This is a genomic window from Actinomadura sp. NPDC048394 (genome assembly GCF_040651755.1).
Lineage (GTDB): Bacteria > Actinomycetota > Actinomycetes > Streptosporangiales > Streptosporangiaceae > Spirillospora > Spirillospora montaniterrae.
The window spans coordinates 1-55,930 of record NZ_JBEZJL010000015.1 but is presented as its reverse complement, the minus strand read 5'-3'; the positions used below and the strand labels follow the sequence as shown (position 1 = coordinate 55,930).

The window sequence follows — 55,930 nt, the reverse complement described above, 5'->3', positions numbered from 1 at the left end:
GGGTGGCCGATCGCGATCGCGCCGCCCTTGGTGTTGACGATCTCCGGGTCGACGCCCCAGGCGTCGACGCAGACGAGCGACTGCACGGCGAACGCCTCGTTCAGCTCGACGGCGCCCACCTGGTCCCAGCCGATCCCGGCCCGCGCGAGGGCGCGGTTCGCCGCCTCGACGGGCGCGTAGCCGAAGTCCTGGGGGTCGAGGGCGAACGCGCCGCGTCCGGCGATGCGCGCGACGGGCTCCAGGCCGATCCGGTCGGCGGCCTCGGCGGAGCCGAGCAGCAGCGCGGACGCGCCGTCGCTCAGCGGCGACGCGTTCCCGGCGGTGATGGTGCCGTCCGGCCGGAAGCTCGGCTTGAGGCCGGCCAGCTTCTCCAGCGAGGTGTCGGCGCGGATGCCCTCGTCGCGCTTCAGCCCCTCGACGGGGACGACCAGGTCGTCGTAGAAGCCCTCGTCCCAGGCGGCGGCCGCGAGCCGGTGCGAGCGCAGCGCGAACGCGTCCTGCCGTTCCCGGCCGACGCCGTACTTCTCCTGGAGCAGCTCGTTGGCCTCGCCGAGGGAGACGGTCCATTCCTCCGGCATGCGCTTGTTCACCAGCCGCCAGCCGAGCGTCGTCGAGACGGCGGTGACGTTCCCGGCGGGGAAGCCCTTCGCCGGCTTCGGCAGCACCCAGGGCGCCCGGGTCATCGACTCGACCCCGCCGGCGAGCACCACGTCGGCGTCGCCGGTCTCGATCGTCCGGGACCCGATCATCGCGGCGTCGAGGCTGGAGCCGCACAGCCGGTTGACGGTCGTGCCGGGCACGCTCGTCGGCAGCCCGGCGAGCAGCGCCGCCATCCGGCCGACGTTGCGGTTCTCCTCGCCCGCGCCGTTCGCGTTGCCCCAGACGACCTCGCCGACCGCGGCGGGGTCCAGCCCGGGCGCCCGCTCCAGCAGCGCGGTGATCACGCCCGCCGCGAGGTCGTCGGGCCGGACGCCCGCCAGGGCGCCGTTGAACCGGCCGAACGGCGTCCGGACGGCCGAGTACAGGTAGGTGCTCATGTCAACGAGGCTAGGTGGCCTCCCTTGATACAGTGAAGTATCAATATTCGCACCGATTGATATGCCGATGATATGGATCTACGTCAGCTGCGGTACTTCGTCGCCGTCGCCGAGGAGCTCCACTTCGGCCGCGCCGCCGACCGGCTCAACATGGCCCAGCCGCCGCTGTCGCAGGCGATCCGGAGGCTGGAGGCGGACCTCGGCGTCGAGCTCCTGCACCGCAGCACCCGCCGGGTCGACCTCACCGACGCGGGCCGCGGCTACCTCGCCCGCGCCCGCAGGATCCTCGGCGAGGTGGACGAGGCGGCGCACGAGGCCCGCCGGATCGCGGCCGGCGCCGTCGGCCACCTCACGATCGGCTGCGTCGGCTCCGCCACCTACAGCCTCCTGCCCGCGATCTCCCGCGGCCTGTCCCTCGAACTGTCCGGCGTCGACTTCTCCTTCCGGGGCGAGATGCTCGTCCCCGACCAGGCCGCCGCGCTCCGCACCGGCGAGATCGACCTCGCTCTGCTGCGCCCGCCGATCGCCGACCTGTCCCTGACCGTCCTGCCGCTGCGCCGCGACCGGCTCGTCGTCGCCGTCCCCGCCGACCACGCCCTGGCCGCCCGGCGGCAGGTGGACGTCGCCGACCTGGCGGACGCCGACCTCATCGTGCACTCCGCGGACCGCCGCTCCGTCATGTACGACGTGGTGCTCGGCCTCTTCCGGGACGCCGCCGTCGAGCCCCGGATCCGGCACGAGGTCGGCGAGACCTCGACCCTGGTCACGCTCGTGGCGGGCGGTCTCGGCGCGGCCGTCGTCCCGGAACCGGTGACGGCCCTGGCCCTCGACGGCGTCGTCTTCCGCCCGCTGGCCCGTCCCGCCGTCACCGTCGACCTGGCCATCGCCCACCGGACCGACCGCACCGAACCCCACCTCGCCCGGGCCGTCTCCGTCGTCCAGCGGATCGTGCGGGACGCGCCCGCGTGAGCGCACCGCCGGTCCGCCGTTACGGGTCCTTCGGGGCGAAGGGCCAGCGGAGCCCGACGCCCACGTGCAGGACGATGGCGGTGCCGAGGAAGCTGAGCGCGGCCGTGGTGACCCAGTCGTCCGCGGTCGCCCTCGTCCAGTGCCGGCCGCCCGCGTAGGCGCCGAGGGCGCGGTGCAGGACGAACGCGACCAGGGCGATGAGGGCGAGGGTGAGGACGCGGCAGGGCAGGGGCCGCAGGCGGGCGGCGGGCCAGCCCTCGAACAGCACGGCCACGACGAGGACGGCGCCGATCACGCAGCCGCAGGCGGCGCTGATGGCCGCCGGCCGCAGCCCGGCGGGCTCGCGGAGCAGCAGGTAGGTGACGGCTCCGGCGGCGATGACGAGGGCGTTGCCCGCCAGCAGCCGCGGCCCCCGCCGGGCGACGGCGTTCACCGGCCAGCCGCGCAGGGCGATGAAGAACACCCCCTGCCAGACCCCGACCGCGGCGAGCGCAGCGCCGAAGTCGGCGGCGGGGACGGGGCCGCCGGGGTCGCGCAGCCCGGCGGCGGCCCGCTCCGCCGCCGGGACGGCGCCGTGGTTGACCAGCAGGAGGTACGCGCCCGTCCCGATCGCCCAGGTGAGCGCGAGCGCTGCGGCACCGGAGGAGAGCCGGCCCATCCCGGCGAGCGGCCAGCGCTCGCAGACCAGCGTCAGCTGGAGCATCGCGGTGAACAGCGCCGCGGCCAGCGGCAGCGTCGCGGGGAACGTGGCCGCGGCGGCGGGCCCCGGCTCGGCCTGGAACACGCCCCGCAGGTCGGATCGCTCGACGACGGCCTGCCCCGCGATGGTCAGCACCACGGCGGCCGCCGCGAGCAGGACGGTGTCGAGCAGGCCCGTCCACGGGGTGGACAGCCGGGAGCCCGGCCAGTCGTGCCACCAGAACGCCATCATGGCGACGGCGGGCAGCGCGAACGTGGCCAGCGGGCCGAGGACCAGCAGCGAGGTCGCCGCGCTGCCGGTGCCGAGCGCCAGCGCGAAGAAGACGGCCGCGGTGAGCAGCGCGCCGCCGAGGCCCGACCAGGGCTGGGCGGCCAGCTGCCGCCGCCGTCGCGCGGCGGCGTGCGCGGGCAGCAGGTGCGCCGGAGTGGTCAGCGAGGGCCGCCGGGGCAGCGGCGCCGCGCTGCCGCAGACGAGGCCGGCCGCCCGCGCCCGGCCCCCCGCGGCGCCGGTCGTCCGGCCCCGGGCGGCGCCCGTCATCCGGTCGCGGGCGGCGCCGGTCGTCCGGTCGCGGACCGGGCGGCGGCCGGGACGGGCAGGTGCGGCAGCAGCTGCTCGACGGTGACCGGCAGCTCGCGGACGCGGTGCCCGGTGGCGTGGTGGACGGCGTTGGCGATCGCCGCGGCCGACCCCACCTGCCCGATCTCGCCGACGCCCTTGACGCCGAGCGGGCCGGTGACGGGGTCGTCGACCTCGATGAGGGCGACGTCGACGTCGGGCGCGTCGGCGTTGACGGGCACCAGGTAGTCGCCGAGGCTCGCGTTGGCCCAGCGGCCGAGGCGGGCGTCCATCCGGGTGCCTTCGAGCAGGGCCTGGCTCATGCCCCAGAGCATGCCGCCCATCAGCTGGCTGCGCGCCGTCGTGGGGTTGAGGACGCGTCCGGGCGCGAACACGCCGGTCATGCGCCGGACCCGGACGAGGCCGAGGTCGGCGTCGACGGCGACCTCCGCGAACTGGGCGCCGAAGGTCAGCAGCCCGTACGGGGTGTCCAGGGGCGGCGGGTCCCAGCTGCCGATGGCGTCGGCGTCGTTGAGGCGGTGGCGTTCCATGAGGTCCCGGTAGCCCTCGCCGGTGCCGTCGGGCAGGGACAGCCGCCCGCCGGCGGCGGTGACGTCGGCCGGGTGGGCGCCGTGCAGCGGCGAATCGGGATCGACGACCGCCATGGCGATCAGCTGGTCCCGGAGCGCGGTGGCGGCGTTGTGCACCGCGGCGCTGACCATCATCGCGCCGTTGGACCCGACGGGGGAGCCGGCGGTGGGCAGGTCGGTGTCGCCGAAGTCCAGCCGCACGTCGCGCAGGTCGACGCCGAGGCCGTCGGCGGCGACCTGGGTCAGCACGGTGGTCATGCCGGTGCCGAACTCCTGCGCGGCGGTGGAGACGACGGCGGTGCCGTCGGAGTACAGGCGGGCGCGGGCCCGCTGGGTCCGCATGAAGAACGCGACGGGGTACGCGGCGGCGGCCATCCCCGTCCCGATGAGCTGGTTTCCCTCGCGCCGCGCGCCGGGCGCGGGGTCGCGGCCGGCCCAGCCGAACCGTTCCGCGCCGAGCCGCAGGCACTCGGCCAGCCCGCCGCTGGACCAGGGATGGCCGGTGTTCGGATCGACGTCGGTGAGGTTGCGCAGCCGCAGCTCGACCGGGTCGACGGCGAGTTCGCAGGCGAGCTCGTCCATCGCGCATTCGAGGCTGAACACCCCGGCGGCCTCGCCCGGCCCGCGGGTGAACGTCGGCGTCATCGTGTTGCCGCGCACCAGCCGGTGGACGCCCTCGAAGGCGGGGGCGGCGTAGAGCTGCGAGGCGGCGCCGAACGCGGGTTCGGCCCAGTCGTCGAACGGCGAGGTCAGCGAGATCTTGTGGTGCCGGATCGCGGTGAGCGCGCCGTCGCGCCGCGCCCCCAGCCGGACCCGCTGCTCCTGCTCCTCGCGGTGCCCGCAGGAGGTGAACATCTGCTCGCGCGTGACGACGAGCCGGACCGGCCGCCGGACGTGCCGGGCGGCCAGCGCGGTGAGGGCCACGTGCGGCCACACCATCGCCTTGGACCCGAACGCGCCGCCGACGAACCGCGTCAGCACCCGGATCCTCGACGGCGACAGGCCGAGGAGCGCGGCGACGGTCAGCTGCACGGCCTTGATGCCCTGGCAGGAGTCGTGCAGCGTGAGCCGGTCGCCGTCCCACACGGCGGTGGTGGTCAGCATCTCCAGGGCGTTGTGGTGGTTGGCGGCGAACCGGAACGCGGCGTCGACGCGCACGTCCGCGGCCGCCATCCCCTCCTCGACGTCCCCGCGGCGCAGCTGCGCGGGCATGAAGCCGCCGAAGATCTTCTCGGGTTCGTAGGCGTCCCGGCGGCCCTGCTCGATCGTGGTGACGGACGGCGCCTCCGCGTACTCGGTCCGGACCAGGGCGGCGGCGTGCTGCGCCTGCTCCAGGGTGTCGGCGACGACGATCGCGATCGGCTGGCCCGCGTAGTGGACGGTGCCGTCCTGCATCGGGAAGAACGTCTCGCCGGGCGCCGGCCCGCCCATCAGGGACGGCACCAGCGGCACGTGCGCGACCTCCGGCAGGTCGCGGTGGGTGAGGACCGCGGCGACGCCGGCGGCGCGCTCCGCCGCCGCGGTGTCGATGGCGGCGATCCGCCCGGCGGCCACCCGGGCGCCGACGATCCGCGCATGGGCGAGGCCGGGCATCGGGAACTCCGCCGAGTACCGCGCCGCGCCGGTGACCTTCACCGGGCCGTCGACCCGGGCCGTCTCCCGGCCGATGGATCCGCTCATCGTCCGTCCTCCGCGAGCGTCGCCAGCGCCCGGACGATCGTCCGGCGCGCCAGTTCGACCTTGTAGGCGTTCAGGGGCCGCGGCACCGCCGCCGCCAGCTCCCGGCCGGCGGCCTCGGCGAAGGCGTCCGGCGTGGCGGGGCCGCCGAGGAGGCTCCGCTCGGCCGCCCGGGCGCGCCACGGTTTGGTCGCGACGCCGCCGAGGGCGAGCCGCACGTCGGCGATCGCGCCGTCCTGGACGTGGATCGCCGCCGCCACCGAGGCGAGCGCGAACTCGTACGACGCGCGGTCGCGGACCTTCACGTAGACCGAGCGGCGCGCCACCGGGACCGCGGGCACCTCGATCGCGGTGATCAGCTCCCCGTGCTCCAGCGGACGCTCGCGGTCCGGGGTGTCCCCGGGCAGCAGGAAGAAGTCGTCGATCGCGATGGACCGCTCGCCGCCCGGGCCGCGCGTGCGCACCACCGCGTCCAGCGCGACGAGCGCGACCGCGGCGTCGGACGGATGCACGGCGATGCACTGATCGCTGGTCCCGAGGACGGCGTGCCCGCGATGGAAACCGTCGATGGCGGCGCATCCGCTGCCGGGGTCGCGCTTGTTGCACGGCGAGGTCGCGTCGCGGAAGTAGCCGCACCGCACCCGCTGGCACAGGTTGCCGCCCATCGACGCCATGTTCCGCAATTGCGCGGAGGCGCCCAGCAGCAGCGCCTGCGCGAGCATCGGGAACCGGTCGGCGACCCCGGCGGCCTCCGCGACGTCGCTCATCCGCGCGAGCGCGCCGATGCGCAGGCCCCCGTCCGGCCGGTCCTCGATCCCGGCGAGGGGCAGGTCGTTGATGTCCACCAGCAGGTCGGGCCGCAGGACGTTCTGCCGGACCAGGTCGACCTCGGTCGTGCCGCCGGCGAGGAACGCGCCGCCGGGATGCTCCCGGACCGTCGCGATCGCCGTGCCGACGTCCGCCGCCCGCGCGTAACCGAAGGGCCGCACCGTCACGCACCGCCCGCCGCGTCGCGGACCTCGCGGATCGCGGCCCGGATGTTCGGATAGGCGGCGCAGCGGCAGAGGTTGCCGCTCATCCATTCGGCGATCTCGGCGTCGTCGGCGGCGTGCCCTTCGCGCAGCAGCGCCACCGCGGACATGATCTGCCCCGGCGTGCAGTAGCCGCACTGCAGGGCGTCATGGGCGACGAACGCCGCCTGCATGGGGTGCAGGTCGTCGCCGTCCCCGAGCCCCTCGATGGTGGTGACCTCGCGCCCCTGGCACGTGACCGCGAGCGTCAGGCACGCCAGCACCCGGCGGCCGTCCACCCACACCGTGCAGGCGCCGCAGGCGCCCTGGTCGCAGCCCTTCTTCGTGCCGGTCAGCCCGAGATGCTCGCGCAGCGCGTCCAGCAGGCTCACCCTGGGCTCGACGCGCAACTCGCGCTCGCGGCCGTTGACGGTGAGCGTGATCGTCCTGGCCCCGGCGCCGGTCACCGGCGGCGCCTTGATGTCCGTCCCCATGCGGGCGGTCCCTCACTGATCGACTGATGATCACTGTCCGTGACTCTTCATGCCCACGCGGTGACGGATCTCACACCCGGGCAGGGACCGGACCGTGCGCGCATCGGCGCAGGTCAGATGCGATTCGCGCGGGGCCGCGTGGTTGTATGGGCCCCATGGCTCGCAGCAACATCTGGGAGCACGGCACGGACGCTCCCGTCCCGGCGGTCGCCGTCCTCGACGAGCGGGGCGACGTGGTCGGCTGGTCCCGGGCGGCGGGAGAGCTCCTCGGTTATCCGGCGGAGGGGATCCTCGGCCGCCCCGGCACGGACCTGCGCATGGAGCGCGACCGCGCGACGCGCATCTGGACGTGGAACGGCGGGCACGGCGACGACGACTACCGGGTCGGCATGGTCGACCTGCGCCACCGCGACGGCGAGCAGATCGTCACGCACCTGGAGCGGATCCGGATCGCCACCCCGGGCGGGGCGCCCGCCTGGGTGGTCGCGGCGATCCCCGCGTCGGTCTTCACCCTCGGCACGTCGGTGCTGGAGCCGCTGCTCAGCGCCGCCCCCGTCGTGATGGTCGTCTGGGACACCGACCTGCGGTCGGTGTGGCGGAACGAGCAGGCGCAGCGGCTGGAGGGCTTCTTCCCCTGCTTCGCGGTCGGCCGGCCGCTGCCCGAGACGCAGGGCGAGGAGGACCCCCTGGTCCCGCCGGAACTGATCCGGGAGGTGCTCGCCGACGGGGTCCCGGTGATGGACCGCGAGTCCCGCTGGGGCGGGGCGGACCGGGAGCGCACGTTCTCGACGTTCCTGTTCCGCGTCGAGGCCCTGGACTCGCGCCCGCTCGGCGTCTGCCTGATGGCCATCGACATCACCAACAGCAGGGCGCGGGAGCGGCTGGCGCTGCTCCGCCGGGCCAGCGTCCAGATCGGCACCACCCTCGACGTCCAGCGGACCGCCCAGGAGCTCACCGACCTCGCCGTCCCGGGGTTCGCCGACTACGCCACCGTCGACCTCACCGAGGCCGTCATGCCCGGGACCGAGCCCCTGGAGCGGCTGGAGGCCACCCAGAACGGCATCCCGGTGTTCCGCCGCGCGGGCCTCGCCTCGATCCACGACGGCGTGCCCGAGGCCCTGTGGCCGCTGGGGCAGCCGGTGTACGTGCCGCCCGGTTCCCCGTTCACCAAGGTCCTCGCCTCGGGCCGCTCCTACTTCGAACCCGAGATGGACACCTCGCCCGGAAGCTGGCTCGACGACGACCCCCACCGCGCCCGGGTCATCGCCGCCATGGGCATGCACACGCTGATCATCGTCCCGCTGTGGGCCCGCGGCAGCCTCCTCGGCATCGCCGTGTTCGTCCGCACCGACAACAAGGCGCAGTTCACCACGGACGACCTGGTGCTCGCCGAGGAGCTCGCGGCCCGCGCCGCGCTGAGCCTGGACAACGCGCGCCAGTACACCCGCGAGCACGACGCGTCCCTCGCCCTGCAGCGCCAGCTCCTGCCGCGCAGGCTGTGCGGCAAGGACGTGATGGAGCTGGCCTCGCGCTACCTGCCGTCCGACGTCCACCAGGGCGTCGGCGGCGACTGGTACGACACGATCCCGCTGCCCGACTCCCGCCTCGCCCTCGTGGTCGGGGACGTGACCGGGCACGGGATCAACGCCGCCGCGAGCATGGGGCGGCTGCGCACCGCCATGCGGACGCTCGCCTACCTCGGCCTCCCCCCGGCCGAGCTGCTCGCCCGCCTCGACGAGCTGTACGCCCGCCAGGACGAGGAGGAGCAGGGCAGCGCCCTGTCGCCGATCGCGGCCACCTGCCTGTACGCCGTCTACGATCCGGCCACCCGGCGCTGCACCCTCGCGTCGGCCGGGCACCTGCCGCCCGCGATCGTCGATCCCGGCGGCGGCGTCTCGTTCGTCGACCCACCCGCGGGCACCCCGATCGGGCTCGGGCTGGGCGTGCACGAGTCCGTCGAGTTCGAGCTCGGCGAGGGAGCCCTGCTGGCCCTGTACACCGACGGGCTGATCGAGCGCCGCGACGACGACCTCGACGGGGGCATGCGCCGCCTCGGCGCCGCGCTGGCCCGGGCCGCGGGCCCGCTGGACGGCCTCTGCACCAGCGTGATCGACGCGATGGTGACGAGGACCGCCGAGGACGACGTCACCCTCCTGCTCGCCCGAACCCTCGCGCCGTCCTGAGTCACTCCAGGTCGAGGTCCTGCGGCAGCTGCGCCGGGCGCAGCTCGCGGCGCGTCCGGACGTACCGCACCGAGTGGCGCCACCGGCCGTGCTCCGTCGCGGCGTCCACGCTGATCTCGACCACGACGTCCGGGACGACCCGCACGTACGCCGTGGGCGCCTCCGCGCCGGGCATCCCGCCGGCCCATCCCGCCGGGAGCACCTCCGGCCACGGGTGGTCGTCCCCGGCGGGCACCAGCAGCCCGGCGAGCTCCCGGCGCGCCGCCGGGGGCAGGGGACCGGAGCGGCCGACGACGCGCAGCCGCCCGTCCGGCCGGTAACGTCCGAGGATCAGGGTCGCCGGGGCCGCGGCGCTTCCCGTGACGCCGCCGACGACGGCTTCGGTGGTGGTGCGGTGCTTGACCTTCCACCAGCCGCGCTTGCCCTCCTGGTAGCGGCCCGACGCGGCCTTGACGACGAGGCCCTCGATGCCCTGCGCGGGCAGGATCTCGAACCACACGCGGGCCTCGCTCACATCGCGCAACTGCGGGCACAGCACGATCCGGGAGGTGTCCGGCACGCCGGCGAGGAGGCGTTCGAGGACCTCGCGGCGCTCGGACAGCGGCCTGGGCCGGTAGTCGGTCCCGCCGGTTTCCAGCACGTCGAACACCACGTAATGGCACGGCTCGGCCAGCGCGAGCTCGCGGCCGCGGCGCCCGGCGACATGCCGGCGCTGCAACGCGGCGAAGTCCAGGCGCCCGTCGCGCCCCCAGCGGACGATCTCGCCGTCGACGACCGTCCCCGGCGGCAGCGCGCCGAGGACCGCCGGGACGACCTCGGGGAACGCGTCGTTGAAGCTCTTCAGCCGCCGCGACCACAGCCGCACGCCGCCCTTCTCGTTCACGACCGCCAGCGCGCGGAACCCGTCCCACTTCGGCTCGTACCGGCATCCGCCGGGACAGGCCGACTCGTCCGGGATGCGGTCGATCGCCGTCGCCGCCATCGGGACGACGGGCCCACCGATGCGCATAGCCGCCACCCCCCGTGATGTGCGGCTACCCGCAACCCCGTAGGGGACAGCGCGGCAGCGCGATTCTTGGCCGCGGCATGGGCGGCCCATTGCCGGGGCCTTCGGAGGCGGCGAGCGGGCTAGCGGGTCCAGGCGGCGGGGACGACCTCGCCGACGGCGCCCGAGGCGTCCAGCCGGATGACGGTGGGGCCGCGCTCGCACTCCCAGGTGGTGACGTTCGCGAAGGCCGTCCCGTCGTGGTGCCAGAAACCGCCGTCCTGGTGGATGTGGCCGAACAGGTGCAGCCTGGGCCGGACCTGCCGCACCCGTGCCAGGAGGTCCGCGCAGCCGTGGCGGCCCGGCAGGGCGCCCGCGTCGCCGATGCCCAGCGGCGGGCCGTGCGTCACGAGGACGTCGACCTCGTCGGGGATCAGGGCCCACTTCCGGGCCAGCGCCCGACCGCGGGGGAGATTGAAGGCCCAGTCGTTGAACTCCGGCTGCCAGGGGCTGCCCCAGAACGAGACGCCGTCGATCTCGGTTCCGCTGTCCTCCAGGTAGCGGATGCCTCGGTCGGCCAGGACGGCGCGGGCCTGGTCGGGCCGGTCCTCCAGCATCCGGTCGTGGTTGCCGGCGACGACGACCTTCGTCCGGTGGGGGAGGGCGTCCAGCCAGTCGGCGGCCTCCCGGAGCTCCGCGAGGTCCTCACCGCGCCGGCAGAGATCGCCCGCATGGACGAAGACGTCCCCGTCGGGGACGGTGAGGTCGTCGTGATAGGTGTGCGTGTCGGCGACCGCGACGATGCGCATCAGACGACCCCGGCCTCGGCGAGCCAGCGCCACAGCTCGTCCTGGTGGACGACCGTGACGCCGAGCTTCTCGGCCTTCCCCGTCTTCGCCGCGCCGACGTTGTCGCCGGCGAGCAGGTAGTCGGTGTTCGCCGACACCGACGAGGCGGCCGTCGCCGCCGCCTGCTCGACCAGGCGCGTCACGTCCGGCCGGCTGATCTTCGCGCCCGAGCGCGGGTCGGTGAACGCGCCGGTGATCACGACCGACCTCCCCTTGAGCGGCGAGTCGCCCGCGGCCGCCGCGTCGACCGGCCGGTCCTCGTCCAGGACGTCGAGGTCCACGCCGCGCTCGCGCAGCGCCGCGATCTCCTCCCGGACGTCCGCGCGGGCGAAGAACGCCACGATGCTCTCGGCGACCTTCGGCCCGATGTCGCGGATCGCCACCAGGTCCTCGACGGTGGCCGCCGCGACGTCCTCGATGCGCTCGTAACCCGCCAGGCACAGGCGCTTGGCGGTGCCCTCGGACGCCATCGGGATCGCCAGCCCGATCAGCGCCCGGCGCAGCCCCATGCCCTTGGACGACGCGATCGACTCGACCATGTTCCGGGCGCTGACCTCGCCCATCCGCTCGTAGCCGAGCAGCTGCTCGGCCGTCAGGTCGTACAGGTCGCTGCGGCGCCTGAGCACGCCCTCCTCGGCGAGCTTCTCGATCCAGACGTCCCCGACGCCCTCCATGTCGGCCGCCGGCCGCGAGGCCCAGTGCATCAGCCGCCGCGTCGCCTGCGCCGGGCACTGCAGGTTCAGGCACCAGCGCTCCTCGCCGGTGCCGCGGACCTCCAGCTCCGACCCGCACGACGGGCAGTGCGTCGGCGGGACGATCTCGACCTCGCTCCCGTCGCGCCGCTCCGGCAGCGAGCGGCCCGCGAACGGGATGACGTCGCCGCGCCGCACGACCGCGACCGTGTCGCCGATCCGCAGGTCCCGCTCGCGGATCAGGCGCGGGTTGTGCAGGGTGATGTTCTCCACCGTGACGCCGCCGACGAACACCGGCGCAACCTTCGCGCGCGGCGGGACGCGGCCGATCTTGCCGACCGGCCACTCGACCGACAGCAGCGTCGTCAGCTTCTCCTCCGGCGGGTACTTGAACGCGATCGCGCCGCGCGGCTCGGCGCTGTTGAAGCCCGCCGCGTCGAACGCCGCGGGCTCGTGCAGCCGCACGACCGCGCCGTCGATGTCGTAGTCCAGCCCGTCGCGGCGGCCGCCGATCTCCTCGATGGCCGCGACCACCTCGTCGGCGGTGCCGCACACGTACTGGGCGACGGGCTCGAAACCGTCCGGGATGTCGATCGCGTCGCCGTTGCGATCGGCGCCGAACGCGAAGAACCGCAGCACCCGCTTCGCCTTCGCCGCCGCCTCGGGATCCTTCAGCACCAGCGTCCCGGCGGCGCCCGACCGCGGGTTGGTCAGCGTCTTGTCCGGGTGCGCCTCGTTGTAGGCGGCCCACACCGACCGCAGCATCACCGCCTCACCGCGGACCTCGACGCGCCCCGGCGCCTCGATCCTTGCCGGCAGGCCGGGGATGACGTGGCGCACCTTCTCGGTCACCAGCTCGCCGACCGTCCCGGTGCCGCGCGTGGCGACGTAGTCGAGGTCACCGTCGGTGTAGACGACGCTGAGCGAGAGCCCGTCGAGCTTCTCCGAGACGCGGAAGACCTGGCCGCCGAAGCGCTCGCAGAACGCGCGGATCTGCTCCTCGCTCGTCGCCTTCCCCAGCGACAGCATCGGCCGCGCGTGGCGCACGGTCGGGCCGGTCAGCTCGGCGGGCGCGTTGACCTTGCCGAGGGGGCTGTCGGCCGGTTCGAGCTCGGGGTGCTCGGCGACGAGCGCCGCCAGCTCGTCCTTCAGGGCGTCGTAGTCGGCGTCCGGCAGGGGGCTGTCGCCGGCGCCGTAGTACAGGTCGTTCAGCCGCTTGACCTCGGCGGTCAGCTCCGCGATGCGCTCTTCAACGTCCACCCCTCGATTAAACGCGACCCCACCGACATTGCCCGCCCCGCGAGGCGCGCGCGGTGCTAGTGCGGGACCAGTACGGGCTAGTGGGGGGCGAACGTGCCGTAGGCGCCCTGGTGGAAGAGCAGCGGGGTGTCGCCGTCGCCCTCCTGGAGGTGGAGGACGCGGCCGACGACGATCTGGTGGTCGCCGGCGTCGTGCAGCTGCTCGGTGACGCAGTCGATCCAGGCGAGCGCGCCGTTGATGACCGGGTTGCCGGCGGGGGACGGCCGCCACCCGATGTCGTGGAACTTGTCCGTCTTGCGCATGGCCACGGCGCGGCAGACGTCCTCCTGCCCGGCGGACAGCACGTTCACGCAGAACCGCTCGCCCGACTCGCGCAGCGCGCGCCAGGAGCTGGAGCTCTTGTCGGGCAGGAAGGCCACCAGCGGCGGGTCGAGCGAGACGGAGGTGAACGAGCCGACCGTCATGCCGATGGCGGTGCCGGCCGCGTCGAGCGCGGTCACCACGACGACGCCGGTCGGGTAGTGGCCGAGGACGCGCCGGAAGCGGTCGGGATCGATGACCGGCGCGCCGGTCCCTCGGGTCGTGACGGGCATGGCGGGAACTCCTCCCTGTAGCGATCGCTACAGAGACTGCCATGCGGAACCCCGGCGTGACAACCCTGCGTGCCCGCCGGGGCCCGGGACCCGGCTCAGCCGGCGTCCGCGACCGCCTGCTCGACGATCGCCACGATGATCGTGATGAAGTCGTCCGGATCCCCGGCCTCGTCGATCTGGTGGGCCAGGAAGAGCCCGTCGGTCGAGGCGATCACGATGCGGGCCAGGTCCATCGCCAGCTCGGGCCGGCGGGCCCGCAGCCCGGTGCTCAGCTGCGAGGTGAACCAGGCCGCGATGCTGCTGGCCACCGCGTCGCGGGCGGCCAGGAAGTACTGGCGCGCCTCCGCCTCCACCTCGCGGGACTCCAGCAGCAGCATGTGCCCGATGCGCAGGAAGTCCGGCGCGCCGGGCAGGCCGCGCGTCGAGCGCGACAGGATCGCGCGCAGCCCCTCGCCGAGGGACCGCTCGTCGCGCGGGTCGCGCTCCCAGCGCGGCTCGGCGGCGATCCACTGCTCGAAGCTGTGCCGGACGACCTCGGCGAGCAGGTGGTCCTTGTCGCGGAAGAACCAGTAGACCGAGCTGGCCGGCAGCCCGGAGCGCTTGGTGACCTTCGAGATCGTGGTGCCCTCGTAGCCGTGCTCCGCGGCGATCTCGGCGGCCGCCCGGAGGATGCGGACGCGGGACATCTCCCGGTCGTCGCCGGGGCGGGGGGCGGCGGTCCGCGCGGTGCTCACGCCGCCTCCCCGAGCCAGGCCACGGCCTGCGCGTAGACGCCGTCGGCGATCAGGTCGACCAGGCGCTCCAGGTTCCAGCCGCGATCCGAGCGGATGCCCATGTACAGCCCGTCCATGACGGCGAGGTGGAACCGGGCCATCCGCTCGGCGACGTCCCGCGCGCGCTCCGGGTCGCTCCCGGAGAGCACCTGCTCCCACCAGGTCCGGATGGCGACGCGGGTCTCGGTGCGGACCTCGATGTAGCGGCGCCGCGCTGCGGGCTCCTTCGAGCGGTTCGCCAGGCCGAGCATGAGGCCGAGCCGCCAGAACTCCGGGCGGTCGGCGATGGAGTGCGAGGCCCGCTGCAGCCGGTCGCGGACCTCCTCGGCCGGGTCGCCGAGCTCCACCCGGTCCCGCCAGGTGGGGGCGGTCTCGCGCCAGCGCCGGTAGCTGAACTCCAGGGTCTCGGCGAGCAGCTCGTCCTTGTTGCGGAAGTGCCAGTAGACCGAGCTCGGCGGCAGCCCGGTGGCCTCGGTCACCAGGGCGATCGAGGTGCCGTCGTAGCCGCGCTCGGCGGCGATGGCGAGGGTCGCCTCCAGGATCCGCAGCCTCGACTCCTCGCCCTGCTGGTGGCGCCGTGCCGTCTTCCGCATCTGCACTTGCTCCTCTGGACCTCAGGAAACTCCGCCGCGGCGGGGGGTTGTGTCGACCATCACATCATGGGTACGGTCACTCCGCGTCCCTGTAGCGATCGCTCCAGTCCGTGTAGCGATCCCTACGGATCCATTGTGCCGCGAACGCCTTCGTGGCGACGCCACCGGCGCTGGCCGGCGAAACGGAGAACACCCATGCCCACCCTTCGCAGCGATCGCCGCCGCCGGCGGCCGGTCGCCCTCCTCCTCGCGACGCTGGCCGCGGCCTCGAGCCTGACCGCCTGCGGGTCCGGCGACACCGGCGTCAGCGCCGCGGACGCCGAGACCCAGGCCGCCGACCTCGTCAAGGTCCTGAAGCTCCAGGGCGGCGCCGCGCTCGGCGGCGACGTCACCTTCAAGCTCGGCGCCGCCCTCACCCTCTCCGGCCCGTCCGCCGGCAACGGCCAGTCGATGCGCAACGCCATCGAGCTGGCCGCGAAGCAGATCAAGGCGGCCGGCGGGCCCGCGATCAAGCTCAGCGTCAAGGACATCAAGGGCCCCGACCCCGTCGCCGCCAAGCAGGCCGCGTCCGAGCTCGCGTCCGAGGGCGTCCCCGCCAAGATCACCTCGATGGGCGACGGCCTCGGCGCGATGCTCGCCGACACCGACAAGAGCAGGATCCTCAGCCTCGACGGCGTCGGCGGCGCCCAGGTCTTCACCCGCGGCACGAAGTACTTCTACGGCACCCGCGAGGTCGCGCCGTCCGACGCCGTCCCCGGCGCCCTCGAATGGTTCAAGCGGACCCACCCGCAGGGCCGGACGGTCGGCCTCGCCGGCGTCGACCTCGGCGCGCAGAACGCCGCCATCAAGGCCGACATGACGGCGAAGTTCGCCGCCGCGGGCCTGACCTTCAACGGCCTGTGGGAGACCGCCGCGCCGGCCTCCCAGGACTTCGCGAGCATGCTCGCCAAGATCAAGAAGAACCAGCCGGACCTGCTCTGGGTCGCTTTCAGCGGCGCCTCGCCCGGCGCGTTCGCCGCCCAGGCCAAGGCCGCCGGCATCAAGAGCGAGCTCGTCGGCATCGAGTTCACGCAGGAGGCCGTCAAGGCGTCCAAGGGCGTCCTCGACTCCGACGGCCTCACGTTCGCGATGGACTACTTCGACGCGTCCGCGCCGTCGAACCCGCTCGCCAAGCTCTTCGCCGACGCCTACAAGAAGGCCTACGGGCAGCCGGCCGACTTCTACGCGGCCAACGCCTACGAAGAGACGCTGATGGTCTGGGACCTCATCCGCCGCGTCAAGGCGGCCGGAGGCGACCCGGGCGACAGCGCCCAGCTGAAGGCCGCGCTGGAGAAGGACCCGCGGTTCGCCTCGGTCTACGGCGGCGACTCCACGACGGTCGGCACGCTGAAGATCGACCTGAAGACGCACGGCGTCGCGAGCCGCCCCATGGGCGTCTTCGAGTACAAGGACGGCAAGGTCAAGCCGCTCGCCACCTACGACGTCGGCGGCCAGGGCTTCCGCCTCGCCGGCTGACCGGCCCCGCCTCCCGGGGGACGGCCCGCAGCGCGCCGTCCCCCGCCCCTCGATCCGGGAGGATCCATGCACGACCTGCTGGACGGCGAACTCTGGCAGCTGACCGTCAACGGCCTGGTGCGCGGCGCCCTCTACGCCGCGCTCGGCGCCGGGCTGGCGCTCGTCATCGGGGTCACCACCCGCTTCCATTTCGCCTACGCGCTCACCTACACCGTCGCCCCCTACGCCGCCTACTGGGCGATGGACGGCCTCGGCGCGCCGTTCTGGCCGTCGGCACTCGCCGGGCTCGCCGCCGCGGTCGCCGTCAGCATGCTGCTGGAAGCCGCGGTCTACGAGCCCGTCGCCCGCCGCGCCGCCGACCGCGCCATGCTCGCCGTGCTGGTGACCTCGATCGGCGTCAGCACCGCGGGCATCGCGCTGCTCCAGCTGAAGTTCGGCACCAGCAGCCTGCCGTTCTACGGACCGGACCAGGTGCAGCACCGCCTCGGGTCGGCGCGGATCTCCAACTTCGACCTCGACCAGGTGGCGACCTGCCTCGCCCTCGTCGCCGCCCTCGCCGCGTTCCTGGCGTTCACCCCGGTCGGCCGCTCGATCAAGGCCGTCCGCAGCAACCCGGGCCTCGCCGCCGTGCTGGGGATCGGCGTCCGCCGCGTCAACCTGATCTGCTTCGCCGTCGCCGGGCTCATCTCCGGCGCCTGCGCCCTCTGGTACGGCCTGCTCTACACGGTCCAGCCGACCATGGGCGACTCGACGGTCATCTACGGGTTCGTGGTGGCCTTCCTCGCGGGCACCCGCTCGTCCCCGCTGCGGGCGCTGCCCGTCGGGATCGGGCTCGGCCTGCTGGAGCAGTGGGCGTCGAACTGGCTGCCGCTGCAGTGGACCCAGACCGCCGTGTTCATCGTCCTCACCGCCTACCTCGCGTTCCTGGCGGTCAAGGACCGCCTGCCCCGCCCGCGCCCCGCCCGTCCCGTGCCGCTGGAGAAGGTCTGACGCCATGTGGATCAACTATCTGGACCAGGCGCTGCTGCTCGCCGCGCTCGCCGTCAGCGTCAACCTCCTCGTCGGGTACGCCGGGCAGGTGTCCGTCGCGCACGCCGCCTTCGCGGGCGTCGGCGGGTACGCCGTCTGCTTCCTCGCCGGCCTGCACGGCTGGCCCTACCTCGCCTCCCTCGCCGTCGCCGTGCTGGTCACCACCGTCCTCGGGGTGCTGATCGGGCTGATCGCGCTCGGGCTCGCCGAGGAGTTCCTCATCCTGATGACGCTGGCGTTCTCGCTCGGGATCATCGGCGTGCTCGCCACCTTCGACGCCCTCGGCGGCGTCACGGGCATCACCGGCGTCGACGGCCTCCGGCTGTTCGGGAAGGAGCTGGACACCCCGGCCGACTGGCTGATCCCGTCGGCGGTGGCGCTCGCGCTGGTCTTCGCCATCTGCCGGCGCATCGGCGAATCCCCCTACGGGCAGGTGCTCAAGGGCATCCGCGAGGACGCCGTCGCGACGCGCGCGCTCGGCAAGAACACCTTCGGCTACAAGATCGGCATCTTCGCGATCACCAGCGGGCTGACCGGGCTCGTCGGCGGCCTCTACTCCGGCTGGCTCGGCCAGGCGACCCCGTCGGCCTACGGGTTCCCGCTCGCCATGGCGGTGTTCGCGATGGTCATCGTCGGCGGCAACGCCAACCTCGTCGGCTCGATCGCGGCCGGGATCGTCCTCACGATGATCGAGCCGGTGCTGCGCCAGGTCCTCGCCGTGCAGAGCACCCAGGCCGCGCTGGTGCAGGTGGTGCTGTACGGCGCGCTGCTGCTGCTCGTCATGCTCGTCCGGCCGCAGGGCCTGTTCCCCGAACGCGCCCGCAAGGTCGCCGTCCCCGCCCCCGAGTCACGAGCGCAGGCTTCCCCGCGCCCCGAGCCGCCCGCCCGGACGCCCTACGACGAGGCCGACGTCGTGCTCCGTGCGGAAGGGCTCTCCAAGCGCTTCGGCGGCATCACCGCCGCCAAGAACATCGACCTCGAACTGCGGCGCGGCACCATCACCGCGCTCGTCGGCCCGAACGGCGCCGGCAAGACGACCGCGTTCAACCTGCTCACCGGCACCGTCGTCCCCGACACCGGCTCGGTGACGCTGAACGGCGCCGAGCTGGTCGGGATGCGCCCCGACCTGGTCGTCCGCGCCGGGCTGGTGCGCACCTTCCAGGACGTCCGGCTGCTCGACCGGCTGACCTGCCTGGAGAACGTCATGCTCGCCGTCCCCGGGCAGCCGGGGGAGCGGCTCGGCCCGCTGTTCACGCCCGGCCGCGGTGTCTCCCGCGCGGACCGCGAGGCCGCCGCGGAGGCGATGCGGTGGCTGGAGTTCGTCGGCATGGCGGACGAGGCCGCGACGCCCGCCGACGCGCTGTCCTACGGGCAGGCGAAGCTCGTCTCGCTCGCGCGCGCCCTCGCGACCCGCGCCGACGTGCTGCTGCTCGACGAACCGGCCTCCGGCGTCGACGCGGCCTGGGTGGAGACCATGCTCGCCATGGTCGCCGCCGTCCGCGACGAGGGCCGCACCGTCTGCCTGGTCGAGCACAACCTCGACGTCGTCCGGCAGCTCGCCGACCACACCTGCTTCATGGAGCTCGGCGAGATCACCGCGTCCGGCACGCTCGACGAGCTGACCGGCTCCGCCCGCCTCGCCGAGGCGTACTTCGGCGCCCAGTGACGAGGAGGACACCGATGCCCGACAACAGCGCGCCGCTGCTCGACGTGAGCGGCCTGGTCGCCGGCTACGGCCGCAAGGAGGTGCTCCACGGCGTCGGCCTCCGCGTCGAGGCGGGCGAGATCGTGACCCTGATGGGGCACAACGGCGCGGGCAAGACGACCACGATCAGGGCCGTCCTCGGGGCCGTCCGCCCGCGCGCCGGGACGGTCCGGATCGCCGGCCGGGACACCACCCGCCGGCCCGTCCGCAAGGCGGTGGCGGCGGGCGCCGCGATGATCCCGTCCGAGCGGTTCGTGTTCCCCGACCTGTCGGTGCACGACAACCTCCTGCTCGGCGCCGCCAACGCCCCGTCCGGCTCCGGCACCGCGCAGCGCCTCGCGACGGTGAAGGAGCTCTTCCCGATCCTCGGAGAACGCTGGAAGCAGCCGGCCGGCTCGATGTCGGGCGGCCAGCAGCGCATGGTCAGCCTGGGCATGGCCCTCATGGCCCGCCCCCGCCTGCTCTTGCTGGACGAACCGTCCCTCGGCCTCGCGCCCTCGGTCGTCGAGGCCATCTTCGGCCGCCTGCGCTCCCTCGCCGACGACGAGGGCCTCGGCATCCTCCTCCTCGAACAGAACGTCAAGCAGGCCCTCAAGATCGCCGACCGCGCCTACGCCATGCGCTCCGGCAGCGTGATCCTCGAAGAGACCGCGGCCGCGATGCGCGACCGCACCGACTTCTGGGACCTCTTCTGACCACCCCGGGCACCGGAAAGGTTCCCTCCACGGCGACCGGTTCCTGTCATCCTGTCCCGCTTGTTGGGGTGCGCGCGTTGCGTGGATGATGATCAGTGGCATCTCGGACGCCGCTGGTCATCGGAGGTAGGAATGCTCGCCAGGCGGTTCGGCTACGCGGTCTCTCCCGAGCCGGCGGCGACCGCCACCCCGTCCGTCCTGGGCCAGCTCGACAGGGCCGCACGTCTCGACCGGGTGCTCTTCATCGGCGTCGCGGTGTGCGGCGTGGCGATGGCCGTGGGCATGATCATCGTCCTCGGGGACGAACTGTCCTTCCCCGGCCTCCTGGGCGGAGTGCTCGCGGGGGAGGCCGCCCTGCTGCTCATATGGCTGGCGGCGAGGAGCCAGGAGCGGGTGCGCGGCCCGGGCGGCGAGGGGCTGACGGCACCGGAGGCACGCCGGCTCAGAGGCGTTCTGGCCGAGCAGCCGTGGCAGGTCTGGCCATGCCGCGTGGAGCTCGTCCGGGAACACGCGAACCCTTCGGCGCTGGTCCACGTGTTCCTCCTGGACCCGGAGGAGAACGCGGCGGCCGTCCTGAAGACCCGGCTCCAGCGCGCCACCTGGAGATCCCTGACAGACGGCTACGGCGTGCTGTGGTTCGCCGGAGATCTGAGGTTCGGCGGCGCGCTCGCTCACCCGGCCGACCCCGCCGACCCGACGGTTTCGTACGCCACGGTCGCCCCGCAGCAGCCCGCCACCGCGTCACCCGGCAGTTCCGTCCTCATGGAGGAACTCCAGCGGCAGGCGATCGGCTGGACCTTCGGCGGGCTTTGACCTCAAGCGCTTGAGGTGTGTTCTGCTGCCGTCCATGCGCACCTTCACCATCCAGGAAGTCTCCCGGCGCACGGGGCTCAGCGAGCCGACGCTGCGCTATTACGAGGCCGGCGTGCGCGCGGCCGTGCGACACGGCGGCGCGGAGGTCCACCATGTCGCCTCGGCCATCCCGGCCGGCCAGCCCGACGACCCGGACGAGCTGATCGTCCTCGCCCGCGAGGGCACGCTGCGGGTGCTGCGCGCCGCGCGCACGGCGGGGACGGCGGCACCGAACTGGTCGCCGTGAACCCGACGGGCATCTTCGGGCCCGCTCTCACGTCCGTCCCGGGCTCCTCGATGCAGCTGGTCAAAGCCATGCTCGACGGCGCGATGAGCCGCGCGCCGCGGCTGCGCTTCGGCATCGTCGACGTCCGCGACGTGGCCGATCTGCCTCCTGGAGGTGGCCGCGATCCTGCGCCGCCCGCTTGCCGCGCGTGCCCGCGGAGGAGGAGCCGGGCGACGAGCCGTCGCGCCCGGTCATCCGCAACGACCGGGCCCGGACGGAACTCGGCCGGCGGCCGCGCCCCGTCGAGACGATGATCGTGGAGTCGGCCGGAAGCCTGCGTGACCTCGGCCTCCTGGACGGATGACCGCTCAAGGCGCCGGCAGCGGAGGGCGGGCGTGGACGAGAGGGAGGTAGACCGTGTCGACTATCTCCTCGAGGACGGCGTCCGGGACGGGTTTCAGGGTCATCAGGATCTCGTGCCGCTGCAGGGTGAAGGGCAGGTATTTGATGCGGTCGGTGAGGTGGGCGGGGTCGATCTCGCCGCGTTCGGCGGCTCGGGCGTAGAGGACGTCCAGGAGGGGGCGGCGGCCGGCCAGGAGCACCTCGCGGAGTTCGGCCGGGCTCGTGCCGGTCTCCTCGTAGTACTCGGCCAGGTGCACGGTCATCACGGCGGTGAGGCCGGTACTGGTGCCGTTGGCCTGCTTCATCACGGCCAGGACGTCGCCGCGGAGGGTGCCGGTGTCGGGCAGGTCCAGGTGGGTGCGCTCCTTGACGTGGGCGAGGGTGGCGTGCAGGAGTTCGTGCCGGCCGGCCCAGCGGCGGTAGAGCACGGGACGGCTCGTGCCGGCGCGGGCCGCGACGGCGTCCATGGTGAAGTTGGCGTAGCCGTTCTCGGTCAGCTGCTGCCAGGCCGCGTCGAGCAGCGCGTCCTCCAGGGCCCGGCCTCGGCGCCGCTCGGCCATCTCACCCTCCGCAAATAGGGAACACTTGCGCATCTTATCGGGAGCGCCTACGGTCGGAGCTCAAGACACACCTCTGTATCTTAGGAGTTCCGTGAGTGCTCCCGAAAGGACGGCGGCCGTCCCCGGCGACCGTGTCGACCCGGCGGTCTGGCGGCTGGCGTTCACCGTCATCGTGGGCGCGCTCGCCGTGGTGTTCGACACCACCATCGTCAGCATCGCGATCAACGACCTGGGCCGCGACCTCGGCGCGTCCCTCGGCACCATCCAGTGGATCAGCACCGGCTACCTGCTGGCGATGTTCGTCACCATCCCGATCGCCGGCTGGGCGCAGTCGGTGCTGGGCGGCAGGCGGCTGTGGACGGCCGCGCTGGGGGTCTTCCTGCTCGGCTCGGTGCTGTGCGCGCTGGCCTGGGACGCGCCGAGCCTGATCGTGTTCCGCGTCGTCCAGGGCGTCGGCGGCGGCGTGATGATGCCGCTGATGGTCACCCTGATCATGCAGGCGACCGGCGGCCGCAACATCGGCAGGGTCATGGCCACCGTCACCCTGCCCGCCTCGCTCGGGCCGATCCTCGGCCCGGTGCTGGGCGGGATCATCCTGCACGTCGGCGACTGGCGCTGGCTGTTCCTGGTCAACATCCCGTTCTGCGCCGTCGGCGCCTGGCTGGCGCTGCGGAACCTGCCCGACGACCACCCCGCCCCCGGCGCCCGCCGCGCCCGCCTGGACGCCGTCGGACTGCTGCTGCTGTCCCCGGGCGTCGCCGCGGTGATCTACGGGCTGTCCCAGGTCGAGGGCGGCGACGGCGCCGCCCGCGTCCAGGTCGTGGTGCCGGTGCTGGCGGGCGTGGCCCTCATCGGCGGGTTCGTCGCGTGGGCGGTGCCGCGCTCGTCCAGGGCGCTGGTGGACGTCGGGCTGTTCCGGCACCGGCCGCTCGCGTCGTCGTCGGCGCTGAGCTTCCTGGCCGGCGCCACCCTCTACGGGGCGATGCTGCTGCTGCCGCTGTACCTGCAGCGGGTCCGCGGCGAGGACGCGCTGGGCGCCGGGCTGCTGCTGATCCCGCAGGGCGTCGGCACGCTGATGTCCCGCACCATCGCCGGCAGGTGCACCGACCGGTACGGGCCGCGCTGGGTCGCCTTCACCGGCTTCGCCGTGGTCACGGCGGCGACCGTGCCGTTCGCGTTCGTCTCCGCCGGCACCTCCATCGTGCCGCTCATGGCGGCGCTGCTGGTCCGCGGATTCGGTATGGGCTCGGTGAACATCCCGCTGGCCAGCGCGGGCTATGCCGGGCTGGGCCGCGCCGACATCCCGCACGCCAGCATCATCTCCCGCGTGGCGATGCAGATCGGCGGGTCCGTGGGCACGGCCGTGCTCGCGGTCATCCTGCAGCACACCGCGTCCGGCGCCCGCACGCCGGACGCGCTCGCCGGCGCGTTCTCCACGGCGTTCTGGTGGTCGGTCGGCTTCACCGCCGTCGCCGTCCCGCTGACCCTGCTCCTCCCCGGACGCACCGGATCCGCCCCCGCCGAGCCCGCCGGACAGGAGGCCGGCAGGCCAGCCGGGGTGGAGAAGAGCCCGGCCGCCTGAACCGGGCGACGGTGCCGTCGGCGCCCCGGGGAACAGCAGGGGCCTGTAGCGACTAGCGGAAGGTGTGCTCCATCTCGCCGATGCCCTCGACCCAGGTGCGGAGGGTCTCGCCGGGGCGCAGGAAGCGCTGCGGGGTCCTGCCCAGGCCGACGCCGTCGGGGGTGCCGGTGAAGATGACGTCGCCCGGGCGCAGGGTGATGACCTCCGACAGCTTCGCGATCGTCCGGGGGATGGAGAAGATCAGCTTGGACGTGCGGCCGTCCTGCACCGTCTCGCCGTCGATCGCGCAGCCGAGCGCGAGGTCGTCGCGGTCGGGGATCTCGTCGAGGGTAACGAGCCAGGGGCCGATCGGCGCGAAGCCCGGATAGGACTTGGCGAAGCCGAACTGCGGGGCCTCGCCGGTGAACTGCAGGATCCGTTCGGAGAGGTCCTGGCCGGCGGAGAGGCCGGCGACGTGGTCCCAGGCCGCGTCGGCGGTGACGCGGTGGGCCGTGCGGCCGATGACGGCGACGACCTCGACCTCCCAGTCGGTGTGGCCGCCGCCGGGCAGGGCGATCTCGCCGTAGGGGCCGGTGATGGACGAGGCGAACTTCGTGAAGACCGGCGGCAGGTCCGTCGGCGGCTCGAAGCCGGTCTCGGCGGCGTGGTCGGCGTAGTTCAGCCCGATCGCGACGACCTGGGACGGCGCGGGCGACGGCGAGCCCAGCCGGGCCGCGTCGATCTCGACGTCGGGGACGGGCGCGGCGGTCGCCGCCCAGGCCGTGAAGGCGTCCCACTGGTCGTAGAGGCTCTGCGGGTCGGGGCCGAAGCGGCCGTCCGAGGCGGTCGCGATGTCCGCGCCCTTGCCGTCGGAGACGACGAGCACGGCCCGTCCCGCGTGGTTGGCGATGCGCAATGTGCTTCCTTATATACGGCCGTCGATGAGGCCCGTCAGGAGCCGCTCGAAGGTCTCGGGGTGCTCGATCTGCGTCCAGTGCCCGCACCGCCCGAGCACGTACAGGTTCGCGTTCGGGATCGCGGCGGCGAAGTACCTGCTCGCGTCGACGGGGATGATCCGGTCGTCGCGCCCGTGGACGCACAGCACGTCGTGGGTGATGGTCGCGAGTTCCTCGGGGGTGAAGAAGCGGCGGGCGCCGTCCGGGTCGAACGACGCCTCGTGCGAGCGGCGGACGTCCTCGCGGTTCACGTAGGCCATCCGCTCGGCCACGACGCGGTCGATGGTGCCGCGCATGGGGCCGAGGTCGTACACGAACTCGCTGAGCAGGCCCTTGAGGGACGCGGCGCTCGGGCTCGCGTAGAACTCGCGGAGGTGCGCGAGTCCGGGGCTGACCGGCATGTCCGGTGCGCCGCCGCTGCCCATCAGCAGGATCTTGCCGACGAGCTCCGGCCGGGCGAGGGTCATCAGGAGGGCGAGCTGGCCGCCCATCGAGTTGCCGACGAGGTGGACCTTCTCCAGGCCGAGGCCGTCGACGAGCGCCAGCAGCGCCTCGGCGCGCAGCTCGTTGAACGGGCCCATGCCGCGCGGCGCGTCGGCGGGATGCGAGGAGTCGCCGAAGCCGATCTGGTCGGGTGCCAGGCACCAGAACCGGGGCCCGAGATCGGTGATGATCCGCTCCCAGTTCGACAGCCCGGTCGCGCCGGGCCCGGAGCCGTGCAGGAACAGCACGGCTTCCGAGCCCCGCTCACCGGTCTCGTGGAGCCGGAACGTCAGCTCGCCGCCGCGGACCTTGACGGCGACGTCGGACGAGGTGATCACAGGTGCACCTCCGCGAGCTTCTCGGCGCCGAGGTGACGGCCGCCCCACGCCTTCGCGAGGGGGTCGTCGAAGAGGAAGGCGTGGCTACCGGCCGCGATGGCGTCCTGGAACCTCGTCTGGAGCGGGTGGTCGACGAAGGCGGAGCGGCCGGAGGAGACCCGCATCAGCGCCTGGACGGTGTCGACCGCCGCGTTCGCGGACCGGGCGATGTCCCAGCGCCAGAACGCGCGCTGCTCCAGGGACGGGATCTCGCCGCGCTCGGCGTGCTCCATCAGCTCGGTGGCCGTCCGCTTGACCTTGAGGACGGCGGCGTCGAGCTGCCAGGCCGCCTCGGCCAGGTGGTCCTGCACGACGGGCTCCTCGCGGAGGAGCTGGCCGTAGTTGGTGCGGCGGGCGCGGGTCTCGGTCACCCACTGGTCGTAGAAGCCGAGGCAGGCGCCGAGCGCCCCGGCCGCGATGATCAGGTTGAAGGTGACGGCCCACGGCGTCCGGTACAGCGGCCCGTCGTTGAGCTCCTGGCCGGGCAGCGGGGTGCCGAGGCCGTGCGTGTAGTACACGTGCGACTGGCCGCGGTGCTCGGGCACGAACACCTCGTCCACGACGATGTCGTTGGAGCCGGTGCCGCGCAGGCCCGCGACGTTCCAGGTCTCCTCGATCCGGTAGTCGGCCTCGTCGAGGATCACCGACGTGAAGTCGGGGTACTCGGTGCCGTTCACCTCGCGGCGCCCGGCGATGCCGCCGAGGATGACGCCGGAGCAGATCCCGCTGCCGGAGGAGAAGCTCCACCGGCCCGACACCCGGTAGCCGCCGGCGACCTTCTCGATCTTCCCGGTCGGCGTGTAGGACGAGGCGATCCGGCGGGCCGGGTCGTCGCCCCAGACCTCCTTCTGCGTCTCCTCGGGGAACAGCGCGATCTGCCACGGGTGGACGCCGACGACGGACGCGACCCAGCCGGCGGACGCCGACGCCCGGCCGATCTCGATCACCGTCTCGGCGTACTCGGCGAGGTGGGCCTCGCCGCCGCCCCACCGGGCCGGCTGCAGCGCCCGCAGGACGCCCGTCGAGTCGAGCGCCGCGACGGCGTCCGCGGTGAGGTTCCCCCGCTCGGCGCTCGCGGCGTCGGCCGCGGCGAGCGCGGGCGCCGCGGCCCGCGCCTTGTCGATCATGCTCATGGTCACTCCGTTCCGTCCCCGACGAACGTCCGCACGATCGCCTGGAAGCGCGCGGCCTGCTCGATCTGCGTCCAGTGGCCGCACTTGTTGATCACGTAGAGGTCCGCCTGCGGCAGGTGCTCGGCGAGGTAGTAGCCGCACTCGAGCGGCACGATGACGTCCTGGCGGCCGTGCACGACCAGCGCCGGAATGTCGATCTTCGCGAGGTCGTCGGGCCCGAAGGCGAGCATCTCCGGCCCGAACATGGCCCGGTGCCCCGCCTCGATCCAGGGCCGCCGGACGATCGGCATCCGCTCCGCCGCGACCGCCTCGACCGTGTCGCCGAAGGCGCTCTTGTCGTGCACGAACCGGATGAGCAGGTCGGCCATCGCCTCGACGGTCGGATCGTCGAAGTAGGTGATGAGCTTGATCAGGTCGGGGGTCGGCTCCAGGCCCGGCATGCCGCCCGAGCCCATCAGCACGATCTTGCCGACGAGGTCCGGGCGGAGCTGCGCGATGCGCAGCGCGTACATGCCGCCCATCGAGTTGCCGACCAGGACGACCTTCCGCAGGTCCAGCACGTCCATGAGTTCCAGCAGCGCATCGATGCGGACCTCGGCCTGCGCGGTGAAGCCCTGCGGCTGCGGGTCCGGGTGGCTGGAGTCGCCGAAGCCCAGGATGTCGGGCGCGATGCAGTGGTAGGTGTCGCCGAGCCCCTGGATGACCTCGCGCCAGTTCGACGCCGCCGTGACGCCGGGCCCGGAGCCGTGCAGGAACAGCAGGGCGGGCGTGCCCGGCGTGCCGGTCTGGTTGACGCGCAGGTGGCGGCCGCCGCCGATCGCGACGTCCTCGGTGCGGATCGCGGCGGTCATTCGCCCGCCTCCTCGCCGGTCACGGTGCGGAAGATCCCGGGCGGGCCGTCGATGTAGGCCTGCGAGCGGTGGTGGCCCCAGATCGACGGCAGGTCGTGGTTGCCCGCGACCCACGTCAGGTCGTCGACGGTGATCCCGCCGTACCCGTACTCGATCTGCATCGACGACGGCGTCTGCACGTAGATCGACGTCATCAGGTCGTTGGTGTGCCGGCCGAGCGACAGCAGGATCTCCCGCTCCGGGTCGGCGGTGAACAGGTCGATCGCGGTGCCGAGGTCGTCGAACGACTCGACCTCCAGCATCAGGTGGTTGATCCCCGTCATGCCGGGGATCTCCGCGACCGCGAGCGAGTGGTGGCGGCCGTTGCAGTGGTAGAAGCGCAGGTTGAAGATGTCGCTCTTCACCCGATCCGACAGCCGGAAGCCGAGCGTCCCGGCGTAGAACGCGTTGGCCTTCTCCAGGTCCGGCACGATCAGCACGACGTGGCCGAGGCCGAGGTCGCCGGTGACGAACCGGCCGCGCATGGGACGTCCGGGGAAGAACGAGTTCGGGTGCGAGTACTGGCCCCAGACCAGCTCGTGCCGGTTGCCGAACGGGTCGGTGAACCAGTGCAGCTCGGTGACCTGCCGCTCCTTGAGCTCCTCGGCGGTCCCGGCGTGCAGCTCGACGCCCTTGCCGCGCAGCTCGGCGGCGTAGGCGCGCAGGTCGGTCTCGTTGCCGCAGTCCCAGCCGATGTAGCGGAGCTCGTCCTGCTCCGCCGGGTGGACGGCGATCCGGTAGCCCTTGTCGTCGACCTTGACGCGGACGGCGCCGTCCGGTCCGTCGCCGGCGATGACCGCGCCGAGCAGCCGGGTGGCGTAGTCGCGCCACTCCTCGGCCTTGGGCGACGCGATCCCGAGATAGGCGAGTTGCGAAATCAAAGCATGACCTCCGGGGCGGACGAGTCGAGGAGTGCGGCGCCGTAGTACTGGCCGACGCCGTCGGAGACCAGGAACGCGTGGCCGAGTTCGGCGATGACGTCCTGGTAGAGGCGGTGCAGCGGGTGGTCGACGAAGACGGTGCGGCCGGACGCGACCCGCATCAGCTTGTTGATCGCGAAGCCGGTCTCCTGGCAGCCCTTGGTGATGTTCCACCGCAGCCGGGCGCGCTGCCGCTTGTCCAGGAAGGTGCCGGCCTCGGCGGCCTCGGTGATCGTGTCGATCGCGTCGTACATCTTCATGACGGCCGCGTCGTGCACCCATTCGGCCTCGGCCAGGTGCATCTGCATCAGCGGGTCGTCGGCGTAGGTGCCGCCCCAGTTCGCTTTGCGGACGCGGGTGTCGGCCGTCCAGTCGTCGAGGACGCGGCGGGCGAGCCCGAGCATCGGCGCGACGAGGACCAGGTTGAACATGACCGCCCACGGCACCTTGTAGAGCGTGCTCGTGTTGGTCTCCATGCCGGGGGCGGGACGGTCGGGGTTGTACTCGTAGAGCGGGCTGGACAGGAAGCGGCGCTCGGGGATGAAGGCGCCGTCGACGACGATGTCCTTGCTGCCGGTGCCGCGCGAGCCGCGGACGTGCCAGGTGTCCTCGATGGCGTACTGGTCGCGGTCCAGCAGCGCGGACCCGTAGTTCGGCACCTCGACGCCCGGCGCGACCTCGACCTTCCCGGCGAACCCGCCGAGGATCACGCCCTGGGCGTGGTCGCAGCCGGACGAGAACGACCAGCGGCCGTGCACGCGGTACCCGCCGTCGACCGGTTCGATCTTCCCGGTCGGGGCGTAGGAGGACGAGGCGTTCCAGTCCGGGTCGGACTCCCAGATCTCGGCCTGCGTCTCCTCGGGGAAGAGGGCGAGCTGCCACGGGTGCGAGCCCATGACCCCGGCGACCCAGCCGGCGGACGGGGCGATGCGGCCGAGCTCGTAGACGCTCGTGAGGTGGTCGCGCAGCGACAGCTCGGCGCCGCCCCAGCGCTTGGGCTGCAGGCCGCGCATCAGCCCGGTCTCGCGCATGTACGTGAAGGCCCGGCCGGTCAGCGCGCGCTGCTCGGCCGAGAGATCCTCCTCGGTGCGGAACTCCGGCTCCAGCCGGCGGATCTCGTCCAGGACGGTCATCGGTGACGTTCCTTCGGTCGTGGGGAAAGCGTGACCGGCATCTCTGTAACAGTCACTACACGGAACCGTAGAGTGCTCGCTCCAGGGAACGCAAGACCCTCGCGTGCCCGATCCGTTCACCGCGTTGCGTCGAGTCGTCATTGAGCAGCCGGTCAGAACAGCGCCTCGTCCCGCCCTCGGCGGGCGGGTTGCGTTCGGGTGGTGACTGGTGTCACGGTTAACGTCTGTAGTAATCACTCCATGGAGGAGGTGCTGTGCCGCATACCCCACCCTGGGAGCCGGGCCTGCTCTCGTCGCTGACCGGGGTCGGACCCGGCCCGGGCGCCCGCGACAAGCGGGTCGCGCTGCGCGCCGCGCTCGCCGCCGCCACGGCCGGCGGGCCGGGCGCGGCGATCGAGCCGCTCGTGCTGCCGGGCGCGACCGACGCCCTCGGCGCCCGGCTCGTCGAGGACGCCGGCTTCGCCGCCGTGTACGCGACCGGCGCCGGGCTCGCCAACGCCGCCTACGGCCTGCCCGACATCGGGCTGATCTCGCAGACCGAGGTCGCCGAGCACGCCGGACGGCTCACCGAGGCGACCCGCGTCCCGCTGATCTGCGACGCGGACACCGGCTATGGCGGCCCGCTCGCGGCGATGCGCACCGTCCGCCTGCTGGAGCGCGCCGGGGTGGCCGGCCTCCAGCTGGAGGACCAGGAGATGCCCAAGCGGTGCGGCCACTTCGACGCGCACGCGCTGATCCCGTCCGGGCACATGCAGACCAAGATCGCGGCGGCGTGCGAAGCGCGCACCGACGACGCGCTGGTGATCATCGCCCGCACGGACGCCCGCTCCGTGTACGGGATCGATGAGGCGATCGAGCGCGGCCGCGCCTACACCGAGGCCGGCGCCGACGTGCTGTTCGTCGAGGCGCCCCGGACGGTCGACGAGCTGGCCCTCGTCGGGCGCGAGCTGGCGGGCGTCCCGCTGATCGTCAACGTGGTCGAGGGCGGCAAGACCCCGCAGCTGAGCGTGGCGGAGTACGCCGAGCTGGGCTTCGGGATCGTGCTGTTCGCCAACTACCTGATGCGCTCGATGCACCTCGCCGGACAGGAGGCGCTGGCGCACCTGAAGGAGCACGGCGAGACCGCGTCCCGCGCCGGCCGGATGGCGAGCTGGGAGCAGCGGCAGAGCCTGTTCAACCTGCCCCGCTTCAGCGCCGCCGAAAGTGCGCTGGACCGGGAGCTCGGGAGCATCTCGTGAGCTCCGTCGCCGGCCTGCCGGTCGAGACCGAGCTTCCCGAGCGCGTCGGCGTCCTCGTCCTGGGCGCGGGGCTCGCCGGCTGCGCCGCGCTGCTCGCCGCCGCCGAGGCGGGCCGGTACGCGCTGCTGCTGGAGAAGACCGGCGAGATCGGCGGCTCCACGGTGAAGTCGGCGGGCCTGTCCGCGTTCGCCGGCACCGACGAGCAGGCCGAGCAGGGCATCGCCGACTCCGTCGACCTGCTCCGCAAGGACCTCCTCGACGTCGGGCAGGGACGCAACGACCCGGCGCTCGTCGACCTGTACTGCGAGCACCAGCTGGAGACGTACCGGTGGTTGAAGGACCACGGCGTCCGGTACGGCGAGATCCACGCCGCGTCCGGCCAGTCGGCGCCGCGCAGCCACCCCGCCGACACCACGCGCATGCTGGAGCTGCTGCTCAAGGCGGCCGGTGAACGCGGCGCGCGCATCATGCTCAACGCGCCCGCGCACCGGCTGCTGCACGACGGCGCCCGCGTGACCGGCGTCCGGCTCGCCGACGGCCGCGAGGTACCGGCCGACGCGGTCGTCCTCGCCACCGGCGGGTTCTCGATGAACCCGGACCTGCTCGCCACCTTCGCGCCGCAGATGGAGCACGCGCTCCGCCAGGGCGGCGCCGGTAACCAGGGCGACGGCCTCACGATGGCCATGGCGCTCGGCGCCGGCATCCGCGACACCCCGTACATCAAGGGCACCTACGGGCACTTCCACATCGAGCACCCCGATGAGGACGGCACCGGCATCCTCGCCGTCTACAAGGGCGCGATCGCGGTCAACCGAGAAGGCCGCCGCTTCGTGGACGAGTCGCGGAACTACAAGGAGATCGGCGACGCCGCGCTCGCCCAGCCCGGCGTGACCACCTGGCAGGTCTTCGACGCCCGGACGATGGCCCTCGCCAACGACGAGGTCCCGATCTACGAGTTCGCGGGACGCGAGCGGGCCGGGATGCTGCTCAAATCCGGCACGATCGCAGGCCTGGAGGCCGAGATCGGCCTCCCCGACGGCTCCCTGCGGCGCACCGTCGCGGACTACAACGCCGCGATCGCGTCCGGACGGGACGACGCGTTCGGGCGCGTCCACCTGTCCGGCGGCGTGGGGGAGCGGACGCCGATCGACCAGCCGCCCTTCTACGCCCACCCGTCCGGCACCGTCGTGCTCGCGACGTACTGCGGGCTCACCGTCGACACCCGGATGCGGGTCCTCGACTGGTGGGGCGAGCCGATCGGGCGCCTGTACGCCGCCGGCGAGATCACCGGCGGGTTCCACGGCGCCGGCTACATGACCGGCACCTCCATCGGCAAGTCCGGCGTCTTCGGCCGGATCGCCGGCCGCAACGCCGCCGGCGAGGAGAGCGAGCTCCAATGGTGACGTCCGCCTTCGACCTGACCGGCCAGGTCGCGCTGGTCGTCGGCGTGGCCCCCGGCGGCCTCGGTGAACGCGCGGCGCACGCGCTGGCCGACGCCGGAGCGCGAATCGCCGTCGCCGACCTTCCGTCCCGCGCCGCCGACCTCGCCGCCACAGCGCGCGACCGCGGCGCGAGCGCGCACGAGGTCGACGTCACCGACGAGGCGTCCGTCGCCGCGCTCTTCCAGGACGTGATCGCCGCGCACGGACGGCTCGACATCGTCGTCAACGCCGCGGGCGTCATGCTGCGCAAGCCGTACGACGAGACGACGGTCGAGGAGTTCGAGCGGGTCGTCCGGGTCAACCTCACCGGAACCTGGCTGGTCGGCCGCGAAGCCGGCAAGGCCCTCACCCGGCAGGGGAGCGGCGGCCGGATCGTCAACCTCACCACCGTCTACGCCGAACGCGTCGGACCCGTCCCCGAGTCGGCGTACTACTCGTCCAAGGCCGGCGTCGTGAACGTGACGCGGGCGCTGGCCGCCGAACTCGGCCCGCACGGCGTCAACGTCAACTGCCTCGCGCCCGGCGTCTTCTACCCCACCCAGATGACGGCCGCGCTCGGCGCCGACCCCGACCGGCTGACGTGGTTCGGCGAGCGCACGATGCTCGGCCGCCTCGGCGACCCCGCCACCGACTTCGCCGGCCCGCTGCTGCTGCTCGCGAGCCCCGCCGCCTCGTACATGACCGGCCAGGTCGTGTACGTCGACGGCGGCTGGTCCGCCTGGTAGCCCGATCCCTCCAAGGAGACCCCTGATGACCACCGCCACGAAGGCCCTGCTCATGCTCGACTACCAGGTCGCGCTCTGCGAGGAGGGGCCGCACCTGCGGATGCCCCCGCTCGCCGCGCAGATCGCCGAACGCGGCGTCCTCGCCACCGCCGAGCGGGTGCTGGCCGCCGCCCGCGCGGCCGGGACGCTCGTCGTCCACATCCGGCTCGCATTCGACCCGTCCTACAAGCTCCGCACCAACCGGCTGCCGCGCTTCGACCCCTATGAGGAGCAGCGCGCGATGCTCGCCGACTCCCCGGAGGCGCAGATCGTCAAGGCGCTCGCGCCGGTCGCCGGAGAGCCCGTCATCGACAAGGGCTGCGTCGACCCGTTCGTGGGGACGCCGCTGCGGGACGTCCTGGCCGCCGAAGGCGTCACCGAGGTCGTCCTCGGCGGCGTCGCCACCAACCTCGTCGTGGAGTCGGCGGCGCGGCACGCCTCCGACTCCGGCCTCCAGGTGACCGTGGTCGAGGACATGTGCGCCTCCTTCCGGCCCGACTTCCACGAGTTCTCCGTGACGAACATGCTGCCGCTGTTCGGCTCCGTGATCGGCTCAGCCGAGCTCGAGTTCTGAGGGGACGCCACGCCATGACCGAACAGACCCACCGCTACGACGTCGTCGTGGTCGGCGGCGGGGTCGCGGGCCTGTCGGCCGCGGTCTCCGCCGCCGAGAACGGCGCCCGCGTCGCGCTGCTGGAACGCTCCCCGGAGGCCGAGACCGGCGGCAACACCCGCTACACCGAGGCGTTCCTGCGGATGAAGTCGCTGGACGAGGTCGCCGACGGCTTCGAGGACGCCCTCGTCGACGACTTCATGGGCCATCCCGACCCGTCCATCGTCAACGACGCGGCGCTCGCGCCCCGGCGGCAGGGTGCGCTGTACCGCGCCACCCACACCGTCGACCCGGACTACGTCGCGGTGCTGGCGGAGAACGCGCCGCCGACGCTGCGCTGGATGTCCGGCCACGGCGTCCGGTTCGACTTCATGCCGACCCCGTTCCTCACCCGCTCGACGACCCGGATGGCGCCGGTCGGCGGCGGCCTCGCCATCGTCGAGACGATGGGCAAGGCCGCCCGCGGGCTCGGCGTCGAGTTCCACTTCGCGACCACCGCCCGCCGGCTCGCCTTCTCCGGCAGCGGCGTCACCGGCGTGTCCGCGCACACCCCGGCCGGCCCCGCCGTGTTCGAGGGCGCGGTCGTCCTCGCCAGCGGCGGCTACCAGGGCAACTTCGAGCTGATGGCCCGCTACCACGGCGACAAGGCGCTGACCTGCCGTCCCGTCGCCAAGGGCGGCAACTACAACAAGGGCGAGGGGCTGGAGATGGCGCTCGCGCTCGGCGCCGCCACCGCCGGGAACTTCGCGCTCTTCCACGCCGAGCCGATCGACCCGCGCAGCGGCGAGCCGGAGGCCGCGATCTTCTGCTTCCCCTACGGGATCCTCGTCAACAAGGACGGGCGGCGGTTCGTGGACGAGGCGCGCGGCACCGTCGACGCCTGGTACGAGCGCACCACCCGCGCCATCCAGGCCCAGGCCGACGGGATCGCCTGGGTGATCCTCGACCAGCGGGGACTCGCGGTGCCGAACCTGATGGCGGGCGTCCGCACCGACGTCCCGCCCGTCACCGCGCCGACCATCGGTGAACTGGCCCGGCTGCTGGGCCTGCCCGCCGCGGCCGTCGAAGAGACCGTCGAGACGTACAACGCGGCCTGCCCCGCCTCGGACGGCTTCGACCACAGCGCGCCCGACGGCCTCGCCACCACCGGGCTGGACGTCCCCAAGTCGAACTGGAGCCGGCCCATCGAACAGGGACCGTTCGCCGCGTACCCGATCATGGCGGCGAACGTCTTCAGCTTCGGCGGCCTCAAGACCACCTCCGCCGCCGAGGTCGTCGACCGCGACGGACACCCCATGACCGGCCTGTACGCGGCGGGGGAGCTGACCGGGCTGTACTACTCGAACTACACCGGCTCCACGTCGGTGCTGCGCGGCGCGACGTTCGGCCGGATCGCCGGCGCGAACGCCGCCGCCCATGCCGCGGCGGGGGTGTGAGCGTGCGGATCTGGCACCAGTCCTTCACCGTCCTCGACGACGTCCCGCACTACCGCGACGCGCTCGCCCGCCACCTGCGGTCGCAGGCCGCGCCCGGAACCGAGATCGACTTCCACGGGATGAAGCCGGGCACGTATCCGTCCGACTATCCCGGGACCCACATCGGCTACGCCTACCTCGCCGGGCTGCACAAGGAGCAGTTCGTGCACGCGGCGCTGCGCGCGCAGGACGAGGGTTACGACGCCTTCCTCATCGCGACCATTCCCGACACCGCGTACGAGGAGGTCCGCACGATCGTCGACATTCCGGTCATCGCGTTCGGGCAGACCTCCGTGCTGATGGCCGGGACGCTCGGCGACCGGGTGGGGATCGTCAACTTCATCGCCGCCCTCGAACCGCAACTCCGCCGCAACATGCGCAACTACCGGCTCGACCAGCTCGCCGGGCCGATCGTCCAGGTCGAGGCGGAGTTCACCGACGTCATGGCGGCGTACGCCGACCCGGAGCCGCTGCTCGACGCGTTCACTCGCGCCGCGCGCAAGGCGATCGCGGACGGCGCGAACGTCATCGTCCCCGGCGAGGGGCCGCTCAACGTCTTCCTCGCTGACCAGGGCCTGTCTCGCGTTGACGACGTGCCGGTGCTCGACTCGCTCGGCACCTGCGTCCGCGTCGCGGAGCTGCGCGCCGCGCAGTACCGGGCCACCGGCCTCGCCCCGGCGCGGACCGGTTTCTACGGTGCGCGCCCACCGCGCCCCCTGATCGACGCCGCGCGCGACTTCTACGGCACGAACGGGACCCTGTCATGACCTGGGACACCGAGGTCGACGTCGCCGTCATCGGCGGCGGGGCGTGCGGCGTGATGACCGCCCTCCGGGCCGCCCGCGACCCCGGCCGCGTCGTCGCCGTCTTCGAGAAGTCCATCCGCGAGGGATGCAACGCGGCGATCTCCTCCGGCTCCCTCGCCGCCGGCGGGACCCGCTTCCAGGCCGCCGCGGGCATCGACGACTCGCCGCAGCGGCACGCCGGCGACATCCTCCGCGCGAGCGGCGACGAGGAATGGCGCCCGGTGGTGGAGGCGCTCTGCGAGGCCGCCCCGCGGATCGTGGAATGGATCGCTGACACCGGCTACCCGATCGAGATCGGCACCGACATGCCCCGCGCCGGGATGACCGCCCTGCGCCTGCACACCGACACCGGCCGCCTCGGCGGCGCCCGGCTCATGCGCCACCTGCGCGCCCTGCTCGACGCCCGCGACAACGCCGCCTTCGTCGACGAGGCCCCCGCCGTCGACCTCGTGGCGGACGGCGGCGCGGTCACCGGCGTCGTCATCGCGCAGAACGGCTTGCTGCAGCGCGTCCGCGCCGACGCGGTCGTCCTCGCCACCGACGGCTTCGCGGCCGACCAGGCCCTCGTCAAGCGATACTTGCCGCACCTCGGGGGCCCTTTCTACGGCGGTGTCTCCACCTCGACCGGCGACGCGCTCGGCTGGGCGGGGCGCCTCGGCGCCCAGGTGCGGAACATGGGCGCCGGCCTGCGCTCCGGCCTCGTCGTCGTGGACCACGGCACCCGCGTGTCCCCGGCCCTCCCGTTCAACGGCGCCGTCCTGGTGAACCTGGACGGCGAGCGCTTCGTGGACGAGGAGTCGAAGGGCTACTCGTCCATGGCGGGCGTCCTGCAACGGCAGCCCGGCGAGCGCGCCGCGATGATCTGGGACGCCACCGCGATGGCCGCCACCCGCGAGTCGGAGATGATGCGCGAGAGCCTCGCCGCCGGCGCCGTCCGCGACTGCGCCACCCTCGACGACCTCGCCGCCGCCCTGGGCCGGACGGCCGATGAGACCGGGCGCGCGCTGGCCCCGCTGCCCGGCCGCCGCCGGCTCACCGCCCCCTACCATCTCGCCTGGGTCGCCCACGGCCTGCTCACCACCCAGGGCGGCCTGGTCATCGACCCGTCCGGCCGCGTCCTGGACGGGACCGGCGAGCCGATCCCGGGCCTCTACGCGGGCGGCGGCGCCGCGTGCGGCCTGGCCGGCCCCCATTCCGACGGCTACCTGTCCGGCAACGGCCTGCTCTCCGCCTTCGGCATGGGCTGGATCATCGGCAACGGCCTCACCGAGAGGCCTGCAAGCCCTGGAGGCCCTCGTAGGCGGACATGACGATCTGCAGGCCTCGTTGGTCGTCCGCGGGCTCGCGCATCTGGGCGGTCACGTACGCCACCGCCATCCGGTCGTCGGGCTCGATCATGACGATCGAGCCGCCCCATCCGCCCCATCCGAGGGCACCGCCGAACAGCCCGTAGCCCAGGCCGTATCGGACCGGCATGCCCAGGAGGCGGTCCACGCCCTGGAACTGTTCCTCTTTCGCACGGTCGCAGCCGGCGGGCGACAGCAGGCGGCGTCCGCGCAGCGCTCCTCCGCAGGCCATGACCGACTGCACGAGCGCGACCGAGCGGGCATTGCCGAACCCGCTCGCCGCGGGGATCTGCGCCCGGCGCCAGGCGACGCCGTTGCCGTCACGCACCCGGATGGTGGTGGCGCCGGGCGGCGCGGTCGCAGCGGGCGCGCCGGCCGCATAGTCCTCGTCCCGGCCCGGCGGCGGGACGCTCGGCGCCACCCGGTGATCGTGCTCGGCTGGCAGCCCGATATGGAAGTCGGCGCCCAGCGGCGCGGCGACCTCGCGGGCGAAGAATTCGCCCACGCTCCGGCCGCTGATCCGCCTGATCACCTCGCCCACGAGAAATCCCTGGGTGAGCGAGTGGTATCCGGCCGCGCTCCCCGGTTCCCATTGCGGCGCCAGCGCGGCCAGACGTGCGGTCGCGGACGGCCAGTCATAAAGATCTTCGATCGGGCCGTCCCAGTCGGGAAGGCCCGCGGTGTGCGCGAGCAGATGCCTGACCAGCACCTTCTCCTTGCCCGCGGCGCCGAACTCCGGCCAATACCGGCCGACCGGTGCGTCCAGGTCGAGTTCGCCGCGGTCGGCGAGGACCAGCGCGCACAGCGCCGTCATCGTCTTGGTGACCGACCAGACATTGGCGATCGTGTCCCGCTGCCACGGGACCGTGCGCTCCGCGTCGGCGAATCCGCCCCAGACGTCCACCACGGGCTCCCCGTCCACGAAGACGGCGACCGAGCCGCCCGCGTCTCCGCCGTCCAGCAATTCGGCGAGCGCATCGGGCACCGCGCTGAACAGTTCGTCGTAGGAGCCCTGGATATCGGCCATGCGTAGTATTCAGCGCTCATCCGTTCCCCAGGGCAACCGAATTACGCGTTCCTCCAGCGGATCCCGGCGGCCCACGGCCGACCTGAACGGCCACCCCGCACCGGCCGGCATGTTCTGGGTGCGTCCCTGGTGAACGGGCCGATTTCGGGGCAACGACCCTAGTGGGCACCACTAGAGCCAATCGGCAACACGAGGACCAAGGAGCACAGGATGAGCGGCTGGACCACGCGGGAGCTGGAGACGATCGCGAACGCCGACGAACTGCAGATCGCGCCGCAGCGCGACGACCGCGAGCTGCGCGACCCCACGACGATCTGGGTGGTCGGCGACGGCGAGGAACTCTACGTCCGTTCTTATCGCGGCGGTGAAGGCGCCTGGTATCGCGCCGCCCGTGCCACCGGACGCGGCCACATCAGCTCCGGCGGCGTCGCCAAGGACGTCACCTTCACCGATGCGGCCGGCGACCCCGATCTCAACGCCCGCCTCGACTCCGCCTACCGCACCAAATACGGTCGCTACGCCAGCCAGTACGTCGACCCCATGGTCAACGACACCGCCCGCGCCACCACGCTGAAACTCACCCCGCGCTGACCCGCGCGGCACCCCCTTCGCGTGCGGATTCGGCGAGGGCGCGGGCTCCCCTGACGGCGAGGGCGACGCTGGTCAGGGTGGGGTTGCAGGCGTTGGCGGTGGGGATCAGGCCGTTGCCGGCGAGCACCAGGCCTTCGATGCCCCAGGGACGCGAGTACGAGTCGCAGACGCTGGTGCCGTCGTCGGCGGGGCCGATCCGGTAGGTCCCCATGTAATGCAGCGAGCTGCCGGGCGGCATGACGCGAGGCATTCCCGGCAGGAAGTCGCCGAATAGCGCGGCGACCCGCATCGCGACGGACCGTGCCCGTTCCAGTTCGGCTGTCTCCCGTTCCGTGAGTTCGTAGGCGATGCGTATGGCGGGAAGGCCGGTGGCGTCCGGTGCGTGGTCGTCGAAGGTGACGCGGTCGTCCGGGCGGGGCCATTTACGCACGCCCCAGCCCATGCCGATGTACCCGGCGGCGTTGCCGGCCTGCGGGTGGCCGGGCGGGAGCGGGACGGGGCAGGTGGGGCTGAACATCAATTGGGCGTGGAACGGGTGCTCCGCGTCGCTGTATCCGAGGTTGACGGCGGCGGTGATCGGGTCGATCCGCCGGGCTTGTGCGGCGGGCAGGATTCCGGGGCGTACCGCGACCACGCCGAAGAGCAGCGGGTGCTCGGTGAGGTAGCGGCCGAGCGCCGGCGGACGGATGCCGGAGGCCCACAACAGCCGCGGGGTGCGGAGCGCGTCGGCGGCGACGACCACGGCGTCCGCTTCGAGTTCGTACGAGGTCCCGGTATCCAGGTCTTGCAGGGTCGCGCCGGTGACCTTGTTACCGGTGACCAGCAGCCGGGTGCACAGCGTGCGCGGGCGCAGAGTGAAGGTGTTCTCTGGCGGGCGTCCGAGCACCACGTCGGTGCCGCTCCACCGCAGTGTGCCGTCGGGCCGCGGGTCCGCGGCGATCGGCAGCCGCCGCACGGGGACGTCCGGGAACGCTTCGGTGAGCAGCTCCAGGACGGCGTCGGCCTGCGGGGACTCGGCGAACGCCGAGCCGGTGGTGTGGAGCAGGCGTTCCGCTTCGGTGATGTGCTCGTCCCATTCGGACGGGTCGATGAAGGCGATGCGTTCGGTGCCGGTCGGCCGGGGGGTGGCGCAGGTCCAGTGCGCGCCCTGCCCGCCCACGCAGGTGGACACGGCCGCCGCAGGCATGCCGGCGGAGCCGTCGGCCGGGCCCCCGATGAGGTGGGTGCCGTGCCTGGCGGTGACGGTCCCTTCGGCGACGCTGCCGCCGGGGATGCCGGACACGCCGGCCGTGCCCGCGGGCCCTTGGGACGCGTCGCGCGCGGCCGCCTGCGCGGCGGGATCGGTGAGGTTCTTGACGTTCATGCCGGGCGGATCCGTCAGCACGGGCCCGGCGTCCACCATGACCACCTCGGCGGACGGCAGGGCTTCGGTCAGCAGGCGGGCGTAGGCGGCGCCGGTGGGGCCGCTGCCCACGATGAGGATCCTGGTCACGAGCCCTCCTCGGCGCGGAGCCGGGCCTGCAGCGCCCGGGCGCTCATCACGCCGAAGGCGACGGCGGTCAACGTCGGGTTGCAGGCGGTGGCGGTGGGGATGACGTTGTTGCCGCCGACGTAGAGGTTGCCGGTGCCCCAGACCCGGCCGGTGGCGTCGCAGACGCTCGTGCCGTCGTCGGCCGGACCCATCCGGGTGGTGCCCTGGTAGTGCAGGGAGCTGCCCGCGGGCATGACGAACGGTTCGTCGAGCGGCCGGCCGAGCGCCGCCGCGGCCGCCTTGATCTCGGTGGTGGCTGCGGCGATGGCGGCGTGGTCGGCGGCGGTCAGCCGGTACTCGAGGCGGATCGCCGGCATGCCGTGCTCGTCGAGGTCGCCGTCGTCGAACCAGACGCGGTCGTCGGGGGAGAGCTGCTTGCGGCAGAACCAGCCGAGGCCGACGACCTGCCCCGGCCGGACGGTGACGCCCGGGTCGAGGGGCACCGGTGACGCGTCCAGCTGCATGACCTGCCCGTGGAAGGGGCGGTCGGCGGCGTACGGCACCCAGGAGACGCCCGACAGGGGGACGATCGCCGTGCCGGCCGGCGACGCGTCGGGGACGCCGGGGTCGTCCAGCAGCGCGGCGGCCATGACCTGCGGCTGGTCGTTGAGGTAGCGGCCGAGCGCGGCGGGACGGACGCCCGAGGCCCACAGCAGCCGCGGGGTGCGCAGGGCGTCACCGGCCACGACGACCGCACGTGCCGAGATCCGCCGCACGGCGCCGGTGGCGGTGTCGGCGACCTCGACGCCGGTGGCGCGGCGGCCGTCCTCCATCAGGACCCGCCGCGCGAGCGTGCCGGGGAGCAGCGTCACGCCGGGCCGCCGCCAGAGGTCCCCGGCGATGACGGCGGGGCCGGTCCAGTGCGGCGAGCCGTCGGCGCCGACGGTGACGGCCATCGGCATCGGGCCGACCGGTCGCCGGCCGGGCTGGTCGAACCGTTCGCCAAGGAGCTTCCGCACCGTCGGGGTCAGCGGCGCGCGGTCGAAGGCGTGCGTGGTGACGTGCAGGAGCTCTTCGGCGCGGGTGAGGGCGGTGCCGAACGCCGCCGGGTCGACGAAGTCGGGGATCTCGTCGTCTCCTGGGCGCGGGCACGCGCAGGTCCAGTGCGCGCCCATCCCGCCGACGTTGGTGGCGGTGGCCGCGTTCGGCATGGCGGGGGCGCCGATCAGCGCGGTGCCGGGACGCGGCGGTGTCGCGCCGGGCGGCGTGCGGGTCCCGGTGACCGTCGCCACCGCCGCTGCGCGGGCGTCCGCGTCCGCGATGTTCTTGACGTGCCCGCCGGGCTCGGGGCCGAGCACGGGCCCGGCGTCCAGCACGAGCAGCCGCAGCGCCGGGTCCAGGTCCGCCAGTTCCCGCGCGATCGCGGTGCCGACCGGCCCGGAGCCGACGATCACGACGTCGTACCCGCTCATCGCGCCTCCAGGATGCTCTTGCACAGCTGCTGGTGGGCGGCGACCTGGTCGAAGGCGCTGTGGCGGGCGGTGTAGGCGTGCGCCTCGTACTCGCTGGAGATGAAGCCGGTGTACTCCTGCTCGCGCAGGACGGCGAGCACGGCCGGGTAGTCGATCGACGGGTCCCGGCCGTCGGTGACGCCGTAGAACTTGCCGTGCACGTGGACGACGTGCGGGAAGAAGTCCGCCCACCGGGCCGGATCCATCCGGCCGTGCATGGTGAGCAGCATCTTCAGGTTCCCGATCTGGTCGGGACGGGCGCCGAGCGCGGCCGCGCGCCGCTCCAGCTCGCCGAACTTGGCCATGGCCGGTCCCGGCTCGTCCCACACCCGCAGGGCGAGTTCGGTCAGCGCGGGCGCGATCCCGGCCGCCCGGTGGGCGTCGATCACCGCTTCGGGGACGGCGCGCATGCTCGCGCTGAAGTCCGGGATGAAGCCGAGCCATCCGGTGTCGAGGCGCGTGAAGAGGTCCTTGAGGGCGGCGACGGGCGGCGCGTCCAGGGTGAGCGGGCTGTGGATCTCCACGCCGACCCGGACCCGCAGCTCCTCCGCCAGCGGCAGCAGCCGGGTGAGGACGTCCGGTCCGCACTCGGCGCCGACACGGACCGCGGGGAAGCCCAGCGCGGCGGCGCCGCGCAACTGGACCGCGAGGTAGTCGTAGGCCTCGTCGTCTATGAGCAGCGAGCCGGGACGCAGCGCGAGGTCCAGGTTGATCGCCAGGCACGACGGCACGAGCCCGGTCTCGTCGAGCACGCCGCGGACGGTGCGGACGAGGGACGCCTCGGGACGCGGCCAGCCGCGCAGGCTCTGGAAGGCGACCATCTCCAGGCCGGGCCCCAGGCCGCGCGACGCGACCTCGCGGATCAGCGTGACGAGGTCCGTGCCCGGACGGCGCTGCTCCAGGGTGAGGCTGAACAGGGTGATGCCGAGGCGGGGGAGCCCCGGTGCTGTGTCGGTCACGGTCGCCTCGCGGTCAGGGTGCGGTCGATCCGGCAGCCCGCCAGCAGCGGAAGGCGGTCCGGGCCGGTGAGGATGTAGGGGATGGACAGGCCGACGTCGAGCCCGATCCGGTGCTCGCCCGCCGTGCCGGGGACGTGCAGGATCAGCGGGTCGGTGGTGAACCAGTACTCGCCCGTCAGGCCGGCCAGCTCGTCCCGGGTACGGCGCACGCCGTTGACCGTGACGTCCGGGACGACCGCCGCGCCGTCCACGGTCACGTCGAGGCGGACCACGCACGAGAGCGGCAGCGCCCGGTACCAGTGGGTGTGGACGGCGACGTCGAGGCCGTCCGGGGTGGCGGTGAGCGCGTCGTCGCGCAGCACCTGGTCGTCGAGGGGGCCCATCAGCGTCCTTTCCGCCGGTCGCCGGCAAGAGGGGTCATCGGGCGCCCTCCTTCTGGAGCGCGCGGAGCAGGGCGTGCTGGCGGCGGACCTGGTCGCGGCCCCGGCCGGGCTCGCGGCGGCCCTCGTACTCGCTGGACAGCCAGCCGCTCCAGCCGTGCCGCAGCAGCGTGCCGACGATCGGCGCCCACGGCACGTGCAGGTCGGTGAGGGCGTCGTCGATCTCGAAGAACTTGGCCTGGATGAAGTGGACGTGCGGCAGGACGCCGACGAGGTCGTCCATCGGCACGGCCAGCGGCTCCAGGAACGCGGGGCGCTTCTTGCCCTCGATGCCCTCGTGCCCGTCGTCGACGGGCGCGGTCTGGAAGATGCCGGTGTCGATGAGCAGCTTGAAGTGGCTCGTGCCGGTGCGCTGGATGAAGTCGAGGTACCCCTGGGTCACCGGGTGCCGGATCGGCGTCGGGCTGTGGATCTCCGGGCAGATGACGATGTCCAGCTCGTGAGCCAGGTCGAGGCTGCGCTCGACCGCCTCCTCCCACACCGGGTGCGGGTCCAGGTCGGCGGAGACGACGCCGAACTTCGGGCGGATCGAGGTGAAGCCGAGCCGCGCGGCGAGCCGCAGGTCCAGGTGGATCTGCTCGGCCGCCTCGGCGGCGGTCAGGTCGCGGTCGCGCCACATCGCGGTGTCCACCCACGAGCCGTAGTTGGTCGCGGTGAGCCCGTGCTCGGCCAGCAGCGCGTGCCACCGGTCGATCCATTCGGCGGACGGCGACGGGTAGCCCGGGACGTTGCCCTCGCCGAGGATCTCGATGCCGGTGGCGCGGAGGTCGGCGATGTCGGCCATCGCGTCGTCCAGCGTCATCGAGGTGTACATGTCGCCGGAGTAGCTGTAGAGCGAGACGCCGTAGCGCAGGCCGCCGGACGGGGCGTCCGGCACGATCACCCGCTTCGCGGCGGCCCTGAACACCGAGCGGGACACGAACGGCGGGAAGTACGGACGGCGCAGGTACACGGCCACCTCGACGTCGTGCACGCCGGGCGCGAGCCCGTCCGGTTCCGGCACGGTGACCGTCGCGGCCTCGTCGAGCTGCCACCGCACGTCGGTGCTCGCGCGCAGCTCGTCGAGGGTGAAGGTGCGGCCCTGCAGGGTGATCCGGGTGCGGTCGTCCTCCCACGTGCGCCCGTCCACCACCACCTCGACGCCGTCGAGGAGGCTGCCCGCGACGCCGCGGTAGTTGGGGTTGCGCAGGCGCAGCTCGAAGCCGCCCGGCACGTTGCGGAAGCCGCGGTTCTGGATGATGTCGCGGTCGAGCACGGTCAGTCCTTCTCCTTTTCGACGGTCACGGAGAGGTAGGAGCGTTCGAGGTCGGCGCGGTTGCGGCGCAGCTCCTCGCCGGTCCCGGCCAGGGCGACCCGCCCGCGCTGCAGGACGTAGCCGCGGTCGGCGACGTCGAGCACCAGCCGGACCTGCTGCTCGACGAGCAGTACCGCGCAGCCGGCGGCGGCCAGCTCGCGCACGGCGGCGAGCAGCCGGTGCACGACGATCGGCGCCAGCCCGAGTGACAGCTCGTCGGCGAGCAGCAGCTTCGGCCGGGAGGCGAGCACGCGGCCGAGGCCCAGCATCTGCTGCTCGCCGCCGGACAGCAGTCCGGCGGGCCGGTCGAGCAGCCGTTCCAGCTCGGGGAACGCGGCGAGCGCGAGGTCCATCGGGCCGCGGCCGAGCCGCAGGTTCTCCCGGGTGGTGAGGGAGCGGAAGACCGACCGGTCGTCGGTGAGCAGCGCGAGGCCGCGCGACGCGCGGGCGCGCAGGTCCTCGCGCGGGTCGGACGCCCCGAGCACCTCGAGGTCCCCGCCGAGCGGGCGCAGCGCCCCCGCGGCGGTGAGCAGGGCGGTGGTCTTGCCGGCGCCGTTCGCCCCCATCAGCGCGACGATCTCCCCGGGGCGGACCTCCAGGTCGAGGTCGTGCACGACGGCGACCTCGCCGTATCCGGCGGACAGGCCGGCGGTGCGCAGGGCCGCGGTCATGACTGCTCCTTCGCGGGCGTGGTCGCGGGCGTGCTCGCGGGCGTGGGCGCGGTGGTGAGCGCCGGCTGCGCGCCGCCGAGGTAGGCCTCGACGACGCGCGGGTCGGCGAGCACCTCGTCCGGGGTGCCGGCGGCGATCTGCTTCCCGAAGTCGAGGGCGATCGCCCGGTCCGAGACGCGGCGCACCAGCTCGACGTCGTGCTCGACCAGCAGCACCGCGATGCGCCAGTCGTCGGCCAGGTGCCGGATCAGGTCGCCGACCTCGGCGCGCTCGACCTCGGAGAGGCCGGCCGCCGGCTCGTCCAGCATCAGCACCTTCGGCGCGGCGGCGACGGCGCGTGCGATCGCGACCAGGTGGCGGGTGCCGTAGGCCAGCTCGGTGGGGAGCCGGTGCAGGTGCTCGGCGAGCCGGAAGGTGTCGATGGCCGCGACGGTCGCCGGGGTGATCCGCCCGCGCCCCGGCCGGACCAGGTCGATCAGGTAGGACGCCGCGTCGGCGGGGTCGCCGGCGCAGCGCAGGTTGTCCAGCACCGTCATGTCCTCCAGCAGCTCCAGCGACTGGAAGGAGCGGGTCAGGCCGGCGCGGGTGCGGCGGAACGCGGGCAGCCCGGAGATCGGCCGGCCGTCCAGGCTCACGGTGCCGGACGCGGGGACGAACCCGGACAGGGCGTCCATCAGCGTGGTCTTGCCGGCGCCGTTCGGCCCGATCACCGCGACGACCTCGCCCGGCCGGATGTCCAGGGACACCCCGTCCACGGCCACGACGCTGCCGAAGCGCACGGTCACGTCGCGTGCCTCCAGGCTGCCGCCCGACGAGTGGCCGGTCGTCCGCCGGGCCGCCGCGATCTGCGCGTCGACCGCGGCGGCCTGCCGGCGGGCGAAAGGGCGCGGGATCCGGGCGCGCAGCGCTTCCAGGCGCGGCTCGCCCTTGCGCTTGGGGTGGGCGATCACGTCGGCGATGCCGTTCGGCTGCACGATCACCTGGATGATCAGCCCGATGCCGAGGACCAGCACGAGGTACTGCGCGATGTCGAACAGCCAGGTGTTGGCGACCGCGGTGGCCAGGCCGCCGTTCTGGCCGACGCCGCCCAGCAGCGCCCCCGGCACGTATCCGATGCCGCCGATCACCGACTGGATCAGGCCGTTGATGGAGGTGAGCGGGTCGTAGGAGGCGAAGGTGAGGGTCGGGTTGCGGAACGCGCTGAGCACGCCGCCGATCCCGGCGACCACGCCGGCCAGCACGAACGCGTAGAGCTTCGTGGACGCCACGTCCACGCCGAGGGCCGCCGCGGCGCGCTCGTTGGTGCGCACCGCGAGCATCCGGCGGCCGACCCGGCCACGTCGCACGTTCGCGACCACGAGCGCCAGCAGGACGAACACCAGCCCGCACAGGATCGCGTAGCGGGCCGGGTAGATGATCGAGTCGACGTCGAGGCCGAACACCGACTGGAAACCGACCTGCAGGCCGCCGGCGCCGCCGTTGAGGTCGCTGTTGCGCAGGATGACCGCGTTGATCGCCACGCCGAAGCCGAGGGTGGCGATGGCCAGGCTGACGCCGCGGGCGCGCAGCGCGGGCAGGCCCACGGCGAGCGCGACGGGGATCGCCGCGAGGCCGCCCGCCAGGATCGCCAGCGGGAACGGGATGCCGGTGGCGGCCAGGAGCCGTCCGGCGACGATGGCACCGACCCCCGCGATCGGCACCTGCGCGAGCGAGAGCTGCCCGGCGTAGCCGGTGACGACGACCTGGGACAGCAGGATGATCGAGGTGACCAGCGTGACCGTCAGGCCGTCCAGCAGCTGGACGCCCAGCAACGTCTGCGCGGCCCCGCCCACCAGGACGGCCGCGACGACCAGCCGGACCGGACGCACCCGGCCGCTGCCGACCCGGGGGAGCCGCTCGTTGAGGTGGCTGCGCAGCGGCAGCGAGCGGCCCATCAGCATCAGCACCGCGATGATCACCAGGAACGGCACCGCGTCGCCGACGCCGGGCAGGTCGATGTAGTGCGCGCACAGCGCCTGCAGCACGCCGAGCGTGATGCCGCCGAGCAGGGTGAGCGGGAACGAGCGCAGGCCGCCGAGGATGGCGCTGGCCAGGGTCGGGATGATCAGCAGGGCGAAGCTGTTGGGCTGCAGCTGCAGGCTGGGCGCGAGCGCGATCCCGGCCACCCCGGCGAGGGCCCCGCCGAGCGCCCAGTTGACGGCGCGGAGCCGCCCGACCCGCCAGCCGAGCGCGGCGAGCGACCGCGGGCTCTCGGCGACCGCCGACGTCGCGAGGCCGAACCGGGTGCGCTTGAACACCGCCCACAGCACGGTGGTCAGCGCTGCCGAGAAGACGAAGAGGACGAGCTGGTCGGCGCCGACCGAGACCGGCCCGGCGTGGACCGACCGCGTCGGCAGGTACGGCTGCGGGATCTTCAGCGCGCTGCCGTAGACCAGCACGACGCCCTGTTGCAGGACGACGAACACGCCCAGGGTGGCGATCACCCGGGTCAGCGTGGAGGTGTCCGCGAGCGGGCGGATGACCAGCACGTACACCAGCCAGCCGAGCACCGCGGACGCGAGCACCCCGGCGGGGATGGCGAGCGGATGGCCGAGCCCGAGCGTGTCGGCGACGGAGTACATCACGTAGCCGCCGGCCATCGCGACCGCGCCGTGCGCGAAGTTGATGACGCCCGAGCTGCGGAACACGGCGACGACGCCCATCGCGCTGATCGCGTAGATGCCGCCGGTCGCGCAGCCGAGGACGAACAGCTGCAGGAACAGATTCATGGGGTGGCCTCACTCCGGTGCGCCGGGGCCGGCCGCGGCCGGCCCCGACCGGATCACTTGATGTACTGGCCGATGTCGGTGGGGGACTCGGAGCCGCTGCTGGTCCACTGGCCGTCCTTGACGACGCCGTACCAGACGCCGCTGTTGAACATCCGCGGGTACTGCTTGCTCGGGCGGGTCTTGGTGAAGTCGAGCGGCGGGAAGTTCATGATCTTGACGCCGCTCATCCCGCCGAGCCGCTTCGCCAGGCCCTTGCCCGTGACGTCGTCGAGCCCGGTCAGGCCCTGCTTGAGCAGCAGCGTCGACGAGTAGCCGATCAGCGCGAACTCGTTCGGCACCGCCTTGGCGCTGTAGGCCTTGAGGTCGGCGAGGAACTTGCGCACCGACGGGTCGGAGCTGTTGGGCATCGGGGTGTCCGAGGCGCCCTTGATCCCGTCGGCGGTCTTGCCGAGCGCGGAGATGACCTGCGGCTGCAGGACGCCGGGCGAGGCGTACAGGGTCGCCTTGTTCCCGGCCTTGCGGACGGCGGCGAAGATCTTCGCCGCGTCGTTGCCGCCGCCTCCGAACGCGAGGCAGTCCGGGCTCTGCGCCAGGGCGTCGGCCACGGTCGGGGTCACGTCGGTGGTGCCGGAGGTGAACTTGATCGCGCCCTTGAAGGTCACCCCCGGAGCGTTGCCGAAGACGTCCTTGGCCTGCGCGTAGGTGACGTCGCTGCCGGCGTCGTTCGCGCCGATGAACACCGGCTTCTTGCAGCCGTCGTGCACCATCTGGCTGAACGTGCCGACGTACCCGCCGACCGTCCCGATGGCGACGGGGAAGGACACCTTGCTCTGGTACTCGGTCGGGGTGCCCTGCAGGTAGCCGACGTACGGGACGTCGGCGGCCTCCAGGACGGGCAGCGTCTGGCTCGGCGCGTACGGGTCGAACCCGCCGAGCACCGCGACCCACCGCTCCTGCACGGCGCGGCGGGCGCAGCTCGCGTCCCGGTTCGGGTCGCCGGCGTTGTCGCAGACCTTGAGCTCGATCTTCTTGCCGTGCACGCCGCCCGCGTCGTTGATCACCTTGAGGCCGGCCCGGACGCCGTCCACCGACCAGGTGTTGACGAAGGCGGCCGAGGTCGCGGCGCTGGTCGTGGCGAACATGCCGACGGTGATCGTGTCGCCGCCGGAGCCCTTGGCGCCGTTGCACGCGGCGAGCGGGAGGCTCCCGGCGAGCAGCGCGGCACCGAGCCGGAGTTTCGAAGCCATCGGTGGACCTTTCTCTAGTCGTTGACGTCGACCCAGGCGCCGCTTCCGGCGGACCGGAGCACGGCGGCGGTGATCCGGGCCGCGCGCAGCCCGTCGGCGAAGGTGGGCAGCCCGTCCGGCGCGGGGCCGGAGAGGGCGGCGTAGGCGTCGGCCACGAACGCGTCGAAGCAGTCCTGGTAGCCCTGCGGGTGGCCGGCGGGCAGCGCGTCGTAGCGGGTGGTCGCGGCGGCGGCCCGCATGACCTGCTGGTTGACGGCGCGGGAGCCGACCCACAGCGTCTCGGGCGCCTCCTGGTCGAACGCCAGGCTCTCCTCGGCGCCGTCGGCGGAGAACCACAGCCGGTTCTTGCGTCCCGGGCTGACCTGGCTGACCGTCAGGCTCCCCAGGGCGCCGCGATCGGTCTCGAACAGCAGGACCGCGGCGTCCTCGGTGCGCACCGTCCGGCCACTGCGCGCCGGGACGGCCACGGTGGTGCGGGCCGCGAGCCGGACGATCCGGTGCCCGGTCACGAACTCGGCCAGGTCGCACCAGTGCACCCCGATGTCGGCGAACGCCCGCGAGGGGCCGCCGGACGCGGGGTCCACCCGCCAGTCGTCGTCGTCCTCGCCGGCCAGCCAGTCCTGGAGGTAGGAGCCGTGCAGCAGGCGCAGCGGGCCGGTCGTCCCGGCGGCGACCCGCTCCCGCGCCAGCCGCACGGTCGGGTAGAAGCGGTAGACGAACGGGACCGCGGCGGTCACTCCCGCGTCCGCGGCGAGCGCGGCCAGCTCGGCGGCCTCCCCGGCGCTGACGGCGAGCGGCTTCTCGCAGACGACGTGCTTGCCGGCGGCGAGCGCGCCGCGGACGAGGGCGCCGTGCGTCGCGTTCGGCGTGCAGACGTGGACCACGTCGACGTCGTCGGCGGCCAGCACCGACGCGGCGGTGTCGCCCGCGTGGACGGCGCCGAAGCGCTCCGCGGCGGCGCGGGACGACTCGGGCGTCGACCCGGCGACCCGAGCGAGGACCGCGCCGCCGCGCCGGATCGCCCTCGCGTGCACCGCTCCCATGAAGCCGGCGCCGATCACGCCGGCCCGGACCACGTCGCCCACGCGACCTCCCCTGTGACCTGGACAACTCGTTGCGCCGATACTTCTTCCTGTTAACGGAAGAAGTCAACGGCGTTACGAGCAAAATGCGTGATGGGAGGTATCGGATCCGCTGATGATCCGCCCGGATCGGCCGTCGGGTCGAGGCTCAGCAAGAGCAACTTTTGCTGGCGGTCGGATGATGTTGTTAGTCTGCTGCCGTGCCAAGCGATCGCATCACCGGACTCGCCGCCGTCCTCGACGCCGTGCGCGGCGGCGACCACATGACCCAGCCGATGCTCGTCGAACGCGTCGGCCTCGGCCGCAGCGTGGTCGCTCAGCGCGTCGCCGAGCTGGAGACCGCGGGCCTCATCGAAGGAGCGGGGCTCGGCCCGTCATCGGGCGGCCGCGCGCCCCGGCAGCTGCGGCTGCGCGGCGACCGCGGCCGGGTCCTCGGCGTCGACATCGCCGCGACCGAGCTGGTCGTCGGGCTCGCCGACCTCGGCGGCACCCTGCTCGCCACCCGCCAGCAGGCCATCGACGTCGCCGACGGGCCCGAGCCGGTGCTCTCCCTCGCCGAGAAGCTGGCCGGCGAGCTGGTCGGCGACGGCGCGGCGCCGATCTGGGCGATCGGCGTCGGCGTGCCCGGACCGGTGGAGTTCCGCAGCGGGCTGCCGGTGGTGCCGCCGATCATGCCGGGCTGGGACCGCTACCCGATCCGCGACCGCTTCACCGCCCGCTACGGGGCGCCGGTGTGGGTCGACAACGACGTCAACGTGATGGCGCTGGGCGAGCTGCGCTCCCGTCCCCAGGCCCTCGAAGCCGAGCACATGCTCTACGTCCGCGCGGGCATCGGCATCGGCGCCGCCATCATCATGGACGGCAGGCTCTACCGCGGAGCCAACGGCTCGGCCGGCGACATCGGCCACGTCGCCATCCCCGAGGGCGGCAACACCATCTGCCGGTGCGGCAACATCGGCTGCCTGGAGGCGGTGGCCGGCGGCACCGCGCTCGCGCGGGAAGGCCGGATGCTCGCCGAGACCCGGCAGAGCCCCGCCCTCGCCGCCATCCTCGCCACGTCCCAGGAGGTGCGGCCGATCGACGTCACCCAGGCGGCGGCCCAGGGGGACCAGGCGGCCCGTGCGCTGCTGCAGCGCACGTCCGCCCTGCTCGGCGGCACGCTGGCCACCCTGGTCAGCTTCTACAACCCCGCGGAACTGGTGCTCGGCGGCGGCATCGTCCGCGCCAAGGAGCACGTGCTCGACACCATCCGGGAGGCCATCGGCCGCCGGGCGCTGCCGCTGGCGACCCAGAACCTGCGGATCGACGTGGCGGCCCTGCCCGAGGAGCTCTCCGGCGTGACCGGCGCCGTGCACCTCGCGCTGGACGAGGTCTTCTCCGCCGCCAGCCTGGAGACCTGGCTGGCGGCGGGCTCGCCCCGGATGCCCTCTCCGCACTGACCGGTCTCCCGGCGCGAAGGCTCAGCGGGCGGCCTTCAACTCGTCGGCGGCCTCCATCAGCAGCTCGCGCAGCCACGCGTGCGCGACGTCGCTGCGGTACATCGGATGCCACCAGAACGCCTCGGCGAGCGGCACCGCGTCGAAAGGGCACTCCAGGACGCGCACACCGCTGGCGTCCGCGATCCGGCGGGCCAGCTGCTCCTGCAGGAGGGCGATCCGGTCGCTGCCGGCGATCAGGAACGGCATCTGCAGGAAGCCGTCCACGACGATGTCGACCCGCGGCTCGATGCCGATCATGCGCAGCTGCTGCGCCGCGGGAGCGAAGGCCGTGGGCCGGTGGTACAGCATCACCCAGGGCATCTCCCTCAGCTGCGCCAGGGCGAGCCGCTCCCCGACCGCCGGATTGTCCCGTGCCACTACGCAGACCCAGCGGTCCTCGTAGAGATCCGTGTACGGCATGTCCGCGAGGAACCCGTGCGGCAGGATGACGCCGTCGACGGTGCGCAGGGTCTCCGTCGCGTGATCGACCACGTGCGGGCCGGTCTGCTGCATCCGCAGCCGCACGCCCGGCGCCCGCTCGGCCACCAGCCGCGCGACGATCGGGCCGAGCACCGCCACCGCGTAGTCGGAGGTGATGATCGTGAACTCGCGCTCGACCGTCGCCGGATCGAACTCGGCCCGCACGTCGAAGACCCGGCGTATGCCCTCCACGGCCGGGGGCGTGCGCGCCGCCACCTGCACGGCCAGCGGGGTCAGCTCGTAGCGGCTGCCCGCCCGGTGCAGCAGCTCGTCGCCGAAGTGCCGGCGCAGCCGCGCCAGCGCGGCGCTGACCGTCGGTTGGCTGCAGCCGAGCTGCTCCGCCGCCCGCGTGACGTTGCGCTCGCGCAGCAGCACGTCCAGCGTGACGAGCAGGTTCAGGTCGAGGTTGACCAGCAGGCGATCGACGGACATGGGCCAACTATAGGCACCGGTGATGAAGGCCGACGATAGATCGACCAGCGCAATGATCGCCGGCCTGCGCGCCGGCCGCCTACTCGCCGACCGCCTACTCGCCGGGCGCCTGCTCGCCGGCCGCCGCGTACACCAGTTCGAGGACCCCGGACGGGAAGGCCGTGCTCTTCACCAGGCGCAGGTTCAGGGGCCGGTCCAGCTCGGGGAACAGCGGCGCGCCCTTCCCGGCGGCGGCGGGCAGCACCCACAGCCGGTACTCGTCGACCACGCCGAGCCTGATCAGGGAGTGCAGGAACGCGGTGCCGCCGGCGGCGACGAGGTCCTTGCCGGGCTCGGCCTTGAGCTTGGCGATCTCCTCCGCCGTGTCGCCGCCGGCGATCCGCGTCCCGGGCCATTCGTCGGCCGAGGTCAGGGTGCGGGAGAACACGACCTTGGGGATCTCGTTCATGGCCTGCGCGGACGGATGGTCGGAGCCGGGCCAGAAGGCGGCCATGCTCGCGTAGGTGTTGCGGCCCATGAGGAAGGCCCCGGCCTCCCACAGCCGGCCGACGAAGTACTCCTCCTGCTCGGGGTCGTCGATGCTCATCATGACGTCCCGGATTCCGTTGTCCCCGTCGGCGCTCTTGCCGTCGAGCGAGACGTAAAAGCCCAGGATCAGCTTCCGCATCGGTGCGTCCATTCGCTTCTTCCTCTCGGGGGGGGCGCTCGCATGAGCTCATCGCCGGTCAGCGCGTGCTCGGCGGCCGATCATTCGCACACTCAGACCGGCCGTCCCCCCGAAACTCATCGCGCCGTCGGCACCTCTCCGGAAACGCACGCCGCCGGTATCACCGGCCGGTAAAACGCGCTTCGCGGCGCTCCAGGAACGCGGCGACCCCCTCGGCGTGGTCCTCGGACGCGAAGCACTCGGCCAGCGCCGCCCGCGTGGCTCCGACGTGGTCGAGCAGGCTCGCGGAGGCGCCGTCCATCACCAGCCGTTTCATCCGTGTCAGCGCGAACGGGGACCCCTTGGCGATGGCGGCGGCCAGCTCGCGCGTCGCGCCGGGCAGCGCCTCCGGCTCCACGACGGCCGTGACGAAGCCGAGCGCCAGGGCCTCGTCGGCGCCCAGGTCGGCGCCGGTGTAGAGCAGCCGCAGTGCCGGGCCGATCCCGATCTGGCGGGGGAGCAGCCACGTCCCGGCGCCGGTGTCGGCCACCAGCCCGCGGTGGACGAACGGCCACCGGAACTTCGCCCTGGTCGACACGATCCGCAGGTCGGCCTGGGTCGCGAACTCCGCGCCCATCCCGACGGCCATGCCGTCGACGGCCGCGATGACCGGCTTCGGGCAGCCGACCAGCAGCGGCGGCTCGTCGGGCCGGTCCCGGCCGGGCCCGCCCCGCTCGTGCGGGGCGCGGGCGGCGAGGTCCGCCAGGTCGATGCCGGCGCAGAAGCCGCCCGGCACGCCGGTGACGACCAGCACCGCCACGCCGGGGTCGGCGCCGGCCTCCGCGACGCGGGCGGAGAACTCCTCCAGCATCGCGAACGTCATCGCGCCGCGCTTGGCCGGACGGTCGATGGTCAGCGTGGCGACGCCGTCGCCGACCTCGTAGCGGATCTCCTGCACGGCGGTCTCCCCTTGGCTCGGCACGGCCGATCGAGTATGTCTATTAAACAAACGTTCTAAGGGATCCGGGACGGACGGCCGCCGGTGAACGCGGTCCGGGGGCCTGGGAGGCCGTGATGGCGCGAGATGTCCTGTACGAGGCCGACGGGCACGTCGGCATCGTCACGCTGAACCGCCCGGAGGTGCACAACGCGCTGCGCCGCCGGACCTACGACGAGCTGACCGCCCTCGTCCGGTCCACGACCGCCCGCGCGCTGGTGGTGACCGGCGCGGGCGGCTCCTTCTGCTCCGGCGACGACGTCCGGGAGCTGCTGACCGGCGACGGCCCGCCGCCGGAACCCCGCCTCACCCCCGCGGCCGGGGCGCTGCTGGAGACCGACGTCCCCGTGATCGCGGCGGTCAACGGCCCCGCGATCGGCTGGGGCATGGAGCTGGCGCTGATGGCCGACATCCGGGTCGCGGCGCGGCGCGCCCGCTTCGGCGAGCTGTTCGTCAAGCGCGGGCTGTGCAGCGACGTCGCCGGGATCGCCCGGCTGGCCCAGCTCGTCGGCCGCGAGCGCGCCGCCGAGCTGCTGTTCACCGGCGAGATCGTCGACGCCGCGCGCGCCGAGCGGATCGGCCTGGTCAGCCGGGTCGTGGACGATGGCGACGTGCTGGCGTCGGCGGTGGAGCTGGCGGGGCGGATCGCCGCGAACCCGCCGCTGGCCGTCGCCGCGCTCAAGCGCGGGCTGCGCCGCGCGCTGGATCCGGACTGGAACGACCTGGGCGCCTGGGTCAGCACCACCCTCGGCGAGCTTTTCGCCACCGAAGACCACCGCGAGGGCGTCCGCTCCTTCCTGGAGAAACGCGCCCCCCGCTACGTCGGCCGCTGACCCCGCCGCGCCGCCGGCGGCGGGGTGGCGAGGTCGCGGAGGAGGTCGCGGGTGCGTTTGCGGGACGCGGCGGGGTCGGGGCCGGCGGGGACGATGTTGGCCCAGATGTCGGTGGCGCCGGCGTCGAGGAGGGCTTGGAGTTGGTTGCGGACGGAGGTCTCGGTGCCGACGATGGCGGCGTCGGCGGGGGTGGCGGCTCCGCCGAGGGCGAGGATGCGCTGGTAGTTGGGTGCGCCGGCGTAGGCGCCGGAGGTCGCGGCGACCGCGTTGCGGGCTTCGGTGACGTCGTCGTGGACGGTGATGGGGAGTCCGGCGACGATGCGGGGCGCGGGTCGTCCCGCGTCGGTGGCGGCGGCGTGGATGTGCGGTGCGATGTGGCTGTCGATGGCCTTGGCCGGTGCCATCCACAGGATGGTGCCGTCGGCGTGCCGGCCGGCGGCGCGCAGCAGCCGGGGTGACAGGGCCGACAGCAGGACGGGCACGGGGTGAGTGAGGGGGGTCATGCGGTCGGTGCTGCGGGTGGTCCAGTCCTCGCCGTGGAAGTCGACGTCCTCGCCGCGCAGGAGCCGGGTGAGGATCTGGGTGTACTCCTCGGCGTTGCGGCCGGGATGGTCGTAGCTCATGCCGTAGGCGTCGCGGACGATCGATGCGTGGGAGGGGCCGATGCCCAGGGTGAGGCCGGGGCGGCCCATGGTGGCGGCGGCGGACGCGGCGCGGTTGGCTTGGAGCAGCGGGTGGCAGGGGTAGGTCTGCAGGACGGCGGTGCCGAGTTCGATCGCCGAGGTCTCGCGTCCGGCGAGGGCCATCGGGGTGAGCGGGTCGCCGGTCACGTTGCTGGCGTACCAGAGCGAGGTGAAGCCGTCGTCCTCGGCCCGCCGGGCCTGGTGGACGATCTTGTCGGGGGTCGACGCGCCGCCGGTCAG

52 protein-coding genes (1 of these 52 cut by a window edge) are annotated in these 55,930 nt (G+C 73.4%); 20 read left to right on the top strand and 32 right to left on the bottom strand.

Annotated features, from left to right (window positions below):
* On the bottom strand, nt 1–1,037 hold the 5' portion of the coding sequence (locus tag AB0C78_RS12860) for a thiolase family protein (protein WP_360746128.1). It extends 160 nt beyond the left edge of the window; only the first 1,037 of its 1,197 coding nucleotides appear in the window; its start codon is at nt 1,035–1,037; its stop codon lies off the left edge, out of view.
* Nucleotides 1,038–1,109: 72 nt separating this feature from the next.
* On the opposite strand from AB0C78_RS12860, the gene AB0C78_RS12855 reads away from it, so the two are divergent.
* On the top strand, nt 1,110–2,006 hold the full coding sequence (locus AB0C78_RS12855) for a LysR substrate-binding domain-containing protein (protein WP_360746125.1): 897 nt from the start codon (nt 1,110–1,112) through the stop codon (nt 2,004–2,006).
* A 19-nt stretch (nt 2,007–2,025) separates the two neighbouring features.
* Here AB0C78_RS12855 and AB0C78_RS12850 read toward each other — a convergent pair whose 3' ends face one another.
* The 4 genes from AB0C78_RS12850 to AB0C78_RS12835 are packed head-to-tail and all read right to left on the bottom strand — an operon-like array spanning nt 2,026 to nt 7,032.
* Nucleotides 2,026–3,243: a hypothetical protein gene (locus tag AB0C78_RS12850; protein WP_360746122.1), complete on the bottom strand. Its 1,218-nt coding sequence runs from the start codon at nt 3,241–3,243 to the stop codon at nt 2,026–2,028.
* A complete protein-coding gene (locus AB0C78_RS12845; RefSeq protein ID WP_360746118.1) occupies nt 3,240–5,531 on the bottom strand; it encodes a xanthine dehydrogenase family protein molybdopterin-binding subunit in 2,292 nt (763 codons plus the stop codon). The genes AB0C78_RS12850 and AB0C78_RS12845 overlap by 4 nt, the downstream gene beginning before the upstream one ends.
* Nucleotides 5,528–6,517: a xanthine dehydrogenase family protein subunit M gene (locus tag AB0C78_RS12840; protein ID WP_360746115.1), complete on the bottom strand. Its 990-nt coding sequence runs from the start codon at nt 6,515–6,517 to the stop codon at nt 5,528–5,530. Before AB0C78_RS12840 ends, AB0C78_RS12845 begins: the two co-directional genes overlap by 4 nt.
* Before the next feature lie 2 nt (nt 6,518–6,519).
* On the bottom strand, nt 6,520–7,032 hold the full coding sequence (locus AB0C78_RS12835; protein WP_360746112.1) for a (2Fe-2S)-binding protein: 513 nt from the start codon (nt 7,030–7,032) through the stop codon (nt 6,520–6,522).
* 155 nt (nt 7,033–7,187) lie between these two features.
* Between AB0C78_RS12835 and AB0C78_RS12830 the strand changes: the two genes are divergently transcribed.
* Nucleotides 7,188–9,215, top strand: a complete 2,028-nt coding sequence (locus AB0C78_RS12830) for a SpoIIE family protein phosphatase (protein ID WP_360746108.1) — start codon at nt 7,188–7,190, stop codon at nt 9,213–9,215.
* 1 nt (nt 9,216) lies between these two features.
* On the opposite strand, the gene AB0C78_RS12825 is transcribed toward AB0C78_RS12830, so the two are convergent.
* From AB0C78_RS12825 to AB0C78_RS12800, 6 genes are all read right to left on the bottom strand, one after another.
* Nucleotides 9,217–10,224 carry an ATP-dependent DNA ligase gene (locus tag AB0C78_RS12825; protein WP_360746105.1) on the bottom strand — a complete coding sequence of 336 codons (1,008 nt, stop codon included), beginning with the start codon at nt 10,222–10,224 and terminating at the stop codon, nt 9,217–9,219.
* A gap of 119 nt (nt 10,225–10,343) precedes the next feature.
* Nucleotides 10,344–11,009, bottom strand: coding sequence for a metallophosphatase domain-containing protein (locus tag AB0C78_RS12820; RefSeq protein WP_360746102.1), 666 nt, complete (start codon nt 11,007–11,009; stop codon nt 10,344–10,346).
* The gene (gene ligA / locus AB0C78_RS12815) at nt 11,009–13,000 is read right to left on the bottom strand and encodes an NAD-dependent DNA ligase LigA (RefSeq protein ID WP_360746099.1); all 1,992 of its coding nucleotides are present in this window, start codon (nt 12,998–13,000) and stop codon (nt 11,009–11,011) included. Before ligA ends, AB0C78_RS12820 begins: the two co-directional genes overlap by 1 nt.
* Before the next feature lie 77 nt (nt 13,001–13,077).
* Nucleotides 13,078–13,593: a flavin reductase family protein gene (locus AB0C78_RS12810; RefSeq protein WP_360746096.1), complete on the bottom strand. Its 516-nt coding sequence runs from the start codon at nt 13,591–13,593 to the stop codon at nt 13,078–13,080.
* 95 nt (nt 13,594–13,688) lie between these two features.
* Nucleotides 13,689–14,327, bottom strand: a complete 639-nt coding sequence (locus tag AB0C78_RS12805) for a helix-turn-helix domain-containing protein (protein WP_360746093.1) — start codon at nt 14,325–14,327, stop codon at nt 13,689–13,691.
* Nucleotides 14,324–14,959 (bottom strand): helix-turn-helix domain-containing protein, encoded by a 636-nt coding sequence (locus AB0C78_RS12800; RefSeq protein ID WP_360746090.1) that lies wholly within the window; start codon nt 14,957–14,959, stop codon nt 14,324–14,326. Before AB0C78_RS12800 ends, AB0C78_RS12805 begins: the two co-directional genes overlap by 4 nt.
* A 195-nt stretch (nt 14,960–15,154) precedes the next feature.
* Between AB0C78_RS12800 and AB0C78_RS12795 the strand changes: the two genes are divergently transcribed.
* From AB0C78_RS12795 to AB0C78_RS12765, 7 genes are all read left to right on the top strand, one after another.
* The gene (locus AB0C78_RS12795; RefSeq protein WP_360746087.1) at nt 15,155–16,474 is read left to right on the top strand and encodes an ABC transporter substrate-binding protein; all 1,320 of its coding nucleotides are present in this window, start codon (nt 15,155–15,157) and stop codon (nt 16,472–16,474) included.
* 66 nt (nt 16,475–16,540) lie between these two features.
* Nucleotides 16,541–17,464, top strand: a complete 924-nt coding sequence (locus AB0C78_RS12790) for a branched-chain amino acid ABC transporter permease (RefSeq protein ID WP_360746084.1) — start codon at nt 16,541–16,543, stop codon at nt 17,462–17,464.
* Nucleotides 17,465–17,468: 4 nt separating this feature from the next.
* Complete coding sequence (locus AB0C78_RS12785) at nt 17,469–19,169, top strand: ATP-binding cassette domain-containing protein (protein ID WP_360746081.1); 1,701 nt, start codon at nt 17,469–17,471, stop codon at nt 19,167–19,169.
* A 14-nt stretch (nt 19,170–19,183) separates the two neighbouring features.
* Nucleotides 19,184–19,903: an ABC transporter ATP-binding protein gene (locus AB0C78_RS12780; RefSeq protein ID WP_360746078.1), complete on the top strand. Its 720-nt coding sequence runs from the start codon at nt 19,184–19,186 to the stop codon at nt 19,901–19,903.
* Nucleotides 19,904–20,035: 132 nt separating this feature from the next.
* Nucleotides 20,036–20,716 carry a hypothetical protein gene (locus tag AB0C78_RS12775; RefSeq protein WP_360746075.1) on the top strand — a complete coding sequence of 227 codons (681 nt, stop codon included), beginning with the start codon at nt 20,036–20,038 and terminating at the stop codon, nt 20,714–20,716.
* A 34-nt stretch (nt 20,717–20,750) separates the two neighbouring features.
* The gene (locus tag AB0C78_RS12770; protein ID WP_360746073.1) at nt 20,751–21,002 is read left to right on the top strand and encodes a hypothetical protein; all 252 of its coding nucleotides are present in this window, start codon (nt 20,751–20,753) and stop codon (nt 21,000–21,002) included.
* Nucleotides 21,003–21,189: 187 nt separating this feature from the next.
* Complete coding sequence (locus tag AB0C78_RS12765) at nt 21,190–21,345, top strand: hypothetical protein (protein ID WP_360746070.1); 156 nt, start codon at nt 21,190–21,192, stop codon at nt 21,343–21,345.
* Nucleotides 21,346–21,349: 4 nt separating this feature from the next.
* Here the strand turns inward: AB0C78_RS12765 and AB0C78_RS12760 are convergent, their stop codons facing one another.
* Nucleotides 21,350–21,943: a TetR/AcrR family transcriptional regulator gene (locus AB0C78_RS12760; RefSeq protein WP_360746067.1), complete on the bottom strand. Its 594-nt coding sequence runs from the start codon at nt 21,941–21,943 to the stop codon at nt 21,350–21,352.
* 91 nt (nt 21,944–22,034) lie between these two features.
* Here AB0C78_RS12760 and AB0C78_RS12755 point away from each other — a divergent pair, with 91 nt between their 5' ends.
* Nucleotides 22,035–23,525: an MDR family MFS transporter gene (locus tag AB0C78_RS12755; protein WP_360746064.1), complete on the top strand. Its 1,491-nt coding sequence runs from the start codon at nt 22,035–22,037 to the stop codon at nt 23,523–23,525.
* A gap of 52 nt (nt 23,526–23,577) precedes the next feature.
* On the opposite strand, the gene AB0C78_RS12750 is transcribed toward AB0C78_RS12755, so the two are convergent.
* Genes AB0C78_RS12750 through AB0C78_RS12725 form a run of 6 tightly spaced genes read right to left on the bottom strand, consistent with a single transcriptional unit; the run spans nt 23,578 to nt 29,396 of the window.
* Nucleotides 23,578–24,420, bottom strand: coding sequence for a fumarylacetoacetate hydrolase family protein (locus AB0C78_RS12750; protein ID WP_360746061.1), 843 nt, complete (start codon nt 24,418–24,420; stop codon nt 23,578–23,580).
* A gap of 9 nt (nt 24,421–24,429) precedes the next feature.
* Nucleotides 24,430–25,281, bottom strand: a complete 852-nt coding sequence (locus tag AB0C78_RS12745) for an alpha/beta hydrolase (protein WP_360746058.1) — start codon at nt 25,279–25,281, stop codon at nt 24,430–24,432.
* Entirely contained in the window at nt 25,278–26,453 is a 1,176-nt protein-coding gene (locus AB0C78_RS12740; RefSeq protein ID WP_360746055.1) for an acyl-CoA dehydrogenase family protein, read from the bottom strand. Before AB0C78_RS12740 ends, AB0C78_RS12745 begins: the two co-directional genes overlap by 4 nt.
* A gap of 2 nt (nt 26,454–26,455) precedes the next feature.
* Entirely contained in the window at nt 26,456–27,304 is an 849-nt protein-coding gene (locus AB0C78_RS12735) for an alpha/beta hydrolase (RefSeq protein ID WP_360746052.1), read from the bottom strand.
* Complete coding sequence (locus AB0C78_RS12730; RefSeq protein ID WP_360746049.1) at nt 27,301–28,224, bottom strand: VOC family protein; 924 nt, start codon at nt 28,222–28,224, stop codon at nt 27,301–27,303. Before AB0C78_RS12730 ends, AB0C78_RS12735 begins: the two co-directional genes overlap by 4 nt.
* Nucleotides 28,221–29,396 carry a hypothetical protein gene (locus AB0C78_RS12725; RefSeq protein WP_360746046.1) on the bottom strand — a complete coding sequence of 392 codons (1,176 nt, stop codon included), beginning with the start codon at nt 29,394–29,396 and terminating at the stop codon, nt 28,221–28,223. Before AB0C78_RS12725 ends, AB0C78_RS12730 begins: the two co-directional genes overlap by 4 nt.
* 254 nt (nt 29,397–29,650) lie before the next feature.
* Here AB0C78_RS12725 and AB0C78_RS12720 point away from each other — a divergent pair, with 254 nt between their 5' ends.
* The 7 genes from AB0C78_RS12720 to AB0C78_RS12690 are packed head-to-tail and all read left to right on the top strand — an operon-like array spanning nt 29,651 to nt 37,044.
* Nucleotides 29,651–30,634, top strand: a complete 984-nt coding sequence (locus AB0C78_RS12720) for an isocitrate lyase/PEP mutase family protein (protein WP_360746043.1) — start codon at nt 29,651–29,653, stop codon at nt 30,632–30,634.
* The gene (locus AB0C78_RS12715) at nt 30,631–32,037 is read left to right on the top strand and encodes an FAD-dependent oxidoreductase (protein WP_360746040.1); all 1,407 of its coding nucleotides are present in this window, start codon (nt 30,631–30,633) and stop codon (nt 32,035–32,037) included. The genes AB0C78_RS12720 and AB0C78_RS12715 overlap by 4 nt, the downstream gene beginning before the upstream one ends.
* Entirely contained in the window at nt 32,031–32,801 is a 771-nt protein-coding gene (locus tag AB0C78_RS12710) for an SDR family oxidoreductase (RefSeq protein WP_360746037.1), read from the top strand. The genes AB0C78_RS12715 and AB0C78_RS12710 overlap by 7 nt, the downstream gene beginning before the upstream one ends.
* Nucleotides 32,802–32,826: 25 nt before the next feature.
* Nucleotides 32,827–33,414, top strand: coding sequence for a cysteine hydrolase (locus AB0C78_RS12705; RefSeq protein ID WP_360746034.1), 588 nt, complete (start codon nt 32,827–32,829; stop codon nt 33,412–33,414).
* 14 nt (nt 33,415–33,428) lie between these two features.
* Complete coding sequence (locus tag AB0C78_RS12700) at nt 33,429–34,889, top strand: FAD-dependent oxidoreductase (RefSeq protein ID WP_360746031.1); 1,461 nt, start codon at nt 33,429–33,431, stop codon at nt 34,887–34,889.
* Nucleotides 34,890–34,891: 2 nt separating this feature from the next.
* Nucleotides 34,892–35,695: an aspartate/glutamate racemase family protein gene (locus tag AB0C78_RS12695; protein ID WP_360746028.1), complete on the top strand. Its 804-nt coding sequence runs from the start codon at nt 34,892–34,894 to the stop codon at nt 35,693–35,695.
* Nucleotides 35,692–37,044 (top strand): FAD-dependent oxidoreductase, encoded by a 1,353-nt coding sequence (locus AB0C78_RS12690; protein ID WP_360746025.1) that lies wholly within the window; start codon nt 35,692–35,694, stop codon nt 37,042–37,044. Before AB0C78_RS12695 ends, AB0C78_RS12690 begins: the two co-directional genes overlap by 4 nt.
* Here AB0C78_RS12690 and AB0C78_RS12685 read toward each other — a convergent pair.
* On the bottom strand, nt 36,998–38,107 hold the full coding sequence (locus tag AB0C78_RS12685; protein WP_360746022.1) for a serine hydrolase domain-containing protein: 1,110 nt from the start codon (nt 38,105–38,107) through the stop codon (nt 36,998–37,000). The genes AB0C78_RS12690 and AB0C78_RS12685 overlap by 47 nt on opposite strands.
* Nucleotides 38,108–38,317: 210 nt before the next feature.
* On the opposite strand from AB0C78_RS12685, the gene AB0C78_RS12680 reads away from it, so the two are divergent.
* Nucleotides 38,318–38,698 (top strand): DUF2255 family protein, encoded by a 381-nt coding sequence (locus tag AB0C78_RS12680; RefSeq protein ID WP_360746019.1) that lies wholly within the window; start codon nt 38,318–38,320, stop codon nt 38,696–38,698.
* On the opposite strand, the gene AB0C78_RS12675 is transcribed toward AB0C78_RS12680, so the two are convergent.
* Genes AB0C78_RS12675 through AB0C78_RS12635 form a run of 9 tightly spaced genes read right to left on the bottom strand, consistent with a single transcriptional unit; the run spans nt 38,685 to nt 50,144 of the window.
* Complete coding sequence (locus AB0C78_RS12675) at nt 38,685–40,190, bottom strand: GMC oxidoreductase (protein WP_360746016.1); 1,506 nt, start codon at nt 40,188–40,190, stop codon at nt 38,685–38,687. The two genes, AB0C78_RS12680 and AB0C78_RS12675, sit on opposite strands and share 14 nt — an antisense overlap.
* Nucleotides 40,187–41,641, bottom strand: coding sequence for a GMC oxidoreductase (locus AB0C78_RS12670; protein WP_360746013.1), 1,455 nt, complete (start codon nt 41,639–41,641; stop codon nt 40,187–40,189). The genes AB0C78_RS12675 and AB0C78_RS12670 overlap by 4 nt, the downstream gene beginning before the upstream one ends.
* Nucleotides 41,638–42,639, bottom strand: a complete 1,002-nt coding sequence (locus AB0C78_RS12665) for a hypothetical protein (RefSeq protein ID WP_360746010.1) — start codon at nt 42,637–42,639, stop codon at nt 41,638–41,640. Before AB0C78_RS12665 ends, AB0C78_RS12670 begins: the two co-directional genes overlap by 4 nt.
* Nucleotides 42,636–43,022, bottom strand: a complete 387-nt coding sequence (locus tag AB0C78_RS12660; RefSeq protein ID WP_360746007.1) for a DUF6379 domain-containing protein — start codon at nt 43,020–43,022, stop codon at nt 42,636–42,638. Before AB0C78_RS12660 ends, AB0C78_RS12665 begins: the two co-directional genes overlap by 4 nt.
* A gap of 34 nt (nt 43,023–43,056) precedes the next feature.
* Nucleotides 43,057–44,334, bottom strand: a complete 1,278-nt coding sequence (locus AB0C78_RS12655; protein WP_360746004.1) for a DUF6379 domain-containing protein — start codon at nt 44,332–44,334, stop codon at nt 43,057–43,059.
* 2 nt (nt 44,335–44,336) lie between these two features.
* Entirely contained in the window at nt 44,337–45,044 is a 708-nt protein-coding gene (locus AB0C78_RS12650; RefSeq protein ID WP_360746002.1) for an ATP-binding cassette domain-containing protein, read from the bottom strand.
* Nucleotides 45,041–47,812, bottom strand: coding sequence for a branched-chain amino acid ABC transporter permease/ATP-binding protein (locus AB0C78_RS12645; protein ID WP_360745999.1), 2,772 nt, complete (start codon nt 47,810–47,812; stop codon nt 45,041–45,043). Before AB0C78_RS12645 ends, AB0C78_RS12650 begins: the two co-directional genes overlap by 4 nt.
* Nucleotides 47,813–47,865: 53 nt before the next feature.
* Nucleotides 47,866–49,059 carry an ABC transporter substrate-binding protein gene (locus AB0C78_RS12640; protein ID WP_360745996.1) on the bottom strand — a complete coding sequence of 398 codons (1,194 nt, stop codon included), beginning with the start codon at nt 49,057–49,059 and terminating at the stop codon, nt 47,866–47,868.
* A gap of 14 nt (nt 49,060–49,073) precedes the next feature.
* Nucleotides 49,074–50,144 carry a Gfo/Idh/MocA family oxidoreductase gene (locus AB0C78_RS12635; RefSeq protein WP_360745993.1) on the bottom strand — a complete coding sequence of 357 codons (1,071 nt, stop codon included), beginning with the start codon at nt 50,142–50,144 and terminating at the stop codon, nt 49,074–49,076.
* 197 nt (nt 50,145–50,341) lie between these two features.
* Here AB0C78_RS12635 and AB0C78_RS12630 point away from each other — a divergent pair, with 197 nt between their 5' ends.
* Complete coding sequence (locus tag AB0C78_RS12630; RefSeq protein ID WP_360745990.1) at nt 50,342–51,580, top strand: ROK family transcriptional regulator; 1,239 nt, start codon at nt 50,342–50,344, stop codon at nt 51,578–51,580.
* A gap of 21 nt (nt 51,581–51,601) precedes the next feature.
* On the opposite strand, the gene AB0C78_RS12625 is transcribed toward AB0C78_RS12630, so the two are convergent.
* The 3 genes from AB0C78_RS12625 to AB0C78_RS12615 all read right to left on the bottom strand — a co-directional run bounded on the left by AB0C78_RS12625 (nt 51,602) and on the right by AB0C78_RS12615 (nt 54,135).
* Nucleotides 51,602–52,531 carry a LysR family transcriptional regulator gene (locus AB0C78_RS12625; RefSeq protein WP_360745988.1) on the bottom strand — a complete coding sequence of 310 codons (930 nt, stop codon included), beginning with the start codon at nt 52,529–52,531 and terminating at the stop codon, nt 51,602–51,604.
* Nucleotides 52,532–52,625: 94 nt separating this feature from the next.
* Nucleotides 52,626–53,210, bottom strand: coding sequence for a dihydrofolate reductase family protein (locus AB0C78_RS12620; RefSeq protein WP_360745985.1), 585 nt, complete (start codon nt 53,208–53,210; stop codon nt 52,626–52,628).
* A gap of 148 nt (nt 53,211–53,358) precedes the next feature.
* On the bottom strand, nt 53,359–54,135 hold the full coding sequence (locus AB0C78_RS12615; protein ID WP_360745982.1) for an enoyl-CoA hydratase-related protein: 777 nt from the start codon (nt 54,133–54,135) through the stop codon (nt 53,359–53,361).
* A 116-nt stretch (nt 54,136–54,251) separates the two neighbouring features.
* Here AB0C78_RS12615 and AB0C78_RS12610 point away from each other — a divergent pair, with 116 nt between their 5' ends.
* Complete coding sequence (locus AB0C78_RS12610; RefSeq protein WP_360745979.1) at nt 54,252–55,007, top strand: enoyl-CoA hydratase-related protein; 756 nt, start codon at nt 54,252–54,254, stop codon at nt 55,005–55,007.
* On the opposite strand, the gene AB0C78_RS12605 is transcribed toward AB0C78_RS12610, so the two are convergent.
* On the bottom strand, nt 54,992–55,930 hold a 939-nt coding region (locus AB0C78_RS12605), incomplete at its 5' end, for a TIGR03564 family F420-dependent LLM class oxidoreductase (RefSeq protein ID WP_360745976.1). The genes AB0C78_RS12610 and AB0C78_RS12605 overlap by 16 nt on opposite strands.

Excerpts from the sequence above, each read along its gene's own strand:
- AB0C78_RS12855 (WP_360746125.1), top strand. The coding sequence starts at position 1,110 with ATGGATCTACGTCAGCTGCGGTACTTCGTCGCCGTCGCCGAGGAGCTC.
- AB0C78_RS12850 (WP_360746122.1), bottom strand. The coding sequence starts at position 3,243 with ATGACGGGCGCCGCCCGGGGCCGGACGACCGGCGCCGCGGGGGGCCGG.
- AB0C78_RS12845 (WP_360746118.1), bottom strand. The coding sequence starts at position 5,531 with ATGAGCGGATCCATCGGCCGGGAGACGGCCCGGGTCGACGGCCCGGTG.
- AB0C78_RS12835 (WP_360746112.1), bottom strand. The coding sequence starts at position 7,032 with ATGGGGACGGACATCAAGGCGCCGCCGGTGACCGGCGCCGGGGCCAGG.
- AB0C78_RS12830 (WP_360746108.1), top strand. The coding sequence starts at position 7,188 with ATGGCTCGCAGCAACATCTGGGAGCACGGCACGGACGCTCCCGTCCCG.
- AB0C78_RS12825 (WP_360746105.1), bottom strand. The coding sequence starts at position 10,224 with ATGCGCATCGGTGGGCCCGTCGTCCCGATGGCGGCGACGGCGATCGAC.
- AB0C78_RS12820 (WP_360746102.1), bottom strand. The coding sequence starts at position 11,009 with ATGCGCATCGTCGCGGTCGCCGACACGCACACCTATCACGACGACCTC.
- AB0C78_RS12810 (WP_360746096.1), bottom strand. The coding sequence starts at position 13,593 with ATGCCCGTCACGACCCGAGGGACCGGCGCGCCGGTCATCGATCCCGAC.
- AB0C78_RS12800 (WP_360746090.1), bottom strand. The coding sequence starts at position 14,959 with ATGCGGAAGACGGCACGGCGCCACCAGCAGGGCGAGGAGTCGAGGCTG.
- AB0C78_RS12795 (WP_360746087.1), top strand. The coding sequence starts at position 15,155 with ATGCCCACCCTTCGCAGCGATCGCCGCCGCCGGCGGCCGGTCGCCCTC.
- AB0C78_RS12790 (WP_360746084.1), top strand. The coding sequence starts at position 16,541 with ATGCACGACCTGCTGGACGGCGAACTCTGGCAGCTGACCGTCAACGGC.
- AB0C78_RS12785 (WP_360746081.1), top strand. The coding sequence starts at position 17,469 with ATGTGGATCAACTATCTGGACCAGGCGCTGCTGCTCGCCGCGCTCGCC.
- AB0C78_RS12780 (WP_360746078.1), top strand. The coding sequence starts at position 19,184 with ATGCCCGACAACAGCGCGCCGCTGCTCGACGTGAGCGGCCTGGTCGCC.
- AB0C78_RS12775 (WP_360746075.1), top strand. The coding sequence starts at position 20,036 with ATGCTCGCCAGGCGGTTCGGCTACGCGGTCTCTCCCGAGCCGGCGGCG.
- AB0C78_RS12770 (WP_360746073.1), top strand. The coding sequence starts at position 20,751 with ATGCGCACCTTCACCATCCAGGAAGTCTCCCGGCGCACGGGGCTCAGC.
- AB0C78_RS12760 (WP_360746067.1), bottom strand. The coding sequence starts at position 21,943 with ATGGCCGAGCGGCGCCGAGGCCGGGCCCTGGAGGACGCGCTGCTCGAC.
- AB0C78_RS12740 (WP_360746055.1), bottom strand. The coding sequence starts at position 26,453 with ATGAGCATGATCGACAAGGCGCGGGCCGCGGCGCCCGCGCTCGCCGCG.
- AB0C78_RS12735 (WP_360746052.1), bottom strand. The coding sequence starts at position 27,304 with ATGACCGCCGCGATCCGCACCGAGGACGTCGCGATCGGCGGCGGCCGC.
- AB0C78_RS12725 (WP_360746046.1), bottom strand. The coding sequence starts at position 29,396 with ATGACCGTCCTGGACGAGATCCGCCGGCTGGAGCCGGAGTTCCGCACC.
- AB0C78_RS12710 (WP_360746037.1), top strand. The coding sequence starts at position 32,031 with ATGGTGACGTCCGCCTTCGACCTGACCGGCCAGGTCGCGCTGGTCGTC.
- AB0C78_RS12705 (WP_360746034.1), top strand. The coding sequence starts at position 32,827 with ATGACCACCGCCACGAAGGCCCTGCTCATGCTCGACTACCAGGTCGCG.
- AB0C78_RS12700 (WP_360746031.1), top strand. The coding sequence starts at position 33,429 with ATGACCGAACAGACCCACCGCTACGACGTCGTCGTGGTCGGCGGCGGG.
- AB0C78_RS12690 (WP_360746025.1), top strand. The coding sequence starts at position 35,692 with ATGACCTGGGACACCGAGGTCGACGTCGCCGTCATCGGCGGCGGGGCG.
- AB0C78_RS12685 (WP_360746022.1), bottom strand. The coding sequence starts at position 38,107 with ATGGCCGATATCCAGGGCTCCTACGACGAACTGTTCAGCGCGGTGCCC.
- AB0C78_RS12680 (WP_360746019.1), top strand. The coding sequence starts at position 38,318 with ATGAGCGGCTGGACCACGCGGGAGCTGGAGACGATCGCGAACGCCGAC.
- AB0C78_RS12670 (WP_360746013.1), bottom strand. The coding sequence starts at position 41,641 with ATGAGCGGGTACGACGTCGTGATCGTCGGCTCCGGGCCGGTCGGCACC.
- AB0C78_RS12660 (WP_360746007.1), bottom strand. The coding sequence starts at position 43,022 with ATGGGCCCCCTCGACGACCAGGTGCTGCGCGACGACGCGCTCACCGCC.
- AB0C78_RS12650 (WP_360746002.1), bottom strand. The coding sequence starts at position 45,044 with ATGACCGCGGCCCTGCGCACCGCCGGCCTGTCCGCCGGATACGGCGAG.
- AB0C78_RS12645 (WP_360745999.1), bottom strand. The coding sequence starts at position 47,812 with ATGAATCTGTTCCTGCAGCTGTTCGTCCTCGGCTGCGCGACCGGCGGC.
- AB0C78_RS12640 (WP_360745996.1), bottom strand. The coding sequence starts at position 49,059 with ATGGCTTCGAAACTCCGGCTCGGTGCCGCGCTGCTCGCCGGGAGCCTC.
- AB0C78_RS12625 (WP_360745988.1), bottom strand. The coding sequence starts at position 52,531 with ATGTCCGTCGATCGCCTGCTGGTCAACCTCGACCTGAACCTGCTCGTC.
- AB0C78_RS12620 (WP_360745985.1), bottom strand. The coding sequence starts at position 53,210 with ATGGACGCACCGATGCGGAAGCTGATCCTGGGCTTTTACGTCTCGCTC.
- AB0C78_RS12610 (WP_360745979.1), top strand. The coding sequence starts at position 54,252 with ATGGCGCGAGATGTCCTGTACGAGGCCGACGGGCACGTCGGCATCGTC.